Annotated in this window: 56 protein-coding genes and 1 tRNA gene (2 of these 57 cut by a window edge); 29 read left to right on the top strand and 28 right to left on the bottom strand. The window is 66.0% G+C overall.

The window, feature by feature from the left end; genetic code table 11:
• The 3 genes in view from EYS21_RS14645 to EYS21_RS14635 are tightly spaced (each overlapping or abutting the next) and all read right to left on the bottom strand, a layout consistent with a single transcriptional unit that may run on beyond the window.
• A protein-coding gene (locus tag EYS21_RS14645) for an amidohydrolase family protein (RefSeq protein ID WP_131133927.1) crosses the window boundary here: on the bottom strand, positions 1 to 270 show its 5' portion. It extends 996 nt beyond the left edge of the window; 270 of the gene's 1,266 nt are visible here — the first part of the coding sequence; its start codon is at positions 268 to 270; its stop codon lies off the left edge, out of view.
• A complete protein-coding gene (locus EYS21_RS14640; RefSeq protein ID WP_131133926.1) occupies positions 267 to 755 on the bottom strand; it encodes a GAF domain-containing protein in 489 nt (162 codons plus the stop codon). The genes EYS21_RS14645 and EYS21_RS14640 overlap by 4 nt, the downstream gene beginning before the upstream one ends.
• Positions 755 to 2,149, bottom strand: a complete 1,395-nt coding sequence (locus tag EYS21_RS14635; RefSeq protein WP_131133925.1) for an MFS transporter — start codon at positions 2,147 to 2,149, stop codon at positions 755 to 757. Before EYS21_RS14635 ends, EYS21_RS14640 begins: the two co-directional genes overlap by 1 nt.
• Before the next feature lie 105 nt (positions 2,150 to 2,254).
• Here EYS21_RS14635 and EYS21_RS14630 point away from each other — a divergent pair, with 105 nt between their 5' ends.
• Positions 2,255 to 3,133: a MurR/RpiR family transcriptional regulator gene (locus EYS21_RS14630; protein WP_131133924.1), complete on the top strand. Its 879-nt coding sequence runs from the start codon at positions 2,255 to 2,257 to the stop codon at positions 3,131 to 3,133.
• Between the two features lie 40 nt (positions 3,134 to 3,173).
• Here EYS21_RS14630 and EYS21_RS14625 read toward each other — a convergent pair whose 3' ends face one another.
• The gene (locus EYS21_RS14625) at positions 3,174 to 3,860 is read right to left on the bottom strand and encodes a DUF2848 domain-containing protein (RefSeq protein WP_131133923.1); all 687 of its coding nucleotides are present in this window, start codon (positions 3,858 to 3,860) and stop codon (positions 3,174 to 3,176) included.
• 153 nt (positions 3,861 to 4,013) lie between these two features.
• Here EYS21_RS14625 and EYS21_RS14620 point away from each other — a divergent pair, with 153 nt between their 5' ends.
• Positions 4,014 to 5,393 carry an MFS transporter gene (locus EYS21_RS14620; RefSeq protein ID WP_131133922.1) on the top strand — a complete coding sequence of 460 codons (1,380 nt, stop codon included), beginning with the start codon at positions 4,014 to 4,016 and terminating at the stop codon, positions 5,391 to 5,393.
• Positions 5,394 to 5,469: 76 nt separating this feature from the next.
• Here the strand turns inward: EYS21_RS14620 and EYS21_RS14615 are convergent, their stop codons facing one another.
• Positions 5,470 to 6,126: a GntR family transcriptional regulator gene (locus EYS21_RS14615; protein WP_131133921.1), complete on the bottom strand. Its 657-nt coding sequence runs from the start codon at positions 6,124 to 6,126 to the stop codon at positions 5,470 to 5,472.
• Positions 6,127 to 6,158: 32 nt separating this feature from the next.
• On the opposite strand from EYS21_RS14615, the gene EYS21_RS14610 reads away from it, so the two are divergent.
• On the top strand, positions 6,159 to 6,953 hold the full coding sequence (locus tag EYS21_RS14610; RefSeq protein WP_131133920.1) for a carbon-nitrogen hydrolase family protein: 795 nt from the start codon (positions 6,159 to 6,161) through the stop codon (positions 6,951 to 6,953).
• A 23-nt stretch (positions 6,954 to 6,976) separates the two neighbouring features.
• Here EYS21_RS14610 and EYS21_RS14605 read toward each other — a convergent pair whose 3' ends face one another.
• On the bottom strand, positions 6,977 to 7,771 hold the full coding sequence (locus EYS21_RS14605) for an alpha/beta hydrolase (protein ID WP_131133919.1): 795 nt from the start codon (positions 7,769 to 7,771) through the stop codon (positions 6,977 to 6,979).
• 358 nt (positions 7,772 to 8,129) lie between these two features.
• Between EYS21_RS14605 and EYS21_RS14600 the strand changes: the two genes are divergently transcribed.
• The 3 genes from EYS21_RS14600 to EYS21_RS14590 all read left to right on the top strand — a co-directional run bounded on the left by EYS21_RS14600 (position 8,130) and on the right by EYS21_RS14590 (position 12,499).
• Positions 8,130 to 9,449, top strand: a complete 1,320-nt coding sequence (locus EYS21_RS14600) for an ammonium transporter (RefSeq protein ID WP_131133918.1) — start codon at positions 8,130 to 8,132, stop codon at positions 9,447 to 9,449.
• A gap of 156 nt (positions 9,450 to 9,605) precedes the next feature.
• On the top strand, positions 9,606 to 11,879 hold the full coding sequence (locus EYS21_RS14595) for a transglycosylase domain-containing protein (protein WP_131133917.1): 2,274 nt from the start codon (positions 9,606 to 9,608) through the stop codon (positions 11,877 to 11,879).
• A 68-nt stretch (positions 11,880 to 11,947) separates the two neighbouring features.
• Positions 11,948 to 12,499: a GNAT family N-acetyltransferase gene (locus EYS21_RS14590; RefSeq protein WP_131133916.1), complete on the top strand. Its 552-nt coding sequence runs from the start codon at positions 11,948 to 11,950 to the stop codon at positions 12,497 to 12,499.
• A gap of 28 nt (positions 12,500 to 12,527) precedes the next feature.
• On the opposite strand, the gene EYS21_RS14585 is transcribed toward EYS21_RS14590, so the two are convergent.
• Together EYS21_RS14585 and EYS21_RS14580 are read right to left on the bottom strand one after the other, a co-directional pair.
• Entirely contained in the window at positions 12,528 to 13,133 is a 606-nt protein-coding gene (locus EYS21_RS14585; RefSeq protein WP_131133915.1) for a PadR family transcriptional regulator, read from the bottom strand.
• A 130-nt stretch (positions 13,134 to 13,263) separates the two neighbouring features.
• Complete coding sequence (locus EYS21_RS14580) at positions 13,264 to 13,869, bottom strand: DUF1992 domain-containing protein (RefSeq protein ID WP_131133914.1); 606 nt, start codon at positions 13,867 to 13,869, stop codon at positions 13,264 to 13,266.
• 189 nt (positions 13,870 to 14,058) lie between these two features.
• Here EYS21_RS14580 and EYS21_RS14575 point away from each other — a divergent pair, with 189 nt between their 5' ends.
• Both EYS21_RS14575 and EYS21_RS14570 read left to right on the top strand, forming a co-directional pair.
• The gene (locus tag EYS21_RS14575) at positions 14,059 to 16,464 is read left to right on the top strand and encodes a beta-galactosidase (protein WP_131133913.1); all 2,406 of its coding nucleotides are present in this window, start codon (positions 14,059 to 14,061) and stop codon (positions 16,462 to 16,464) included.
• 184 nt (positions 16,465 to 16,648) lie between these two features.
• A complete protein-coding gene (locus tag EYS21_RS14570; protein WP_131133912.1) occupies positions 16,649 to 17,170 on the top strand; it encodes a GNAT family N-acetyltransferase in 522 nt (173 codons plus the stop codon).
• Positions 17,171 to 17,190: 20 nt separating this feature from the next.
• Here EYS21_RS14570 and EYS21_RS14565 read toward each other — a convergent pair whose 3' ends face one another.
• The 3 genes from EYS21_RS14565 to EYS21_RS14555 are packed head-to-tail and all read right to left on the bottom strand — an operon-like array spanning position 17,191 to position 18,472.
• Positions 17,191 to 17,637 (bottom strand): hypothetical protein, encoded by a 447-nt coding sequence (locus EYS21_RS14565; RefSeq protein ID WP_131133911.1) that lies wholly within the window; start codon positions 17,635 to 17,637, stop codon positions 17,191 to 17,193.
• Positions 17,634 to 17,957, bottom strand: a complete 324-nt coding sequence (locus EYS21_RS14560; protein WP_131133910.1) for a hypothetical protein — start codon at positions 17,955 to 17,957, stop codon at positions 17,634 to 17,636. Before EYS21_RS14560 ends, EYS21_RS14565 begins: the two co-directional genes overlap by 4 nt.
• Positions 17,954 to 18,472 carry a flavin reductase family protein gene (locus EYS21_RS14555; protein WP_131133909.1) on the bottom strand — a complete coding sequence of 173 codons (519 nt, stop codon included), beginning with the start codon at positions 18,470 to 18,472 and terminating at the stop codon, positions 17,954 to 17,956. The genes EYS21_RS14560 and EYS21_RS14555 overlap by 4 nt, the downstream gene beginning before the upstream one ends.
• A 292-nt stretch (positions 18,473 to 18,764) precedes the next feature.
• Here EYS21_RS14555 and EYS21_RS14550 point away from each other — a divergent pair.
• Positions 18,765 to 18,838, top strand: a tRNA-Cys gene (locus EYS21_RS14550).
• 19 nt (positions 18,839 to 18,857) lie between these two features.
• Here EYS21_RS14550 and EYS21_RS14545 read toward each other — a convergent pair.
• The 4 genes from EYS21_RS14545 to EYS21_RS14530 form a co-directional block, all read right to left on the bottom strand.
• Complete coding sequence (locus EYS21_RS14545) at positions 18,858 to 20,498, bottom strand: HNH endonuclease signature motif containing protein (protein WP_242633437.1); 1,641 nt, start codon at positions 20,496 to 20,498, stop codon at positions 18,858 to 18,860.
• Positions 20,499 to 20,662: 164 nt separating this feature from the next.
• On the bottom strand, positions 20,663 to 21,247 hold the full coding sequence (locus EYS21_RS14540) for an adenylate kinase (protein ID WP_207307784.1): 585 nt from the start codon (positions 21,245 to 21,247) through the stop codon (positions 20,663 to 20,665).
• Between the two features lie 181 nt (positions 21,248 to 21,428).
• Positions 21,429 to 21,926: an SRPBCC domain-containing protein gene (locus tag EYS21_RS14535; protein WP_131133907.1), complete on the bottom strand. Its 498-nt coding sequence runs from the start codon at positions 21,924 to 21,926 to the stop codon at positions 21,429 to 21,431.
• A 13-nt stretch (positions 21,927 to 21,939) separates the two neighbouring features.
• Positions 21,940 to 22,272, bottom strand: coding sequence for a helix-turn-helix domain-containing protein (locus tag EYS21_RS14530; protein ID WP_131133906.1), 333 nt, complete (start codon positions 22,270 to 22,272; stop codon positions 21,940 to 21,942).
• 116 nt (positions 22,273 to 22,388) lie between these two features.
• Here EYS21_RS14530 and EYS21_RS14525 point away from each other — a divergent pair, with 116 nt between their 5' ends.
• From EYS21_RS14525 to EYS21_RS14490, 8 genes are all read left to right on the top strand, one after another.
• The gene (locus EYS21_RS14525) at positions 22,389 to 23,084 is read left to right on the top strand and encodes a VOC family protein (RefSeq protein WP_131133905.1); all 696 of its coding nucleotides are present in this window, start codon (positions 22,389 to 22,391) and stop codon (positions 23,082 to 23,084) included.
• 46 nt (positions 23,085 to 23,130) lie between these two features.
• Positions 23,131 to 24,129 carry a LacI family DNA-binding transcriptional regulator gene (locus tag EYS21_RS14520; RefSeq protein WP_131133904.1) on the top strand — a complete coding sequence of 333 codons (999 nt, stop codon included), beginning with the start codon at positions 23,131 to 23,133 and terminating at the stop codon, positions 24,127 to 24,129.
• 67 nt (positions 24,130 to 24,196) lie between these two features.
• The gene (locus EYS21_RS14515; protein ID WP_131133903.1) at positions 24,197 to 24,925 is read left to right on the top strand and encodes a FadR/GntR family transcriptional regulator; all 729 of its coding nucleotides are present in this window, start codon (positions 24,197 to 24,199) and stop codon (positions 24,923 to 24,925) included.
• A gap of 120 nt (positions 24,926 to 25,045) precedes the next feature.
• Positions 25,046 to 26,473, top strand: a complete 1,428-nt coding sequence (locus EYS21_RS14510) for an aspartate ammonia-lyase (protein WP_131133902.1) — start codon at positions 25,046 to 25,048, stop codon at positions 26,471 to 26,473.
• 154 nt (positions 26,474 to 26,627) lie between these two features.
• Positions 26,628 to 27,938: a dicarboxylate/amino acid:cation symporter gene (locus EYS21_RS14505; RefSeq protein ID WP_131133901.1), complete on the top strand. Its 1,311-nt coding sequence runs from the start codon at positions 26,628 to 26,630 to the stop codon at positions 27,936 to 27,938.
• 13 nt (positions 27,939 to 27,951) lie between these two features.
• Positions 27,952 to 28,230 (top strand): winged helix-turn-helix domain-containing protein, encoded by a 279-nt coding sequence (locus EYS21_RS14500; protein ID WP_131133900.1) that lies wholly within the window; start codon positions 27,952 to 27,954, stop codon positions 28,228 to 28,230.
• Between the two features lie 285 nt (positions 28,231 to 28,515).
• Positions 28,516 to 31,005 carry a glycoside hydrolase family 2 TIM barrel-domain containing protein gene (locus EYS21_RS14495; RefSeq protein WP_131133899.1) on the top strand — a complete coding sequence of 830 codons (2,490 nt, stop codon included), beginning with the start codon at positions 28,516 to 28,518 and terminating at the stop codon, positions 31,003 to 31,005.
• 494 nt (positions 31,006 to 31,499) lie between these two features.
• On the top strand, positions 31,500 to 32,672 hold the full coding sequence (locus tag EYS21_RS14490) for an IS30 family transposase (protein WP_242633442.1): 1,173 nt from the start codon (positions 31,500 to 31,502) through the stop codon (positions 32,670 to 32,672).
• 82 nt (positions 32,673 to 32,754) lie between these two features.
• Here the strand turns inward: EYS21_RS14490 and EYS21_RS14485 are convergent, their stop codons facing one another.
• Genes EYS21_RS14485 through EYS21_RS14470 form a run of 4 tightly spaced genes read right to left on the bottom strand, consistent with a single transcriptional unit; the run spans position 32,755 to position 35,525 of the window.
• Positions 32,755 to 33,579, bottom strand: coding sequence for an alpha/beta fold hydrolase (locus tag EYS21_RS14485; protein WP_131133898.1), 825 nt, complete (start codon positions 33,577 to 33,579; stop codon positions 32,755 to 32,757).
• Complete coding sequence (locus EYS21_RS14480) at positions 33,569 to 34,195, bottom strand: RraA family protein (RefSeq protein ID WP_131133897.1); 627 nt, start codon at positions 34,193 to 34,195, stop codon at positions 33,569 to 33,571. Before EYS21_RS14480 ends, EYS21_RS14485 begins: the two co-directional genes overlap by 11 nt.
• Entirely contained in the window at positions 34,192 to 34,854 is a 663-nt protein-coding gene (locus tag EYS21_RS14475) for an RraA family protein (protein ID WP_131133896.1), read from the bottom strand. Before EYS21_RS14475 ends, EYS21_RS14480 begins: the two co-directional genes overlap by 4 nt.
• Positions 34,854 to 35,525, bottom strand: a complete 672-nt coding sequence (locus EYS21_RS14470) for an RraA family protein (RefSeq protein ID WP_131133895.1) — start codon at positions 35,523 to 35,525, stop codon at positions 34,854 to 34,856. The genes EYS21_RS14475 and EYS21_RS14470 overlap by 1 nt, the downstream gene beginning before the upstream one ends.
• Before the next feature lie 79 nt (positions 35,526 to 35,604).
• Here EYS21_RS14470 and EYS21_RS14465 point away from each other — a divergent pair, with 79 nt between their 5' ends.
• From EYS21_RS14465 to EYS21_RS14430, 8 genes are all read left to right on the top strand, one after another.
• A complete protein-coding gene (locus EYS21_RS14465) occupies positions 35,605 to 36,486 on the top strand; it encodes a LysR substrate-binding domain-containing protein (RefSeq protein ID WP_131133894.1) in 882 nt (293 codons plus the stop codon).
• 307 nt (positions 36,487 to 36,793) lie between these two features.
• Complete coding sequence (locus EYS21_RS14460; protein WP_131133893.1) at positions 36,794 to 37,717, top strand: sugar ABC transporter permease; 924 nt, start codon at positions 36,794 to 36,796, stop codon at positions 37,715 to 37,717.
• Positions 37,707 to 38,639: a carbohydrate ABC transporter permease gene (locus EYS21_RS14455; RefSeq protein ID WP_131133892.1), complete on the top strand. Its 933-nt coding sequence runs from the start codon at positions 37,707 to 37,709 to the stop codon at positions 38,637 to 38,639. The genes EYS21_RS14460 and EYS21_RS14455 overlap by 11 nt, the downstream gene beginning before the upstream one ends.
• Positions 38,640 to 38,691: 52 nt before the next feature.
• Positions 38,692 to 39,996 (top strand): extracellular solute-binding protein, encoded by a 1,305-nt coding sequence (locus tag EYS21_RS14450; protein ID WP_131133891.1) that lies wholly within the window; start codon positions 38,692 to 38,694, stop codon positions 39,994 to 39,996.
• 2 nt (positions 39,997 to 39,998) lie between these two features.
• The gene (locus EYS21_RS14445) at positions 39,999 to 41,120 is read left to right on the top strand and encodes a Gfo/Idh/MocA family oxidoreductase (protein WP_131133890.1); all 1,122 of its coding nucleotides are present in this window, start codon (positions 39,999 to 40,001) and stop codon (positions 41,118 to 41,120) included.
• Entirely contained in the window at positions 41,117 to 42,058 is a 942-nt protein-coding gene (locus tag EYS21_RS14440) for a PmoA family protein (RefSeq protein ID WP_131133889.1), read from the top strand. Before EYS21_RS14445 ends, EYS21_RS14440 begins: the two co-directional genes overlap by 4 nt.
• Positions 42,055 to 42,801: a cupin domain-containing protein gene (locus tag EYS21_RS14435; protein WP_131133888.1), complete on the top strand. Its 747-nt coding sequence runs from the start codon at positions 42,055 to 42,057 to the stop codon at positions 42,799 to 42,801. The genes EYS21_RS14440 and EYS21_RS14435 overlap by 4 nt, the downstream gene beginning before the upstream one ends.
• A 100-nt stretch (positions 42,802 to 42,901) precedes the next feature.
• The gene (locus EYS21_RS14430) at positions 42,902 to 43,936 is read left to right on the top strand and encodes a LacI family DNA-binding transcriptional regulator (protein ID WP_165478323.1); all 1,035 of its coding nucleotides are present in this window, start codon (positions 42,902 to 42,904) and stop codon (positions 43,934 to 43,936) included.
• A 20-nt stretch (positions 43,937 to 43,956) separates the two neighbouring features.
• Here the strand turns inward: EYS21_RS14430 and EYS21_RS14425 are convergent, their stop codons facing one another.
• Positions 43,957 to 44,220 carry a hypothetical protein gene (locus tag EYS21_RS14425; protein WP_131133886.1) on the bottom strand — a complete coding sequence of 88 codons (264 nt, stop codon included), beginning with the start codon at positions 44,218 to 44,220 and terminating at the stop codon, positions 43,957 to 43,959.
• A 390-nt stretch (positions 44,221 to 44,610) separates the two neighbouring features.
• Here EYS21_RS14425 and EYS21_RS14420 point away from each other — a divergent pair, with 390 nt between their 5' ends.
• The 3 genes from EYS21_RS14420 (at position 44,611) to EYS21_RS14410 (ending at position 46,577) form a co-directional block, all read left to right on the top strand.
• Positions 44,611 to 44,784, top strand: coding sequence for a hypothetical protein (locus tag EYS21_RS14420; protein ID WP_207307777.1), 174 nt, complete (start codon positions 44,611 to 44,613; stop codon positions 44,782 to 44,784).
• A gap of 164 nt (positions 44,785 to 44,948) precedes the next feature.
• Positions 44,949 to 45,161, top strand: coding sequence for a hypothetical protein (locus EYS21_RS14415; RefSeq protein ID WP_207307776.1), 213 nt, complete (start codon positions 44,949 to 44,951; stop codon positions 45,159 to 45,161).
• A gap of 165 nt (positions 45,162 to 45,326) precedes the next feature.
• Positions 45,327 to 46,577, top strand: a complete 1,251-nt coding sequence (locus tag EYS21_RS14410; protein ID WP_131133883.1) for an NYN domain-containing protein — start codon at positions 45,327 to 45,329, stop codon at positions 46,575 to 46,577.
• 4 nt (positions 46,578 to 46,581) lie between these two features.
• On the opposite strand, the gene EYS21_RS14405 is transcribed toward EYS21_RS14410, so the two are convergent.
• Both EYS21_RS14405 and EYS21_RS14400 read right to left on the bottom strand, forming a co-directional pair.
• Positions 46,582 to 47,382, bottom strand: a complete 801-nt coding sequence (locus EYS21_RS14405; RefSeq protein ID WP_131133882.1) for an IclR family transcriptional regulator — start codon at positions 47,380 to 47,382, stop codon at positions 46,582 to 46,584.
• A 160-nt stretch (positions 47,383 to 47,542) separates the two neighbouring features.
• Complete coding sequence (locus EYS21_RS14400) at positions 47,543 to 49,264, bottom strand: alkaline phosphatase D family protein (protein WP_131133881.1); 1,722 nt, start codon at positions 49,262 to 49,264, stop codon at positions 47,543 to 47,545.
• Here EYS21_RS14400 and EYS21_RS14395 point away from each other — a divergent pair.
• Positions 49,203 to 50,174, top strand: coding sequence for an SDR family NAD(P)-dependent oxidoreductase (locus EYS21_RS14395; protein WP_347559566.1), 972 nt, complete (start codon positions 49,203 to 49,205; stop codon positions 50,172 to 50,174). The genes EYS21_RS14400 and EYS21_RS14395 overlap by 62 nt on opposite strands.
• Here EYS21_RS14395 and EYS21_RS14390 read toward each other — a convergent pair.
• From EYS21_RS14390 to EYS21_RS14365, 6 genes are all read right to left on the bottom strand, one after another.
• Positions 50,167 to 50,763 (bottom strand): hypothetical protein, encoded by a 597-nt coding sequence (locus EYS21_RS14390; protein ID WP_131133879.1) that lies wholly within the window; start codon positions 50,761 to 50,763, stop codon positions 50,167 to 50,169. The two genes, EYS21_RS14395 and EYS21_RS14390, sit on opposite strands and share 8 nt — an antisense overlap.
• Positions 50,764 to 50,886: 123 nt before the next feature.
• Positions 50,887 to 51,018 (bottom strand): hypothetical protein, encoded by a 132-nt coding sequence (locus EYS21_RS23930; RefSeq protein ID WP_278184743.1) that lies wholly within the window; start codon positions 51,016 to 51,018, stop codon positions 50,887 to 50,889.
• A 104-nt stretch (positions 51,019 to 51,122) separates the two neighbouring features.
• Complete coding sequence (pdxS, locus tag EYS21_RS14380) at positions 51,123 to 52,037, bottom strand: pyridoxal 5'-phosphate synthase lyase subunit PdxS (RefSeq protein ID WP_131133877.1); 915 nt, start codon at positions 52,035 to 52,037, stop codon at positions 51,123 to 51,125.
• A gap of 99 nt (positions 52,038 to 52,136) precedes the next feature.
• The gene (locus EYS21_RS14375) at positions 52,137 to 53,510 is read right to left on the bottom strand and encodes an L-serine ammonia-lyase (protein WP_131133876.1); all 1,374 of its coding nucleotides are present in this window, start codon (positions 53,508 to 53,510) and stop codon (positions 52,137 to 52,139) included.
• Complete coding sequence (locus EYS21_RS14370) at positions 53,511 to 54,143, bottom strand: sarcosine oxidase subunit gamma family protein (protein ID WP_131133875.1); 633 nt, start codon at positions 54,141 to 54,143, stop codon at positions 53,511 to 53,513. It lies immediately after the preceding gene.
• Positions 54,136 to 55,409 carry the final stretch of a sarcosine oxidase subunit alpha family protein gene (locus EYS21_RS14365; protein WP_131133874.1) on the bottom strand. Its footprint extends 1,678 nt past the window's final position, so only the last 1,274 of its 2,952 coding nucleotides appear in the window; its start codon lies beyond the right edge, outside the window — the gene reads right to left on this strand; its stop codon occupies positions 54,136 to 54,138. Before EYS21_RS14365 ends, EYS21_RS14370 begins: the two co-directional genes overlap by 8 nt.

The raw sequence follows: 55,409 nt of genomic DNA, 5'->3' as shown, positions 1-55,409 counted from the left end.
CAGCGACCGGAAATCGGCGCTGGAGGCCACCACGTGGACGTGGGCATCAATGAGCCCGGGGATCACGTACTTGCCGGTGCCGTCGATGGTCCGGGCGCCGTCCGGTGCCTGCGCGTCCGGTTCAACGCTGTGGATCTTGCCGTTGACGCTGACGACGTCGGCAGTACGGTACGTGCCCGCCGCAACGTCCAGGACGCTGGCGTTGCGGATGACCAGGGCGGGTTTGGCAGTTGCGTCCGTTGTGGGGTCCTGTGTGGGGGTGCCGGTCATGACAGGGCACGGTCCTTCCTGGGGGTTGCGTTGGGGTGGGAGACAAAGGCTTCGGCCAGCGCCGCGGAGTCCGCTTCGACGGTTGCCGCGGCGGCGGAGACGCTCTGGGCGGTGTACGTTCCTTCGGCGTCCAGCAGGGCCAGCACGCCAACAATCGCGCCGTTGTTGAGCACGGGGAGGTTGATGACTGCCCCGCAGCCCAGGGAACGGATGAGTTCGACGTCGGTGAACACCTCCCGGAGGGCCTTCAGGTCAGCGGCCAGGAACGGCTTCTTTTCGGCGATGACGGCGTCCAGCCAGCCGGCGGAGATTTCCACCGTTTTCTCGGCGCCCACGGGATATTCGTCCGGATGGCTTGTGAAGATCCGGCGCAGCGTGGACGTTTCCGGAATCCACTGGAGGGCAGTGAAGAGGACTACGCCGGGATCGGCGGCCAGCGCGTCGAAGGTCCGCCGGAAGACGTCGTCGTGTTTTGTGTGCGCCATCAGTTGCCCGCTTCGATCTTTGTGTTCCTGAAGGTGGTGGGTCCGGCGTTAATGTCCTCCAGCGATTTGCCGGCGGTGGACGCACCGAAGATCACCACGCCAAGGACACCGATGGTCAGCACGATGGTGGTCATGGTGAACACCCCGCCGAAGCCCAGTGCCACGGAGAAGATGCCGATGATGGACGGGGCGAGGATACTGCCGATGCGCCCTACGGCGCTGGCCAGCCCGACGCCGGTGGCCCGCATCCAGGTGGGGAACAGTTCCGGAGTGTAGGCGTAGACGCCGGCGTAGGTGCCGTTCAGGAAGAAGGACAGGGTTGCCGCGGCCACGAGGATCATGCCCGAATCCGAGGACTGGCTCAGCCAGAACGCGCTGAGCGCGGATCCGGCCAGATACAGGGCAATGGTGTTCTTGCGGTCGATCCGGTCGTTGAGCCAGGCGGCGGAGAAGTACCCGGGGATCTGGGCCAGGTAGATGATGATCGAGTATTCGAAGCTCTTGGTTACGGTGATGCCGCGGCCCACCAGGAGGGTGGGGATCCAGGAGAAGAAGCCGTAGTAGGAGAAGGTGATGACGAACCAGATCAGCCAGATGACGGCCGTACGGCGGCGCATCTGCCGTGACCACATGAACTTCAGGGCATTCCAGATGTTGATCTTCTGCTGGTGCTTGGTGATTTCCTCTTCGCCGGGCTGCAGCGGTGCAAGGTCCTTGCCGGTTGCCCGGACCACGCTTGCTTCGAAGCGTTCCACCACCTGTTCGGCTTCAGCCACGCGGCCGCGGCTGAGCAGGTAGCGCGGGGATTCGGGCAGGCTGCGCCGCCACCACAGCAGCAGCAGGATCGGAACGGCCGTGATGACCTGCGCCCAGCGCCAGCCGTCCTCACCGAGGGGGACCACAAACCGGCCGATCAGGGCCGCGCCGACGAAGCCGAAGGAGAAGAAGCCGGCGAGCGTTCCGATGAACCAGCCGCGGCGCTTGGGCGGGATGAACTCTGACAGGAACGGGGCGATAATAACGCTCTCGGCACCGGCGCCCAGTCCGGCGAAGATGCGGGCCACCAGGAAGACGTCGAAGTTGGGCGAGAGTGCCGCCACAACAGACATCACACAGTAGAAGGCCAGGGCCCACAGCATGACTTTCTTACGGCCGAACCGGTCCCCCAGCCACCCTGCCAGGATGGCACCGAAGAAGAATCCGAGCGGCGCCGCGGAGCCCACCAGGCCCAGGCTCGCGTTGCTCAGGCCCCAGAGTTCCTGGATGCGCGGCAGGAGGAACGCCACCACGGCGCCGTCCATGCCGTCAAACGAGTAACCGAGGCCGCCGATCAGAAGAAGCTTGTAGTGTGGTCGACTGAGCGTCAGCCGGTCCAGACGTGCGGTAAGAGACATGTTTGTTCCTGCCAGAGTGGGCGAAGTTGTACATTTTCAGAAATTTGCACGGGCCTGTGCAAGATGTAATAAAAAGTTACGCGCCACCGAAGGGAAGGTCAATAGGTGAAACGGGAAATTAACAGCGCCACTGTGACCGAGTGGCTGGACATCCGGTCCCAGGGCCGGAAGCTGGCTGCCCGCCAGCTGCAGGTCATGGGGATCCTCCGCTCCCAGCCCCGGCTGGCCTCCTACGGCTCGGTCAGCGACATCGCCGAAGCGGCTTCCTCCAACGCCTCGACGGTCACCCGGACCGCGCAGACACTGGGATTCAAGGGCTGGGCGGACTTCCAGTTTGAGCTGCGCTCCCGCTACCTGGCGTCCCTCAGCGCCGTGGAAGTGGCCGCCGAGCACAACGGAAACGTCAGCAGCCCGGCCCAGGCCGCACTGACCACCGACCGGTCCAGCCTGGCCCACCTGGAACGGACACTGGACCCGGACACAGTGCACGCGATTGCCCAGGCCATCGCGGCCGCAAAACAGACACTGATCATCGCCGCGGGCAGCTATGCGGTGCCCGGCAAAGCGCTGGAACACAACGCCGTCATAGCCGGCTACAACGTCAGGCTGCTGGACGCCGACGTGGCCACGCTGACCAACGCCATTGCCCGGCTCACCCCGGACGACCTGGTGATTGCGATCAGCCTGTGGCGCGTCTACGACAGCACGCTCCGCGCGGTCGACATCGCCCGCAACCTGGGGACGCCGATCATCTCGATTACTGACAACCCGGGCTCCCCGGTGGCCGAACACGCGGCCCACCGGATCGTGGTCCCGTCCGAGGGCGCCGGCTTCTTCCCGTCGCTGACCGCCGCGGTGGCAGCAACCCAGGCCATCGCCGTCGAACTTGCCTCGCTGGACCGCAACCGGTCCACCCAGAGCATTGCGGCTTCGGAACGGAGCTGGGAGCAGATGAGGATCATGCATCCGCGCCCCACCGCCTAAGCCGGGCCGGGCTTCGCCAGAACGCGCGGGCCTGATGAAATCAGCCGATGGGTTCGGCCATCTGCTCCACCACGTACTGTGCGTCCACGGTGGATCCGGTGACGGGGTCCGCCATCTCCACTTTCCAGCTGCGGGCGAACTGGTTCACTCCGCCGGTCATGGCAACCGTGCCCGAAATGAGGACCGTCCCGGGCTTGTTCAGGCCGCGCTCGGTGAGCACGTCGAGCCAGTAGTCCGGAGTCAACAGGGCTTCCAGGAAGCTGTCCTGGATCAGCGTGTCCGGGGTGTCGCCCTCCCCCACCCAGCCCTTGAGCGTGATCCGGTCCAGGTGGTCACGCACGTCTTCCAGGCGCCATGCCTTGCGGCCCAGGACGTCGGGGCTGGCGTTCTTGCTCCAGGCAACACCGTGGACCTCAAGGTCGCGGTCGGTGTGATCGCAGGCAACCGTCAGCAGCACGCCGTCGTCCGTGATGACCAGCGCCCATTCGGCTTCCCCTGATGTCCGCGCATGCTGCACCTGGACTTCCGTGACCTGCTGTGCCAAATAGGGGGACACTGGGTAGAGGGCCGGAGTTGTTGCAGGTCCCGGCACGCCAAGCTCGGCCAGTTCGGCAATATGGGCCTGCACTTCCTCCTGCTCGCGCCCTGCGTAGCCTGCGTTGAGGAGGTGCGTGACCTGTACATCCCGGGTGCTGCCGTCGGGAAGTTCGAAGCTGAGAACCGTCATGGTGGATCCATCCTTTGCGTGTACGGCGGGAGAAAAATTTACACACCGGAAACCGGAAACGGTCCCCTATGTACATCCAGTATGCGTAATGTATACATTTAACGCCAGCGTGACAGGCGTCACCCTGAAAAAATCTCGTGGAGGACAAACACCATGGCTAAAGTCCCAGTTCCGGCTTCCGGAGCAGTGCCACACAACAAGCCGATTCACCCCAAGGGCCTGTACAAGGCCTTCGCCGCCAGCCTCACCGGCACCGCACTCGAGTGGTATGACTTCGCCGTTTACTCGGCCGCCGCCGCCGTCGTATTCCCTGTTGTTTTCTTCCCGGCCTCGGATCCGCTGACGGGCACCATCCTGGCGTTCTCCACCTACGCGGTGGGCTACGTTTCCCGTCCCGTGGGCGGGATCATCTTCGGCCGGCTCGGGGACCGGATCGGCCGCAAGAAGGTGCTGGTGACCACACTGATGATCATTGGTGTGGCCACGGTCCTCATCGGCGTCCTGCCGGGATACACCAGCATCGGCATCGCGGCCCCCATCATCCTGGTCCTCCTCCGGTTCGCGCAGGGCGTGGGAGTCGGCGGCGAATGGGGCGGCGCCGTGCTGCTCTCCAGCGAATACGGCGACCCGCACCGCCGCGGCTTCTGGGCCTCGGCAGCACAGGTTGGCCCGCCTGCCGGCAACCTGCTGGCCAACGGCGCACTGGCCATCCTCACCCTGGCCCTGACTGAGGAGCAGTTCCTCAGCTTCGGCTGGCGCATCGCGTTCCTGGTCTCCGCCGTCCTGGTGGGCTTCGGCCTCTGGATCCGCCTCAAGCTCGAGGACACCCCCATCTTCAAGGCCATCGAGGCACACGGCGAACAGCCCAACGCACCGGTCCGCGAAGTCTTCAGCAAGGAGCTCCGCCCGCTGATCGCCGCCATCCTCTGCCGCGTGGGCCCGGACGTCCTGTACGCCCTCTTCACGGTGTTCACGCTGACCTACGGCATCCAGACCCTCGGCTACGAGCGCAACCAGGTGCTGACCGCGGTCCTGGTCGGTTCCGCGTTCCAGCTTTTCATGATCCCGCTCGCGGGCGCCGTATCGGACCGCTTCAACCGACGTATGGTCTACGGCACCGCCGCGGTCCTCGGGGCTGTGTGGACGTTCATCTTCTTCGGGATCCTGGGCGGCAACAACGAACCGATGCTCATCATCGGCATCGTGCTGGGCCTGATGGCGCACTCGTTTATGTACGGCCCGCAGGCGGCCTTCATCGTGGAGCAGTTCTCGCCACGGCTCCGCTCCACCGGCAGCTCCCTGGCCTACACTTTCGCCGGCGTGATCGGCGGTGCCATTGCCCCGCTGATGTTCACGCTGCTGCTGTCGCAGTTCGGCACCTGGATCCCGGTGGCCATCTACGTGGCCGTGGCCGGCGCCGTCACCCTGGTGGGCCTGGCCATGGGCCGGGATTCGAACACCGTGGAGGACGAGGACTACCGGCTTCTCCTCGAAGGAACCGGTGCCGCGCCGCAGCCGACCGGCACCAACTGACCCCGCGTGACCGGAGTTTTTGTCCATAAGGCGCCCAAAACGCCTTGGAAGTCCCCCGATGTGGACAAAAACTCGATCAGTTGCGGAGCAGGATGTCCCGTGTGACGGCCAGGTGATGGTCGATGGCCTCCTGGGCCTTCGCGGAATCGCCGGACACCAGGGCATCGAGGATGTCCTGGTGTTCGGCGCAGACCTGCCCGCGCCGGCCGCCGGTACGGAACAGCGCGGACACCCCCACCAGGATCTGGCGGACATGCAGCTTGCTGTAGGTGCGGGAGATCAGTTCGTTGCCGGCAGCATCGATCAGCTGCTGGTGGAAGAGGGTGTCCAGCCGGATGAACTCGCGGGCGGCCTCGGGATTCAGTTCATCGGGAAGGGCTGCCTGCTGATCCAGCGTGTCCTGCATGGTCCGCGCCGGGACCATGCCCTGTTCGATGACCAGCCGGGCGGCATGGCTTTCCAGCACACCGCGCAGTTCCATCAGTTCGGACATCTCCCGGCCTGTCACCGGCGGAACGTAGGCCCCGCGCTGCGGAATCAGCTCCACCAGCCCGTCCGAGACCAGCAGCAGCAGGGCCTCCCGCACGGGGGTCCGAGACACGCCGATCTCGGCAGCCAGCTCCTGTTCGTTCAGGAACCGGCCCTGCACGTCAGGATCGGTCAGGATGTTTTCACGAAGGTAGGCGTACGCCTTTTCCCGGCCGGACGCCGCCGTTCCCGAAATTTTTCGCATACATTATGTATACAACAGAATGGAGTAATTTCATGCGTTTAGCAGTGGCCCAAATCATCACCGGAGCCGATCTGGCCGCCAACCTGGAACTCATCCGAGACTACGCCACCCGGGCAAAGGCTGCGGGGGCGGAAATCGTGGTGTTCCCCGAAGCGGCCATGCGCGCCTTCGGACACCGGCTGACGGACATCGCTGAACCTGTCGACGGCGACTGGGCCGGCAGCGTCCGCAGCATCGCCAAGGCACTGGACATCACAGTGGTGGCGGGCATGTTCACCCCCGGCCGGGACGGGCGCGTCCGCAACACCCTGCTGGTCACCGGCCCCGGCGTGGAAACCTCCTACGACAAGATCCACCTCTTTGACGCGTTCGGCTTCGCCGAGTCCGACACCGTGGACGCCGGAACCGCCCCCGTGACCTTCGAGGTGAACGGCACCACCTTCGGGCTGGCCACCTGCTACGACGTCCGTTTCCCGGCACTCTTCACGGCCAACGCCAAAGCCGGAGCGCAGGTCAACATCGTGTGCGCCTCATGGGGCGCCGGCGAAGGCAAGGCTGAACAGTGGGACCTCCTGGTCCGGGCCCGCGCCCTGGACAGCACCACGTTTGTGGTGGCCTGCGGGCAGGGTGATCCCGCCAGCGTCGGCATCGCCACGGCCGGCAATGCACCCACCGGCGTCGGCCACAGCGCCGTCATCTCCCCCCTGGGATCAGCCCTGGTGGCGCTCGGCGGCGAACCGGAACTCGCCGTCGTAGACATTGACCCCTCGGTCATTGCCGACGTCCGCGGCAAACTCCCCGTCCTGGCCAACGCCCGGACGTTCTAGCGCCGCGCGGGAGATGGCTGCGCTCAGGGAAGCAGGAATCCCCTGAGCGCAGCCATCCACGGCCCGAAGCAGTCCAGGTGGGCATCGTGTGACGCGCCGGGGAGATCAACCCGGGTCGCGTTCCTGCCCCGCCGGACAAACTCCGCCTTGGCCCCTTCCGCAAACATGCCCTCCCCGCCATAGACCACCAGGGCGGGGACGGCCACGCTCTCCCACTCCGTCCAGCGCGGAACGGCCACAGCGCTGATGGCCGCCACCATGACGCCGGCGTCGAACCGCGGCCAGAACCCGCCGTCGCGCTCCTCCAGGTCCGCCGCCCAAGCCCGCGCCAGCGGTGCGTCGCCAAGGAACGCAGCCGCGGCATCCCGGCTGGGGAACGGCACGGGCCAGGACCGGAAATACTCCCCCATCGCCGCGTGGTCCTCGGCCCGTCCGCCGCCGGCGTCCGCTTCCAGCAGTACCAACTGTGAGACAAGGTCCGGCCTCGCGGCGGCCACGAGCATCGCCGTATGACCGCCCATCGACTGCCCCACCAGGGCCACCGGCGGGCCCACCATTTCCATGACGCGCACGACGTCGGCCACGTACGCCTCGCGCGAAACGTCGTCCGGGTGCCGGGTACTGGCGCCGTGGCCGCGGAGGTCCACCAGGACCGTCCGGCACTCCGGCAGGGCTGCCGCCGTCGGGAAAAATTCGCGGGCGCTACCGGCGAGTCCGTGGAGGATCACCACGGCGGGGCCGCTGCCGCCGCTGTCATAGCAGCGGAGCTCCACTCCCGGCCCGCTGACGACGGTAAATTCCTGGAACGGCTGTGGCATTCCCCCACGGTACGTGACTCCCCCGGCAGGCGTGTGCTGGTGAGCCGCCGTTCATTTTTACGAAACCTGGCCGTTTTCAGCGTCCGACGGCGGCTTCTCACCTCGCCTGCGCACGGATGGCTGGGATTGCTGGCATCCCGAGCACGAAGCGGACCGAATCCACCCTGCCCAACAGGTCCCGTTTACATGGTTGAAACATAACGGTCACGCGATCTTCACGTAAGCGCCATTTGCGTAACGTGCCTGCAACTTAGCGAAGCACAAACCGAAACACGCGGCGGCAAATATTGACCAGGGGGAATGCGAGGGCCGATCAGGAGAGTCCCGTATTGCAGGCTCAACGCGAAGGGACCCGCAGGTGGAAATCACTGCGCAACACGTCTGGCTGATGATTTCAGCGGCAATGGTACTGTTCATGACCCCGGGGCTCGGCCTCTTCTACGGCGGCATGACCCGCGCCAAGGCTGCCCTGAACATGATCCTGATGAGCTTCATCTCCGCGGGCATCGTCGGCGTCGTCTGGGTGCTCTGGGGCTACTCGATGACCACCGGTGACGGCATCCTGGGCCTCTTCGGCAACCCCTTCACCAACTTTGGCCTGCAGAACCTCATGGGCTCACCGGACCTCATCAAGGCCGGGTACAGCGCCACCTTCGCCATCATCACCGTGGCCCTGATCAGCGGCGCCATCGCGGACCGTGCCCGGTTCAGCGCCTGGGCCGTGTTCGTTCCCGTGTGGATCACGCTCGTCTACTGCCCGCTGGCCTACATGATCTGGGGCGGCGGACTCCTGAGTGCCGGCGGCGCCCTGACCGCGGTCTTCGGCCAGGTCATCGACTTCGCCGGCGGCGCAGTGGTGGAAATCAGCTCCGGCACCGCGGCCCTGGTCCTTGCCCTGATCGTGGGCCAGCGGCACGGCTTCGCCAAGGACCCCAACCACCGCCCGCACAATGTCCCCTTCATCATGCTGGGCGCGGCCATCCTGTGGTTCGGTTGGTTCGGCTTCAACGGCGGCGCCGCGAGCACCGCCGAACAGGCAGGCCTGATCTGGGTCAACACCCTGGTCACCCCCGCCGCGGCCATGCTCAGCTGGCTGGTCGTCGAAAGGATCCGGCACGGCCACCCCACCTCCCTCGGTGCCGCGTCCGGCGTGGTGGCGGGCCTGGTAGCCATCACTCCGTCCTGCGCCAACATCAGCCCGGTGGCCGCCATCGGCCTGGGCCTGGTAGCCGGGGCAGCCTGCTGCTGGTTTGTGGACCTGAAGTACCGCTTCGGCCTGGATGACTCCCTCGACGTGGTGGGAGTCCACCTCGGCGCCGGCCTGATCGGCACACTGTCCCTCGGGTTCCTCGCCCTCCCCGTGGACGGCCACGGCGGCGGCCTGTTCTACGGCGGCGGCGTCCAGCAGCTGATTGCCCAGACCGCCGCAGTGGTGGTCACCCTGGCCCTCTCCGGCGGCATGACCCTGGTGATCGGGCGGGCCATCAACAGGACCATCGGATTCCGGGTCAGCCACGAGGCCGAAACCGTCGGCGTGGACCTCGCCGAGCACGCCGAGAGCGCCTACTCCTTCGGTGAGCTGGGCAGCCGTTTCAACCCGTCCGGCCACCTCGCCGCCGCACAGCCGGCAGCTCCGGAGGCTTCAAGCCAGCGTGCCAAGGAAGACAGCTTCGCCTGATCCTGCCCCCGGGCAGCAGGCCATATGCCTACCGCCGGCTCCCGGATGACCAGTTCCGGCACCCTCAAAGTATCGGTTTCTATGTGGTAACAGCTCTGGAGGATCCGCGGAAATGCGGCGTATCCTGATCTCACGTCGCTAGCCTGAGAGCTGAAAATGGCGGAGAAGAAGAAACACGGGCACCGTCTGGCCGCGACCCTGGGAAGGGTCATCGGGTTCTTCACTGCGAGCGCATTGTGCGGCGTCCTTGCCGCGAGCCTGGTGGTTCCGGCCGTGGCGGCGGCAGGCTTCGGCGTCAGCACCTCCATCAGTTACTTCGATCGCCTGCCCGAGGAACTGATCGTCGCGCCGCCGTCGCAATCCACCAAGGTGCTGGCCTCCGACGGGCAGCTGATCGCCACGTTCTACGCCGAAAACCGGATCAAGGTTCCGCTGGACCAGATGTCCCCGTTTGTCCGTGACGCCATCGTGGCCATCGAGGACAGCCGGTTCTACGACCATGTGGGAATCGACCCCCAGGGAATCCTTCGCGCGGCGATCGCCAACATGACCCGGGGCGCCAAACAGGGTGCGTCCACCATTACCCAGCAGTACGTCACCAATGTGATCAACGAGGCGTACCTCTCCCAGGACCGGACGGACGAGGTGATCCTGAGCGGCCAGAAGAGCGTCGGCGACAAGCTCCGTGAGATGAAGCTTGCCATCGCCCTGGAAAAGCGGTTCAGCAAGGAACAGATCCTCGAGGGCTACCTGAACATCGTGTTCTTCAACCGGGACGCGTACGGCATTGAGGCTGCGTCACGGTACTTCTTCAGCACCTCGGCCATGGAGCTCACACTGCCGCAGGCGGCATTGCTGGCCGGCCTCGTGAACAGCCCCAGTTTCTACAATCCGGCGGTCAACCCGGACAAGTCGATCGTCCGGCGCAACCAGGTGCTTTCAGAGATGCTGGCCGCGGACAAGATCACCCAGGCCGACCACGACGCGGCCGTCGCCACGCCCATTGAGCTCAAGCTGAACCCGGGGCGGCAGGGCTGCGCCAATGCCACCATGGCACCTTACTTCTGCGACTACATTTCACACCTGATCCTGAACAATCCGGCCTACGGATCCAGCCTGATCGAGCGGGAACGCCGGCTCTACCGCGGCGGCCTGACCATCAAAACCACGCTGGACCCCAGGCTGCAGGCAGCCGCGCAGGCGCAGGTGGACGCTTCGGCCGGCGCGAACCCAGACCGCTGGGGGGCGGCGCTGGTGACGATCCAGCCAGGTACCGGCAACATCCTGGCGATGGCCCAGAACACAGTCTTCCTGCCGGAGGAGGGGAAATTCGACACCCAGCTGAACTTGAATGTGGATTCCCGCGATCCGCAGGGCAATGACCTCAATGGCGCCGGCGGCTTCCAGCCAGGATCCACCATGAAGCCGTTTACCTTCGCGGAATGGCTCAATGAAGGCAAGTCCATGACCGCCGAAGTGGACGCTTCGCGGCGGGTGTATCCGTTGGGATTCCCCTGGCGGTCCAGCTGCGGAAGGGTCCTGGGTGCCTACAGCACGGCGCAGAACAACCCCGAGCTGGGCGCCGCCGATGACCTGCAGAACGCGGACGAGGGGTACTACCGCCGCATGCCCATCAATTACGGGCTCTACAACTCAATCAACACCGCCACCTTCGCTACCGCCACCCAGCTGGATTTCTGCGGCATCCAGAAGATGGTGGACGCGGTGGGGCTGCACAGTGGCCTGGACGGCGCCCAGATCAACATGCACCAACTGGGCAACCTGCTGGGGGCCATCGGGGTCGCGCCGCTCCACCTCGCCAATGCTTTTGCGACCTTCGCCAATGACGGCCGCTACTGTGTCCCCGTTGCACTGCTCGAGGTGACAGACGTGACCGGTGGCCAGATGCCGGCCCAGGCCACCGAGTGCCGGACTGCGGTGAAGCCCGAAGTGGCCAGGGGCGTTAACGCCGTGCTTCAGGACGTGCTGAAAGTGGGCTCGGGCGTCTGGATCAATCCCAAGATCCACACCGTGGTGCCCACCGCGGCAAAGACCGGCACCTCGAACAACAACGGCGCCACCTGGATTGTGGGCTACACCTCAGGCCTGGCCACTGCGTCCTTCTTCGGTGATGCTTTGGAAGGACAGAAGCGGCCGGGCCAGAACGTGACCATCAACGGCGTGTTCTACCCCCGCCTGGACGGCTACATGATTGCCGGGCCACAGTGGGTGAACTACATGCTGCAGGTGGTGCGGCTCTATCCGGCGGATCCATTCCCTCCGCCGCCTGCGTCCATGGTGGCACCGCCGAAACCGACGCCGACGCCCGCACCTGCCCGTCCCGCGCCGGCACCCGCACCTCCATCCGTGCCTGCACCTGCACCTGCACCTGAGCCGCCGGCATCCACTCCCCCGGCAGCCGCGCCCTAGCAGTCCCAAGACTCATACCGGTACGGCACGGTCCGGGTAGTGCGTGCCGAGGGTGCGAAAATGATCGGGTGCAGACCCTTGAGACCGACCGGCTGGTCCTGCGGCCGTGGGAGCCGGAGGATGCCGGCTTCGCCTTTGACCTGTATTCGCGCTGGGAGGTGCAGCGGTTTATTGGCAATCCTCCCCGCGTTATGACAGAGCGGGCAGAGGCGGAGGAGCGGATCGGCGCCTGGCGGCAGTTGGATGACCCGGTGCATGCCGTCTGGGCGGTGCAGCTCAAGGATTCCGGCCAGCTGGCGGGAAACCTGCTGCTGAAGTCCATCCCGGCGTCCGGCAGGTCACTGCCGCTTCAGCCATCCGGCGACACGGAGATCGGTTGGCACTTCCACCCGGACCATTGGGGGCACGGATACGCCTCCGAGGCGGGGACCGCTGTCCTGCGGTACGCCTTTGCCAGCGGCCTCCGGCGGGTTGTGGCGGTCACGGCACCGGCCAACGCGGCGTCCCGGAAGGTCTGCGGCCGGATCGGAATGAGGCATCTGGGGCAGACCACGCAGTACTACAACGCGCTGTGCGAGCTCTTCGAGGCGACCGCGCCGCAGCCGCCTCTTCTCGACTGAGACTTTCGACTGAGCCTGTCCGGATAATTCAGTCGGCGAGGATGAGGTAAAGCGCACGGCGGGTTTCGTCGAGCTTCTCGGTCGCTGCGGTGCGCTGCTCTTCCGTGGCGCCACGGAACTGGTGGATAACCCCCATGAGTTTTCCAATGCTTTCGTGGAAAGCAGGTCCGGATTCGTCGCGCGAGGTGTTCCAGGCGTTGGCCAGTTCCTCCTCGTGTTCCGCCACGTAGTCGCGGCCGGCCTCCGTGAGGGTGAATTCGGTCCGGCGGCCCTCGCCCACGGCGACGATGAGTTCTTCATCAACCAGCTGCTGCAGCGTGGGGTACACCGAGCCCGGGCTGGGGCGCCAGGCTCCGGAGGTCTTTTCGGCGATCGTCTTGATCAGCCCGTAGCCGTTTGACGGCGCCTCCGCCAGCAGCGAGAGGATCGCCGAACGGACATCGCCCCGGCTGGCCCGCCGGGGACCGCCGGGCCCGAACCCCGGACCAAACCCGGGACCAAACCCCGGGCCGAAACCTCGTCCGAAGCCTCCGCCGCCATGGCCATGGGGCCCGCGGCGGCCGTGGCCGCGGCCAAAGCGTCCGCGGGGCGGATCGTTTTCTGCAAATTTGTTGTTCTCGTACATGCCTTTCATAGCGGCATTGTCCTTCCGGTGGGTGGATATCGACCGCCCACCACGTTGGTGAGCGATACTTAACGATATATCGCTGAGTATCGCTTGGCAAGAGCTAACGACGGCGGAATTTGCCGCCGTGGTCATCGCGCTATCCGGTGCCGTTCCACAGCCGCTGCCACCACGGGCGCGTCGGCTTCAGTTCGGTTTCCGGCTCCGACTGCGGGGCCGCGGCCCGGGATGCGCGGCGCTCGCGCCAGCGCGCCACTTCCGCCTCGACGTCGCGGGTTTTGGTGATGACGGGCGGCCCGCCCTGGAGCTGACGGCGGGCGTCGATGACGCGGGCGTTGAAGTCCTTCAGGATGTCCCGGACCTGCTTTTCGGTGAACTGCGCGTCCAGGCGGGCGTCGAGTTCGGCGTCCTCGGTGCGGAGCAGGATGGCCTTGGGACCCAGGCCGCTGATGTTCTCCCGCTGGATCAGGCCCTTGACCCACCAGTCGGGATCGTAGGCCTCCCCCAGGCCGGGGATCGGCTTGCCTGAATACTTGAGGTTGTCGAACTTGCCCTGCGCCATGGCGTCGCGGATCAGGTACTCCACCCTCCTGGCGTCATCGACTTTCCTGCGCTTCTGCCGCTCATCCGCCTCGGCGGCCTCCAGCTGCGCTTCTTCCTCCGCGCTGATTCCCGCGCCGCGGTACGAGCGCAACTCAGCGCCACGCTCCAGCCGCCGCCTGAACGCATTGCCGCCTCCGGCCATCACCTGCCACCGCCCCTGAACGCACCCAACCTGACTTCCAGTATTCAAGCGCCTGCGGCCGGATTCAACAGGTCCGCAGCCCGGAACTGCCCCATGGCATACTAATTGTGAGCGTTCACGGGAAGGCCTGAAGACGCGCCAACATCCCGCAAGGACACCAATGCCGCTGCACCCTAAGGAGTTTTCCTGATGACGGCCACCACCTCTCCCGGCAGGACGCGCACCCTCCGCGCCACGCACCGGCAATGGGATTCACCCCTCACGCTTCCGGCCATGAGCAACACCGAGGACGTCCACGCACGGTACCGGGTCACCAGCCGGTCCGTTGAGATCGGCGGGAAGCCAGCCATCCCCGTGTCCGGTGAAGTGCATTTCAGCCGGCTGCCACGGGAGCGCTGGGAGGACCGGCTGCGGCTGATGAAGGCCGGCGGCATCACGGTGGTGGCCACCTACACCTTCTGGATCCACCACGAACCGCGGGAGGGCCAGGCTTCCTTCGACGGCAACCTTGACGTCGCCGATTTCGTCCGGCTCTGCGACTCGGTCGGGCTGGACGTTGTCCTCCGGATCGGCCCCTGGTGCCATGGCGAGGTCCGCAACGGCGGGTTCCCGGACTGGGTGCAGGCCGCCGACGTCCACCACCGGACCAACGACCCCGCCTACCTGCGGCTGGTGCGGCGCTGGTTCGGCCGCCTTGGCGAGGAGCTTCGCGGGCTCCTGGGGCCCGACAGCAACGTGATCGGGATCCAGCTGGAGAACGAGCTCTACGACCAGCCCGGCCACCTCACCGAACTCAAAAAACTGGCCCGCGAAGCCGGACTCACGGCACCGATCTGGACGGCCACCGGCTGGGGCGGCGCCGATCTGCCCCCGGAAGTCCTGCCACTCTTCGGCGGTTACGGCGACGGCTTCTGGGTGGAGGCGGATTCGCCCTGGGACCCGACGTTTCGTGAACACTACTTCTTCAGCCATGTCTGGGACGATCCCGGCATCGGCGCGGACCTTCGCGAGCACCTGGGCAGCGGCAGCGGGACCGCAGCCGGGGCAGCCGCGCCGCGGACGCCGTCGGCCCTCTACCCGGCTGCCACGTGCGAGCTGGCGGGCGGCATGGCCACGGCGTACCAGCGACGGCCGTGGCCAAGGGGCCTGGACGTCGCAGCGGTGGGCCACAACAAGATCGGCAACGGCTCGGCGTGGCAGGGCTATTACATGTTCGCCGGCGGCACCAATCCGGCCGACGGGCTGCAGGAATCCCACGCCACCGGCTACCCCAACGACCTCCCCCGCTTTGACTACGACTTCCACGCGCCCATCGGCGCGTCGGGCCGGCTCGCCTCAAGTTTCCCGGCGTTGCGGAAGCAGCACGCGTTCCTGGCCGCCTTTGGCGACCGGCTGGCCCAGATGCCCTCCACCCTGCCGGACGAGATGCCGGCGGGCATCGAGGACGCCTCCACCCTGCGGTGGGCGCTCCGCAGCGACGGCACCTCGGGCTTTGTCTTCATCACCTGGCACCAGCCGCATGTTCCGCTTGAGGCCCACCCCGGCGCGCAGTTCGAGATAGGGCTCGACGGCGGTTCCGTCACCTTCCCGCGCACGCCGGCCGACATCCCGGCAGGCACCATCGCCCACTGGCCGGTCAATCTGGACGTGGCCGGAGTGACGCTGGAATGGGCCACCGCGTCGCCGCTGACCGTCCTGTCCCCCGGGTCAGCGCCCACCCTGGTGCTCGCGGCCGAGGCAGGCATTCCGGTGGAGCTGCGCTTCGCCGAGGGCACGTCCGTGACAGGACCGGCCGTTCCGCAAGGGGACCGCGCCTACACGGTGGACGCCAGCCAGCCCACGGTCCTGACCGCCGGGTCCGGAAATTCGGTGCTGGACATTCTGGTCCTGCCCGCCGCGGCTGCGGATGCCGCCTGGGTGCTGGAAACGTCCCGCGACCGTGAACTCGTCCTGTCCGCGGACCCCGTGTGGGTCACAGAGTCCGGAAGCCTCGCCGGCAGGTCGGCCGGACGGCCAGACGTCCGCCGGTACAGCCCGGAGACCCGGTCCTTCACGGCAATCGCTGCGGACGGCGCCGCCGGCGCTTCCCCGGGAGCTACCTCAAGCGTTTCCCCGGACGTTTCCACGGCGGCCCGGCCGGTGACAACGGAGCTGCTGCGTGCCGCCCAGGCCGTGCCGGCGTCGTACGGTTCTTTGTCCGGGCGCGCGTCGGCGCCGTCGCCGGACACCGTCGACGCGCTGGCCGAGATCCACAGCCTGCGCATCCCGGACTCCGCTTTTGCGGACGGGCCTTTCGCGGCTGCAGCACCAGCCGAACTGGAAGTTGAGTGGGCCGGCGACATCGCACAGCTCCTCGTCGACGGCCGGGTGGTGGCGGACCGGTATTGGGACGGTTCGCCGTGGGTGGTGGAGATTCACGACGCCGGCATCAGCGCCGGCTCCGACGTCACCCTCCAGATTCTGCCGCTGTCCAGGGAGGCCGAGGTCGGCGTGCCAGCGGAAGCCCAGCGGCGGCGGGACGAAGCAGGCGGTGACCTCGCGGCGCTCGACGCGGTCCGGCTGGTGCGCTGGACGGGGTGGCAGGAATCCGCTTAGGAACCTCCCGCCGGAGCTGTTTGTTGCCGTACATGACCCCTCATTGCGCCCGCTGACGCCGGATTTCACGCTGTGACGGGCCGGGCGCGGCCGGCTGGGTCCCGGTCTGGTGCGGCTCCTACAGTGGCTGTCAAAGGAAGACAGCCAGGCAGTCCGCACCACTGCCGCGACGTAGGGGACCACCGTGACAGTTCGAGAATCAATTGACCAGGGCGCCCCGGCGCCCGCCCAGCCGGGTGACCGGCAACTGGAAGTGTCATGGGTCCAGACCGGCTGGGACCACCGCTGGGCCGCGGATCTCCGCAGCCAGATGGACGCCGAGCTCCGTCCGCGGTACCAGGCGTTTGTTGAGCAGGGCCGCCGGAGGCCGCTGCCGCCCCGGGCGGAGGACATCGAGACGGTGTGGATTGCCGTTGTCGACGGAAAGCCGGCCGCGACGGCGGCGCTGCTGCGGAACCCGGGTTACTGGGAGGTCAAGCGCGTTTTCGTCTCGCCCGACTTCAGGCGCCGGGCACTGGCGCAGCAGGCGCTGGCGAAGGTGGCGCAGAGCGCCCGCGGCCTGGGCGTGCGGGAGCTGGTCCTGCAGACCGGGATCCTGCAGCCGGAGGCCATTGCCCTGTACTCGCGAGAAGACTGGGACCGCATCCCCGGCTTCGGCCCCTACGCCGGCGACGACGGCAGTGTCTGCTTCCGGAAAGTGCTCTAAGAGAGGAGGCCCGACGGCGTTCAGGCAGTGGGCTGCCGAAGCGAGGAAGCGCCCGGCATCTCGGAGGCAAGCGCTTCCTCGGTCAGCGCGTAGTGGAAGACCCTGCTGCCGGGGTTTTCCAGCCTGCCGCGAGGCTCCACCCTAAACCACTCGTGGCCGGCGACGGCCTGCGCCCAGGCATCGGCTTCCTCCCAGTACACGTCGCCGGACCGCCGGTCGGGATGCACGTGCATCGCCACGGAAATCATGAAGGTGGCGTCCTCGTTGCTGGGGCGCAGGGCGAAACACACCACGTCAACGCTGACGCCGTGGTTTACGCAGGAGGGCTTACGGGCCATCGCCGTGGCCGCACCCTCCACGGCACCTTCGTGGATGTCCTGCCAGGCAAGGGAGTACATCTGCCGGCGTAGCAAGGAGAGCTCGTCGCCGCAGATCATTTGGATCCGGCGGGTGAGGGTCCCGATCATGCTGGCAACCCGGCTGCAGGGAGCAGGCTGACGCCGTCGCGGTTGCCAATCATCTGGCGGCCGGATCCTTCCAGGCTGACCACCCAGACAATTCCGGAGTCTGGCGTTTTGGCATCGACCCGGCCAAGGTAGGGAGGCCCTGCCTGAGGCGTGACGCTGACCGTTGACCCCACGGCAATGTCGGACCAGTCATGGGCAGGGTGGTCCTGGCCGGTGTCGTGTCCGGCGCCGGCCTTAAGGTCCCGACCCGGCCCGGTGTCAGACTCCCGCGGAAGGGGGCGCCGGCCCCGTCTTCGGGAGCCTGACTTGACCGGTGTCATGCGACGCTCTCCAGCAATTTGGCCCGGGACGGCACTCCTTCGAAGTAACCGCCCTTGAAGAAGAGCAGCGGCTCTGCGCCGTCCCTTGCACCGAGTGCGTGCACCGCGCCCACCACGATGGTGTGGTCGCCGCCGTCGTATTCCTCGTGCAGCTCGCAGTCCACCCAGGCGAGGGCCTGGTCCAGGACAGGGTTGCCCAGCGGCGAGGCTGTGTAGTCGACGCCGGCAAACTTGTCGGTTCCTGAGCGGGCGAACTGCGCGGCGAGGTGCTGGCGGCCGGCGGGCAGGATGTTCACGGTGAATCGTCCGGCTTTCCGGAGTTGCGGCCACGTGCTGGAGCTGCGTGCGGGGCTGAAGGTGACCAGGGCCGGATCAAGCGAGAGGGAGGCGAAGGACTGGCAGGTGAAACCGGCCGGGCCGTCGTCCGTGGCCGCGGTGATGACCGTCAGGCCGGACGCAAAGTGGCCCAGGACGTGACGCAGGCGCTGGGGGGTGAGATCAAAATGTTCCGTCATGTTCTTTTCCTTTCAAGGCCGATAATTCAAACCAACCACCCGTCCACGGCCCTTTCAACCGGGGGTGAAACGCACCGACGCGCAACGCAACGTGGCTTCACGACCCGAAGCATGGGGTAACGAAACGGGCCGCTGACCAGCACGTTCAGTCCGGCGTCGGGTTCACGCCCAGATCCGTCGAGGCGGCCCAGGGCGGTTCATCCTGCGTCGCCAAACGTCTTGCCCCGCAATGGTCCGCAGGACTGGTTAACAGAGCGGGACATTGCCTCGGCGGGTGCTTAGGCTACTGCTACGTGATGTGCCCGAGAGGCCAGGGAGCGGTCTGCAGAACCGCTGACGCGGGTTCGAATCCCGCCATCACGTCCATTCGGCGGCAGCGCGGCGCTCAGGTGGTTGCCTGTAATGCCGCAAAGGATTGTTCGGCCAGCGCTTCGTCACGGAGCGCGTCATCAGGCAGTGCCTCGTCAGGCGGCCTACCGTCCGGGAATGCCGGGTCTGGTCCGTGGCGCGCCAGTTCGTCCATAACTTGGTGGGGCCAGTGGGGTGGTTCCCAGTCCTGGTGTTCGGTGGCGTAGCGGCGGCCGGTGGGTGAGGTCCAGCCGGGTGGTTTGTCTGTGCTGGCGTCGCTGGGTGTCCAGGCTGTGGTGTGCTTCAAACGGTGGTGTTTGCGGCACGCTGACCCGAGATTGGATATACCGGTGTTCCCACCGTCGGCCCAGGCGAGGATGTGGTCGGTTTCGTTGTCCAGGGACTGGTTGTTGCAGCCGGGGAAGGAGCATTTACCGTCGCGGAGTCTGAGCCATTGCCGCATCGCCGATGGGATCCGGTAGCTTTCCCGTCCGATTTCCAGCGGTGCCCCATCCCGCGGATCAATCAGGACCCGTCGGAATGAGGATGCCCCGTCGGCGACGAGTTTGCGGGCCATGGAGGCGGGGATGGGGCCGTAGCCGTCGAGGTCGGCGGGTTCGTCGGTGAGGCCCATCAGCGCGAACACCGGCACGGTCACGAGGACCTGCGCAGCCGGCGACGGAACACGGCCCGAATCGACCCGGTGAGTGGCCGGAACCGGGCCGGCCTCAGCATCATCGATCCCGTCCGTGACCGGAATACCGCCCGTCACGCCATCATCGCGGGTGCTGGTGGCCGCTGTGTCTGTGTTGGCGGCGGCTGGGCCTGTGCTGCCGTCCACCGGGTTGTTGGTGGTGAAGCTGGCGCTGAGGAGTAGTTTGGCGGCGACGTCTGCCCGGAGCTGGGTGATGGTCCGGTCCTCGGTGGGGCCTTGGAGTGACCGGGCGGTGGCGGTGATGCCGTTCCAGATTCCGGCGGCCTGGTCCGCGGGGAGGTAGGCGGAGAGCCAGGCCATGCCGTCGCGGTCCGGGGCGTACTCCAGCCGCCGGTCCAGGAAGCTTTTGGCGTGGCGTTTTTCGATGCTGACCGGGTGGTGGCGTTCCCGCCAGGTCCGGGCCTTGTGCCGGAACCGCGCCGGGACCATGTCTCCGGCCGGGCACGTGGCGGGGTTGGGTGCGTCGGGGCCAAGGAAATGCGCCTCCAGCGCGGCGGCCCCGGCGGGGTCCAGGCTGGCCGCCTCATCGACCATGACCCTCGCGTGCTGCCACGACACCAACCCCTGCTCCAATGCGGCCTGGGTCAGCGGCAGGGTGGTGGTCAGTTCGTGGGATTCGGCCAGCAGGGCAGAGGCCGAGCGTTCACTCACCGTCAGCGCACCGGCGACCTCGGCGACGACGCCCATTTCCCGGGCCAGTCGCTGATGCGGCTGCTCATCAGGCGGCGACATCGCCCGGGTGATGGTGGCGAACCCGGCGGCGAAGCGGACTTTCCTGGCAGCCAGCATGGCCTCCATCCGGGCAGTCTCTTCAAGACCCTCCAGGCACGCATCCGCCCGGTCACGAAGCGGGTCCGTGCCGCTGGACCCGGAGCGGCCCTCGCTGCGAGCCTCCAACACCGCCAGCGCAGCCATGGAAGCCATCATGGCCTCCACTGAATCCACCCCAACTCCGCTTCCCATACCCCCATCATCCAGCGAGACACCGACAAAAACCCCGAAGCAAATGCCCTATGTGGATAACCCGCAGCCAAGGCAGGATTGTCAGTTCTGGCCACGCCGGCCTGAACATACAGAAGGGACGACGGCAGGAAGTCCCGCCGTCGTCCGTCCTGCCGTTGCTGTTTCTACCGCCCGTCGACGGGTGCCCCGAGCACGTTGCCTATGCAGGCCAGGACCCTGTCCGTGACGTCGTCAATCCCGCCGATCCCGTCCACCTGGGCCAGGATCCCGCGCCCGGCATACCTGGCCACCACGGCTTCGGTCTGCTGGTGGTACAGGTCGAGCCGGTGGCGGATGACGCTTTCGTTGTCGTCGCTACGGCCGGTCTCCCTGGCCCTGCCGAGCAGCCGCGAGACCAGTTCCCCGTCGTCTGCAGTGAGCTGGAGGACCACTCCGAGTTCCTGCTCACCCACCGCCAGGATCCCGTCGAGGTAATCCACCTGGGCCACGGTGCGCGGGTAGCCGTCCAGCACGAAACCGCTGCCGGCGTCGTCCTGGCTCAGGCGGTTCCGGACCATTTCGTTGGTGACACTGTCCGGCACGAAATCGCCGGCATCCATGTACCTCGTGGCCTCGACACCCAGCGGCGTCCCGCCTTTGACGTGGCCGCGGAAGATATCTCCGGTTGAGATCGCCACTACGCCGAGGCGCTCGGAGATCCGTTCAGCCTGCGTTCCCTTGCCGGATCCGGGCGGACCAATAATCAGCATTCTCGTCATACAAAACCCCTTGCTGGTTATGTGGACGTCGTCGTCCTGGCCCGATGCTACGGCTCCAGAGGTTGCGGCCGGGCTGCATCGGCGCCTGACAGCAGAGTACGACGGCGGGTGCGGCCCGCCGTCGTACTCTTGCGTTTTGTGCTGTTACCGGTAGTCCTGGCGCAGTGGGCGGTCAGGCGCGGGCGTGCTCGGCGAGGACGGCGTCGATCTGGCCAGCGGCCTCCCGCATGCCTTCCTCCATGCCCATCTGGACCATCTGTTCCATCTGCTCTTCGGATTCGAAGGTGGACAGGATGGTCATCCGGGTGCGGCCGTCGGTGTCCTCGAGGGTGACCGTGGCGTGGGTGATGCCCAGGGACTCAACGGGGTCGCCTTTATCATCGGCGAAACCGTCGTTGAACTCGAGGCTGTTTGGTGCCTGGATGGCAATGAAGCGCCACCAGCCGCCGGCCTTCTCACCCTCGGGGCCCGTCATGTAGTACGCGGCTTTACCGCCGGGCTCGAAGTCAAACTGCTCGAAGGTTGCCGGCCAGGTGGGCGGCCCCCACCAGCGCTCAAGTTGCCGCGGATCTTCCCAGACCTGCCAGACACGTTCGACGCCGGCGTCGAACTCGGCAACAAGGGTGAAGCTGAGTGCCTCGAGATTCTTGGTGGAACTGATAACTGACATTGCAGAACCTTTCCTATCCTTCAGCCAGCATGTCCGCGATCCGGCCGACGCGCTGCCGCCAGATCGCCTCGTACTCATCGAGCAGCCGCCGGGCTTTCTGCAGGCCTTCATGATTGCCCCGCACGATCTGCTCCCTTCCGCGCCTCTCCTTGGTGACAAGGGAGGCGCGTTCCAATACCGCCACGTGTTTCTGGACGGCCGCGAAACTCATGGCGTAGAGGGCGGCGAGGCCGGACACCGAATAGTCCGCCACCGTGACCCGGCGGACAATATCCCGGCGGGTGGCATCGGAGAACGCCTGGAAGAGGCGGTCGACGTCGGCATCACTCATTTGATCTACAACCATTTGGTTGTACGATACGCCGCCGGCGCCGAGAGTGTCAATGGAAGTTTTTCGAAGTTCGGCCGATCCCGGGCCTTGGCCGCGTAGGCTGAAATCCACCCCTCACCCGGGAGGATCAAATGACGGTTGTTCCACTGCTTCCGTGCGCCTCGATCGAGGACATGCTGGCGTTCTATACAGCCCTTGGCTTCGAGTCGACCTACCGGCAGTCCAAACCCAATCCCTACCTGGCCATGCGCCGCGGCGATATCGACCTGGGCTTCTTTGGCATGCCGGGCTTCAACCCCGCCGATTCCTATGGCAGCTGCATCATCACCGTCCCGGACACCTCTGAGCTGCACCGCGCCTTCGCCGACGGGCTCCGGAGCCTCTATGGCAAGGTGCCGCTGGCCGGGATCCCCCGCATGACCCGCCCCCGGCCGCGCAGGAATGCCGAGGGGCTGGCCGGATTCAGCGTGGTGGACCCGGGCGGAAACTGGCTCCGCATCTACCCGGAGGCCGCAGCGGCTGATCCGCCCCCGCTGGGGGGAAAGCTGGCCCAGGCCCTGGACAATGCAGTGGTGCTGGCCGACAGCCGCGGCGATCCGGCACAGGCGGCGAAGATTCTTGACGGTGCGCTCGCCCGGATTACCGACGCACCGGCCGTGGAGCGGGTGGAGGCACTGGCGTACCGCGCCGAACTGGCCGTTACCCTGCAGGACCCGGAACGGGCGGCCGCAGTACTGGCCGAGCTGGACGGGGTCCGACTGGACCCGCCGGACCGCGAACGGCTGGCGGACACGCTAGCCGCGGTGTCGGAATTGCGAGGATCTTGACGACGGAAGTATCACGTGTCAACACGATCTATGCGATGATCGGACTGTGACTGCCGAGACGAAACCGAACAAGCGACCCACCAGCTTTGATGTCGCCAAGAGGGCCGGAGTTTCCCGTGCCACCGTCAGCCATGTGCTCAACGGCCAGGGTTCCCGATTCCCGGAGCAGACCCAGCAAAAAGTGCTCCAGGCAGCCGCCGAACTGCAGTACAAGCCGTCGCCCGCCGGGCGCGCGCTGGTGACCGGCCGCAGCGACATCCTTGTGGTGATCATTCCCAATACGACGTTCGGCACAAATCTGCAGGATCTCGTGGACAGCGTCAGCACCCAGGCCGCCCGTCACGGCTTGAGCGTGGTGGTCCGGTTCGCCGGACGCGATACGGCGGAAACCCTCGCTGCCATCCTGCACTTCCGGCCGGTGGCCGTGGTGGACATCGGAGTCCTGTCCCCCGAAGACCGCGAAACGCTGGAGGCGACTGGAGCGGTGGCCATTCCGCGGTACCGGCGGTCACCGGAACCTGAAGGGGACCTCAACTTCCTCGTCGGCCGGACCATGGCAGAGGAACTGCTCCGCTGCGGACCCCGCCGACTTGCCTTCGCCGCCCTGGTTGACGAGCGGCAGGACCCTTTCGGGCCCCCGCGTTACGGGGGAATGAAAGCCGCCGCCCGCGCCCACGGCCTTCCGGCACCGGAACGCCTGGACATTCCCCTCAAGCTCGTCGGCGCGAAAGCGGCCCTCGAAGCCTTTGCGGCTAGCGGGTCCCCAATGGGGGTTGGCTGCTACAACGACGACGTCGCCATCGCCGTACTGGCGGCCGGCCGGGCGCTCGGCCTTGAAACGCCGGGTGATCTTTCGGTGGTCGGCGTGGATGCAACGGAGGTCGGCCAGCTGGTCTCCCCCAGGCTGACCACGGTCCTTATGGAGAACGATGCGCTCATGGCGCGGATCGCCGCTGACCTTGATGAACTGCATCAGAAGGATGCTACGCAGCAGGTCTACGACCCGCGGCCGGTCGTCAAAGTCGTCCCCGGCGAGACCACGTAGCGCCTCTTTTCCGGCGACACTCCGGCCGCGCGTTGACACGCGGTGTGACTAGTGCCATGCTCGATACATGGACCTGTTGGACAGCTGGACAGCTAGACAAGACCGAGTCGTACGCGTTGGCGCGGCCGAAGCGGTTTTTGCCTCCCTGCGCGGCGCCATCGAAGCCGGCAAGATTCCCGTCGGTACGCGGCTGGACTCAGAGGCATCGCTGGCCAAGCAATACGGCGTCAGCCGCACCATGGTCCGCGAAGCCCTTCGCTCCTGCACGGCGCTCGGGCTGACCGCCACCCACACCGGCAAGGGAACCTTCGTCATCGCCGACAAAGTGGCACAGGACCTCAAGCTCGGCAAGTACTCGGCCAGCGCCCTCGTGGAGGCCCGCCCCCACGTGGAGGTTCCGGCCGCCGGCCTTGCAGCCCAGCGCCGCACCAACGAGGACCTCGAAGCCCTCAGGGAAATCCTCCGCGAAATGTCGGAGGCGGATGACCTCCAGCAGTGGGTGCAGCTGAACACCGAGTTCCATGTGACGATCGCCCGTTCCAGTGGCAATGGTGTCTTCGAGTCTTTCCTCTCGGACATCTGTGAGGCGATGGCGAACCAGTCCAACACCCTCAACCTTGTTGCCGACCGGCGCAAGGAATCGGGCGATGAGCACGCCCGCATCTTCGAGGCCATCGAGCGCGGCTCCGCCGAGGACGCGTCCCAGGCCATGACCATGCACCTGCACGGGGTGGAGTGTGCCCTCGGCACCATCATCCCGGGTGGCCAAAAATCCGTGGCAGGCCGTACCGGCTAACCTTTTCGACCGCTTTTCCGCAGCACACCCTTGACTCCGCCCCGGCGGTGCCATCAGCCGCGCCCAACTGCGCCCAAAAACACATCTCCCGCCCGTCAACGAAGCCCTGTGAGGACCCCCATGACCGCCGACCTGCCCACCCTTGATGCCGTTCCGAAGACCCGGTCCGAGCACGACCTCCTCGGTGACCGCGACGTCCCCGCCACCGCCTACTGGGGCGTCCACACGCTCCGCGCCGTGGAAAACTTCCCCATCACCGGCCAGCCACTGTCCTCCAACATGCACCTGGTCCGCGGCCTGGCCGCGGTGAAGCTCGCCGCCGTCCGCACCAACCACGAACTCGGCCTGATCGACGCCGAGCGCGCCTTGGCCATCGAACAGGCGTGCAGCGACGTGATGAACGGCCAGCTCGCCGACCAGTTCGTCGTCGACGTGATCCAGGGCGGTGCCGGCACGTCGTCGAACATGAACGCGAACGAGGTGATCGCCAACCGTGCCCTGGAAATCCTGGGCCACCCCAAGGGAGACTACGCCCGCCTGCACCCCAACGACCACGTCAACCTGTCCCAGTCCACCAACGACGTCTACCCCACCGCTGTGAAGCTGGGCACGATCTTCGCTGGCCGGGAACTGCTGGACGCCCTGGCCGAACTCGAAGAGGCCTGCGCCTCGAAGGCACTGGAATTCCGCACCGTGGTGAAGATGGGCCGCACGCAGCTGCAGGACGCCGTCCCCATGACCCTCGGCCAGGAATTCGGCACCTACGCCGTCACGATCGGCGAGGACCGGCTGCGCCTCGCCGAAGCCGAACTGCTGATCCATGAGATCAACCTCGGCGCCACCGCCATCGGTACCGGCCTGAACGCCCCCGCCGGCTACGCCGAAACAGCCTGCCGGCACCTCGCCGAGATCACCGGCCTGCCCCTGGTCACCGCCGTCGACCTCATCGAAGCCACGCAGGACGTCGGCGCCTTCGTCCACCTCTCCGGCGTCCTCAAGCGCGTGGCCGTGAAGCTCTCCAAGATCTGCAACGACCTGCGCCTGCTCTCCTCCGGACCCCGCGCCGGCTTCGGCGAGATCAACCTCCCCGCCGTGCAGTCCGGCTCCTCGATCATGCCCGGCAAGATCAACCCGGTGATCCCGGAAGTGGTCTCCCAGGTGGCCTACGAGGTCATCGGCAACGACGTCACCATCACCATGGCCGCCGAAGCCGGACAGCTCCAGCTCAACGCCTTCGAACCGATCATCGTCCACAGCCTCCACAAGAGCATCTCGCACCTCGAAGCGGCCAGCCGCACCCTTACGGCACGCTGCATCCGGGGCATCACCGCCAACACCGAGCACCTCCGCCGTACCGTGGAGCAGTCGATCGGCCTGGTTACGGCCCTGAACCCGCACCTTGGCTACGCCACTGCCACCGCCATCGCCCAGGAAGCCCTCGCCACCGGCAAGGGCGTCGCCGAGCTGGTCCTCGAACACGGCCTCCTCACCGACGCCCAACTCCAGGAACTCCTCAGCCCCGAACGCCTGGCCAACCTGAGCAAGTAGTCCCCAACCGCACACCTTCCAACCCCGCCGTCCACGGACCTGGGGCACACCGACGTGCCCGAAAATCCGGACCGGCCAGAGAGAAAAACGGCACTCAATGATGAGGACCGTTCCGACACCGGGCCACCAGCCCGGCCTCACCCAAGGAGTGATCATGAAAAACAAATCAACCATGTGGATCCTGGCAGCACTCGTTTTCGGCATCATCAGTGGGCTCATGTTCCACTGGCTCCTGCCTGACGCCGCCCGCGAATCCGTCGTATCCGTCCTGGACACCGTGACGCACATGTTCCTGAACCTGATCAAGATGATCATTGCCCCGCTGATCTTTGCCACCCTGGTTTCCGGCATCGCAGGTGCTGCCAAGTCCGCCGGCGTCGGGAAGCTTTTTGGCCGGTCGATGGTCTGGTTCCTGTCCGCCTCCGTCCTGGTGGGTGCCTTCGGTTTCATCACCGCGCACGTGCTCAACGTGGGCCACGGCCTCAACCTCGTGGCGGGCGGTGACGCGGGGATGGAAACGAAGCCCCTGGATTACGCGGAGTTCATGACGCACATCATCCCCACAAGCGTTTTCGCGGCCCTGACGGCCAACAATCCCCTGCAGATCCTGGTCTTCGGCGCGCTCTTTGGCATCGCCCTGCTGAACCTCCGGAAGAAGGGCCGCTCCTCGATCGCGGATGCCATCGACGAGCTGATGGGCGTCATGCTCAAGGTAACCGGATACGTGATGAAGGCGGCGCCGGTGGGCGTTTTCGCCGGCATCGCAGCGGCCTTCACCGCCGAGGGCCTGGACGCCTTCGCCACGTACGCGTCGTTTATCGGCGGCTTCTACGTCTCACTCTCCGCGCTCTGGGTCGTTATGATCGCCGTCGCGGTCGCCTTCCTCGGAAAGGCCGCCTTCCGGCTGGTCCGCATCGTCCGGGAACCCATGGTCATCGCGTTCGCCACCTCCAGCAGCGAGGCCGCCCTGCCCAAGCTTATTGAGGGGCTCACCAGGTTTGGCATCGCGAAGCGCACCACGGGCTTTGTGCTGCCACTGGGCTACTCGTTCAACGTGGACGGTTCCATGATGTACATGACGTTCGCGTCTGTGTTCCTGATCAACGCGTACGGCATCGACATGGACCTGGGCCAGCAGATTGCGATGACCGCGATGCTGCTGCTCAGCAGCAAGGGCATGGCCGGCGTGCCGCGCGGTTCGCTCGTGGTGGTTGCCGCCGTCGTCCCCGCCTTTGGCATCCCCGCCGCCGGCATCGGCGTCCTGCTGGTCATCGACCAGCTCCTGGACATGGGCCGCACCGCCACCAACATCCTGGGCAACGCGATCGCCACCGCGGTGATCGGCCGGAACCACGATCGGGAATCCTCCCTCATGGAAGGCACGACGGCGGCACCCGCCGAGGGCGCGCCTCCCGCCGAAGCAGCGGAAGAGCACCGGGAACACGAGCACGCGTCGGTGCGCTGAAAGGCCGCGGCAGATGTCCCTTGAAGTCCAGACCCGGACACCGGCACACCACGCCGACCGCGGCAACAACGGGCGGCGCAACACGGTCAGGTCCCTGATCATCGACTACCTCGCAAGCAACGGCGCCAGCAAGGTCGCCGACATCAGCGCCGCAGTCACGGCCTCGCGGAACTGCGTCAGGTACCACCTTGCCGCACTGGAACGCGCAGCAATCGTCCGCTCCAACATTTCCCCCGGGACCCGGGAGGGCTGCACGCCTTTCTACGCCCTGGTCCCGGGGAGCAGGGCGTAGCAGAACAGACCCAACTAGACACCGGAAGAGCTGCCAGCGGTCGCTGGCAGCTCTTCCGTATTTTCGGGCTTCCACGACCGTTTGGGTATCACGTTTCAATAGTTGTCATTCCGCGGTTTTCCCCGAATCGTCCAGCCGCCGAAGAGGCCGGTTGACACAAGGCGAGAGTCAATGGTTTCCTGTCATTGACACGTGATACCAAACTTGGCCATCACCGGACCAGTCTTGGACCGCTGCCCGCTCTTCGCAGGACGGTCCCACCCATCGCTTACAAGGGAGAAACCGATGACCCGCACGTCGTTCAATGCAGGATGGGCCGTACGGCCGAAAGTCAGCCTCTTCGCGGAGCTGTCGGGCCCGGTCGCCCCGCCGCAGCCCGTCACACTGCCGCACGATGCGCTGATCGGGCTGCCGCGTTCGGCCGATTCCGCCCAGGGTTCGCACACCGGCTACTTCCCTGACGGCACCTTCGAATACTCCAAAACCTTCGAGGTGCCCGAGGACTACCGGGGCAAGCGCGTCGCCCTCGAGTTCCAGGGCGTTTACCGGGACGCCATGGTCTTCGTCAACGGCGACTTCGCCGGCCAGCGCCCGTTCGGCTACTCCACGTTCAACATCCGGCTGGATCCGTTCCTGAAATACGGCCAGACCAACACCATCCGCGTTGATGCACGCGTCCACCAGGACTCACGCTGGTACTCAGGCGCCGGCATCTACCGCGACACATTCCTGTCCGTGACCGAACTGGTGCACATCGCCGCCAACGGCGTCCGGATCGCGACGCCGGACATCACCGCCGGCCGGGCCGTCGTCGACGTCGCCACCACGGTCGAGAACGAAGGCCTGGCCACCGCAACGGTGACGGTCGGCACGGAACTGTACGACGCCGACGGCAACCTTGTCGCCGTCGGCTCCGCCCCCGTGACGCTCAAGGCGGGCAGCACCGCCGTCGTCCGCCAGCGCCTCTACGTCACCGAACCGAAGCTGTGGGGCGTGGACACCCCGCACCTGTATTCGGCACGGACCGAACTGCGCGACGTGCTGGAAGTCCTGCAGGAGGACACCACCACCTTCGGCATCCGGTCCCTCCAGCTTGACCCGTTCAAGGGCCTGCAAATCAACGGCGAGACCGTGAAACTCCGCGGCGCCTGCATCCACCACGACAACGGCGTCCTCGGCGCAGCCACCATCGCCCGCGCGGAAGAGCGCCGCGTCCAGCTGCTCAAGGAAGCCGGATTCAACTCCATCCGCAGCGCCCACAACCCGGTCAGCCAGGCCATGCTGGACGCCTGCGACAAGCACGGCATGCTGGTCATGGACGAAACCTTCGACGTGTGGACCGAAGGGAAGTCCTCCTTCGACTACTCCCTGTCCTTCCCAGAATGGTGGGAACGCGACGTCGAAGCCATGGTGGCCAAGGACTTCAACCACCCGTCCGTGGTGCTGTACTCCATCGGCAACGAGATCCCGGAAACCGGCAGCGGGCTGGGCTCCGGCTGGGGGCGCCAGATCGCGGAGAAAATCAGGTCCCTCGATTCCACGCGCTACACCACCAACGGCATCAACGGCTTCGTCTCGGTCATCGCCGACGCCGCGGCGATGATGAAACAGGCTGGCTCCGCCGATGACAGCAAGGGCGTCAACGCCATGATGAGCGAGGCCGGCGACGTTATGGGCCGCATCGGCGCATCCCCGCTCGTCTCCGAACGGACGGCCGAATCCCACGCCGCTGTGGACGTGGCCGGCATCAACTACGGCGACAGCCGCTACGTCCTGGACAAGGAACTCTTCCCCAACCGGATCATCGTCGGAACCGAGACCTTCCCCAACCAGATCGATGCCAACTGGAAGCTTGTGGAGGAAAACCCGCACGTGATCGGCGACTACACCTGGACCGGGTGGGACTACCTCGGCGAAGCAGGCATCGGCCGCGTGCAGTACAACGACGAGAGCGAGGGTGCACCCTCGCTGGGGGCGCCGTACCCGTGGCTGCTCGCCTGGTGCGGCGACATCGACATCACCGGCTACCGTAGGCCCGCCTCCTACTACCGCGGGACGGTCTTCGGGCTGCGCCACGAGCCCTACATTGCGGTCCAGCGTCCGCAGAACTACCACCGTGAGCACGGCATGGGCCCCTGGACCTGGACGGACAGCATCTCCAGCTGGAGCTGGGACGTCCCGGCCGGCTCCCCGGTCAAGGTGGAGGTCTACAGCGACGCCGACGAGGTGGAGCTGCTCCTGAACGGCAGCCCGGTGGGCCGCATCCCCGCCGGACCGGACCACCGGTTCCGCGCCGACTTCGAGCTCACCTATGAGCCCGGCGAACTCGTGGCCGTCGGCTACATCGGCGGTGCCGAGCAGGGACGCACCACGCTCCGCACGGCAACCGGGGACGTCCGCCTGGCCGCAGACGCCGACCGCACCGAACTTGTCGCCGACCACGCCGACCTCAGCTACGTGGCCATCGAATTCCGCGACGCCCAGGGCAACCTGGCCACCAATGTTGAGCACACGGTCACCGTGACGGTTGAAGGCGCCGGCGTGCTGCAGGGGCTGGGCAGCGCCCGGCCCGACACCACCGAAACCTATACCGCTGCGAGCCACACCTCGTTCGACGGCCGGCTGCTAGCCGTCGTCCGGCCCACGACGGCGGGCGAGATCACCGTGCGAATCAGCGCCGACGCGTTTGAGCCCGTCACGCTCACTATTACGGCCTCCGATGCTGACGCCGGCGAAGCTGCCGGGCTGCGCGAGGAAGTAACGGCCCTCGCCTGACACCTGGGCACCCCTCAGCAACGGAAGCGGACGACGTCGGGAAGCTTGAGTTCTATCGGTCGTTGCAACACCCCGATATTTTGGGAGTTGCAACGACCGTGTCGGCTTTGACGGATACATCGCGTTCCAGCAGGAAATATTCGCAACTGGAGAAGGACCGGTTCTTTGAGGCGCTTGGCCGGGGCGGGACTGTCACGTCTGTGGCCGCTGAGCTCGGCCTGGACAAGATGGCCTGCTATCGGTGGACCCGGACCGCGGGGATACAGCTCCGGGATCAGGAGGCTACCGGGGAACAGAAGAATGCTTTCTTCGATCTGTTCGGTCGGCTTGGAAGCGCCACGGATGCCGCCGCGCAGCTCGGACTGAACCGGAACACCTGCTACCGGTGGATCCAGAAGGCCGGGCTGGCCCGTAAACGTGTCGACCAACCCAGCCGGGAGGACTTCCGGCGATTGCGTGAAGCCGGGCAGTCTCGCCGCGACGCGGCCCGTGCTTTGGGCATCCATCCCACGACCGCGGGCGAGTGGGACACCGGGGTTCGCAAGACCGGCAAGGGACGCGTTTACCCGGACGGGCGGGTGGTGGACTACAAACAGGGAGTGAGTAGCTTCGACACCCCCTCGGGACAACCTGTGCGAACCGCGTCCCCGGGCCTGGCCGCACTGCAGAAGGCCATCGCCCCTCGATACCTCTCGCTGCAGGAACGGGAAAATATCCGGGACCTGCTCGCGGCAGGGAAATCGCAGCGGAAGATCGCTGCGGCGTTGGGCCGTCCCGCCTCCACGGTCAGCCGTGAGATCGCCCGCAACAGCAGCCCCGCCACCGGCTACCAGCCCTACGCCGCGCAGCGGTCCGCTGCCTCTCGTCGGCCCCGGCCCAAGGACAGCAAGCTCGCAGCCGAAGGGCGCCTGCGCAAATACGTGGCAGAGAAACTGGACATACGCTGGTCTCCGGAACAGATCAGCAACGCCCTGATCAAGGAATACCCCAATGATCCGGAGATGCGCGTGAGCCCAGAGACGATCTACCAAGCTCTCTACGTCCAGGCCAGAGGCGGGCTCAAACGAGAGGTGCAGGCAGCCCTGCGCACCGGCCGGACCCGCCGCAAGCCCCGCAACACGGGCGAGGAACGCACCTCCCGATTCGCGGACCCGATGGTGATGATCTCCGAACGCCCACCCGAAATTGAGGACCGCGCCTTGCCCGGGCATTGGGAGGGGGATCTGATCACCGGCGCCTACAACCAGTCTGCGATCGCGACGCTCGTGGAGCGGACCACCCGCTATGTCATGCTCGTCCACCTGCCCGGCGATCACACCGCCGAAACAGTCGGGAACGGACTCGTGAGGATCATGAGCGCTTTACCAGCACATCTGCGCGGCTCGCTGACCTGGGACCAGGGCGCTGAAATGGCGGCCCACAAATCCTTCACCATGGCCACCGACATGGCCGTCTACTTCTGCGACCCGGCCAGCCCCTGGCAGCGTGGATCGAACGAGAACACCAACGGGCTGCTACGCCAATACTTCCCCAAAGGCACCGACCTATCCGTCCACGCACCCGAGGACCTCGAACACGTCGCCCAGGAACTCAACGGCCGGCCACGCAAAACGCTCGGCTGGGATACCCCAGCCGAGCGCTTGCGTGACCTACTCTTGACGAACTAACACCACCGGTGTTGCAACGACCCCCTGAATTCGCCGAAGCACCCGCCGTCGTCCGCTTCTGTTCTGAAGACCAAGCTTCCGCTCAATCCCCCGGGCGTGCCTCCGCACGGCGCTGGAAGTCAGCGATGCGGCGCCACATTTCCGGGGCGTTCGAATACATCGGGAAGTGCCCGCTGAACGGGATTTCAGCAAGTTCGACGCCGTTGGCGGCCAGGTGCGGCAGGTAGCTGAGCGTGTTGTTCTGTTCGCCGTACATAAACATCCGCGGCAACGGAAGGCCCAGGAACTTGTCCATAAGGTCCCCGTGGTCCGAGAGATCCACCATGGACTCGAAGATCCCGCGGACGGCTTCTGCCCGCACCTTGTACCGCACGGTGGTGGCGTAAAGCGGGCTGGAGTAGTACGGTGCGGCCCAGTTGCGGGCGATGAAAGCCTCCAGGAAGAGTTTCGGGTCATTGTTGGGGTAATGGAAGATCTGGCGGCTGAGGAAACAGTCCTCCGGCGCCACGTTGCCTTCGATGTTGGCAAAGCTGGCAATCCGGTCCGGTGCGCCGTGGGCGAGCATCATGGAGGTGAGCCCGCCCATGGAGTGGCCAACCAGGTGGAAGCGTTCAATGCCGTGGCCGGCGAGCGCTGACAGGGCCGTTTCCACCAGGAACGGGATGGATACTTTCGACAGGCCAGCGCAATGGCTCTCGCCGCAGCCGGGGGCGTCGTAGGCAAAGAACGGCCGGCCGGCGAAGGCAGGATGGTGTGCGATGTCGGCGTAGTCCTCCTTCGTTGAGCCGAACCCGTGCAGGAAGACCAGGGGCAGTCCTTCGCCTTCCCGGCTGATGCACGATAAGCGGACGTCCGTGCCATCGACGACCAGCGGCAGTTCATGCCCTGCCGCCGCTTCAATGGGCATGACGCCCCGCAAACGTGCCTTCCGCGGGGAGGCAGTACAGTTCGAGCGTTGAGGTGCCGTTTCGGATGGCTTCGAGGATGCGTGCTTCGTCCGCAACACGCTGGTCTGACCTGCGGACTACATCGGCGGCCACCGCCTGCGGCAGGACAACAACGCCGTCCGCGTCGCCAACCACCAGGTCACCGGTGTGGACCACGATGCCGCCGATCCGGACCGGGGCTACCAGGTCACCTGGGTAGTCCTTGACCGTGCCCACCACCGTGACGGAGCGGGAGAAGACCGGGAAGCCCATGGCAGCCATTTCGACGGTGTCCCGCACGCCGCCGTCGATGACCAGCCCGGCGAGGCCACGGTGCTGGGCCGCGGCAGCCAGGATTTCTCCCCAATGCCCGTTCCGGGCGCCCTGCATGTCAGCGACCAGGACGCTGCCGGCGGGAGCCGCGAGGACGGCGTTGTGGAGGGCCAGGTTGTCGCCTCCGATTCCGCGGACGGTGTAGGCGGGAGCGGCGACCCGGGCACCTGGCCAGGCCGCCCGGATTTCGGGATCGCAGGCACAGGGCAGCTTCGCTGCCTCGTACAAGGTGGCGGCTGAGTGCCCGCCGGCCGGATCTTTCACGCTTTCCTCCACTGAAGATCGTGGTAGCCAAGGTCAGCCCGGGCCTGGACCAGGGTGGAACCGTTCCTGACGGCCTCGATGATCCTGGCTTCTGTGTCTTCGATCTGTTCGGCGATCGCTGCCACCCGTTCGGCAAAAGCAGCGGGAACGGCCAGTGCACCGTCGGCGTCGCCGCAGAGGATGTCCTGCGGCGCAATCCGGACCTCGTTGATGGTGAGTTCGGTGTTCACCGCGACGAGCCGGACCCGGTCCTTGCCTGTGCGCATGAACCTGCCGCGGCTGAAGAGCGGGTAGTGCTGTTCCAGCGAGGTGGCGACGTCGCGGCAGACGCCGTTGATGACAGTGCCGCCGATCCCGCGGGCGGCGGCAATCTCGGTCATGATGCCGCCCCAGACGGTGACGTCGGTCCGCCCGTTGTTGTCGATCAGGACGACCGCTCCCGGCGGAACGTCGTCGAGGAAGTCACCCACGCTGCCGCGTTCTGTGCCGGAGGCCTCGTACTGGACTGTGAAGGCTGGGCCGGCAGCGCGGAAACCGTAGGTGAGCGGCGCGAGCCCGTGCAGCGTGCCATGGATTCCGAGGGAGTCCAAGGCATCGGAGATGGTGGCGGTCGGCAGGGCTGCCAGCCTGGACACGACGTCGTTGGTGGTGGTATTCATCAGGGGTTTTCCTCGGTGGTTCCGGCCAGGCGCGCGTCGCGCATGGCTTCGTGCAGGGGTACGCCGACGCGAAGGTCGGCGGCAATGGCCAGTTCCCGTCCGGCGACGGCTGTCGCTATCTCCAGCACCTCGCGGATGTGCGCCTGGGGAACGACGACGACGCCGGTTTCGTCCGCGACGACCATGTCTCCGGGCGTCACGGTTACCGCGCCAAGGCTGACAGGCTCGCCGGCGGACCGTTGCTGGAGGCGCCCCCGTGCGGTGGCCGGAATCCTCCCCTTGGCAAAGACCGGGAATCCGAGCTCACGGGCCTCGTTCACGTCCCGGCAGGCACCGTCCGCCACGACTCCGCGGACGCCTTTGAGGGAAGCACCCAGGCTGAGGAGGCCTCCCCAGCAAGAGACGTCAGTGCGCCCGTCGTTGTCGACAACAATCACGTCGGTGTTCGAGGCTCCCGCCACTGCGGTGGCGCCGATGTGGGCGCCCGAGGGACCGGGGACGTACGGTTCGAGCTGGACGGTCACGGCGAAGCCCACAATCCTGGGGTGGCCCCAGACCGGCAGGAACCCTGCCTGCCCCGGAGCAAGGCCGAGTGCGTCGAGGGCGTCTGACACGGCAGCGGAGTCGAGGCCCTCAAAGCCGGCGAGGAGGGACGCTTTGGTGGAAGTCATGCTTCCAGTAGACCGGAGGAATTCGATATGGTGAAGGTCTGATTCGAACCTGCTGCAAGACGATAGGCGACCTGATCTGATGATAGAAGTGCGCCAGGCCCGGTACTTCATCGCGGTTGGTGAGGAACTCCACTTCGGCCGTGCCGCCGACCGGCTGAACATGTCCCAGCCGCCACTGAGCCAGGCCATCCTGCAGTTGGAACGCCAGCTGGGAACCACATTGCTCAACCGCTCCAGCCGCTCCGTGTTGCTGACCGAGGCCGGGCGGCTGTTCCTGGAGCAGTGCAGGCTCCTGGTGGTCGCCTCGGAGCGGGCAAGGGAGGTGGCCGACCAGGCTCGCAGCGGACTGGCGGGGACGCTCCGCATCGGCGCCGTCACGTCCGCGTTCAGCGAGGCGCTTCCGGCGATACTGCAGCGCTTCCGCGAATCACGCCCGCTCGTGGAGCTCCACGTCCAGGAGATCGACACCCACCACGGCAGGGACGCACTGTTGCGCCGTGAGCTGGATGTGGCCGTGGTCCGTCAGTCGGTGGGCGGCCACCGCCTCAAAGCAGTGCCGTTGAGGCGGGACCATTTTGTGGTGGTCATGCCGGCTGGCCACCCCGGCGCCGGCGGTCGCGGCAAGGCCAGTCTCTCCGATTACCGCGACGAGACCTGGGTCTGGCTTCCCCGTCACATCTCCCCCGACTACCACGACGAACTCGTCGCGGCCTGCCGGCAGGCGGGATTCAGTCCGGAGGCCACGCACTACGCGAACTCCATCCACTCGCAGCTGGCCATGGTGGAGTGCGGCCTGGGAGTGACCCTCGTTCCGGAATCTTCTGTCCGGCGGCACGCCGGGACGTTGGCCTGGCGTGAGCTGAGTCCACGCGTTGACCTGGTGGAACTTTCGGTACTCAGCCGGGCAGGCGACGACGAACCGCTGGTCGCACACTTTATCGCCTGCGCCACCGCGAGCTAGGCCCCGGACGCTCTGTCATTTCCTGCACTTTTCCCGGACGATGGGCGCAAACACCGGCGCGGAAAACGCTATCCACAAAACTGTTGACAGGAAAGTGATCGATAACCATAATTGTGTTACCGATCACTTTCCATTCGGATGCAGGCAAAAACGTCCGCACCGAGCTGCAACATTGCCGTTGAAACCGGAGGACATCCACGTCGCCGTGGAGTCCTGCTGAGTGAGGAAAAGACATGAATCCAAACAAATCCAGGGGGCAGGCCTGCGCCTTTTCCCCACACGGACAACCTGTCCCGGGGCCTGCCGCGTGAGCGCGCTGTCCGAGCTCGGCAAGCTCAGGGGCAAGGGCCTGGGCGCTGAAGCCCGGGACACCAAAGCTGCCATGGTTTTTCTCGGGCCCTGGCTCGTGGGGCTGGTGGCCATCACGCTCGGCCCGATGCTGATCTCGCTCTACCTGTCGTTCACCGACTACAACCTCCTCCAGGCACCGGAGCTCGTGGGCTTCGAGAACTTCACCCGAATGCTGGAGGACTCCCGCCTGCAGAACTCCCTGGCAGTCACCTTCATCTACGTCCTGGTGGGCGTCCCCCTCCAGCTGGCCGTTGCCCTGCTCATCGCCATCGTCCTGGACAAGGGCATCCGCGGCCTTCCGTTCTACCGGTCCGTGTTCTACCTGCCGTCCCTGCTCGGCGGATCGGTCGCCGTGGCCATCCTGTGGAAGCAGATCTTCGGCACCACGGGCCTGGTGAACCAGTTCCTGGCGCTCATAGGGATTGAAGGCCCAGGCTGGATCTCGGACCCCAGCACGGCTCTCAGCACCATCATCCTGCTGCACATTTGGACCTTCGGCAGCCCCATGATCATCTTCCTCGCCGGCCTCCGCCAGATCCCGATCATGTACTACGAGGCCGCGCAGGTGGACGGTGCCACGAAAGTATCCCAGTTCTTCCAAATCACCCTGCCGCTCCTGAGCCCCATCATCTTCTTCAACCTGGTGCTGCAGATCGTGGGCGCCTTCCAGTCCTTCACGCAGGCGTTCATCGTCTCCGGCGGCACCGGCGGACCCTCCGATTCGACGATGTTCTTCACGCTGTACCTCTACCAGAAGGGCTTCGGCCAGTTCGACATGGGCTACGCCTCCGCCATGGCCTGGGTCCTCCTGCTCATCATCGGCGCCTTCACCGCCATCAACTTCTACGCCTCAAAGTTCTGGGTGTTCTATGACGACTGAAATCCAGCCCCTGTCCCCCGTGTCCGCTCCGGTCCGGCCTTCCGCCGCCGGTGCCCAGCAGCCCCAGGCACGCCAACGGCCCAAGTCACCCTCCAGGGTGCGGCTCCGCGCCTTCGGCAAGCATCTGATCCTGATCGTCTCCGCGCTGGCCATGATCTACCCGCTGCTGTGGATGATCGCGTCCTCGCTGCGGCCCAACGACCTGATTTTCCGGGAACCCGGGCTGCTGCTCTCCACGTTCGAGGCCAGCAACTACAGCGAGGGCTGGAACGCCCTGGCGAGCCCGTTCTCCACCTACCTGCTGAACTCGGCAGTGGTGGTCCTGGGCTGCATCCTGGGGAACCTGGTGTCCTGCTCCATGGCCGCCTACGCCTTCGCCCGCCTGAACTTCAAGGGCAAGAAGTGGCTGTTCGGAGCCATGCTGCTCACGATCATGCTTCCCTTCCATGTGGTGATCGTGCCGCAGTACATCCTGTTCTCCCAGATCGGGTGGGTGAACACCTTCTGGCCGATCATCGTTCCGAAGCTCCTGGCAACGGACGCGTTCTTTGTATTCCTGATGGTGCAGTTCATCCGCGGCATCCCGAAGGATCTCGATGAGGCCGCCAGGATCGACGGCGCCGGCCACCCGCGCATCTTCCTCCAGGTGATCCTTCCGCTGATGGTGCCGGCGCTGGCCACCACCACCATTTTCACGTTCATCTGGACCTGGAATGACTTCTTCAGCCAGCTGATCTACCTCACGGATCCCAAGATGTTCACGGTGCCGGTGGCCCTGCGGGCCTTCGTCGACGCGACGGCCTCCACCTCCTGGGGTTCGCTGTTCGCCATGTCCATCGTTTCCCTGCTCCCCGTATTTATCGCCTTCCTCCTCGGCCAGAAGTTCCTGGTCAAGGGCATCGCCACCACCGGCATCAAGTAACTCCCCAGCACACCAGGCGCCGACGTCGACGCCGCCCTCTGAAAGGACTCCCATGAACCACGTGCCCACCCGCCGGAGCTACCTGAAGCTCTCCGCCGCCGTCGCGGCATCCGTCCTGGCCCTGTCCGGCTGCGCCGCCGGCGGCGGCACTCCCGCCGCAGAAGAGACCGGTCCCGTCACCATCCGGTTCACCTGGTGGGGCGGCGACGGCCGCCAGAAAGCAACCCAAAAGGTCATCGACGCCTTCCAGGCGGAAAACCCCAACATCACCGTGGTGGGCGAGTACAGCGACTGGAACGGCTACTGGGACAAGCTCGCCACCCAGGTGGCCGCCAACGATGCCCCGGACATCATCCAGATGGACGAGAAGTACGTCCGCGAATACGGGGACCGCGGCGCACTCCTGGACCTGAAGAAACTCAACGGGCTGGACACATCCGGCATCGACCCGGACACGCTGAAGAGCGGCGAGGTGGACGGGCAGCTGGTGGGCCTGGTCACTGGCGTTGCGACGTTCTGCATCGCGGCCAACCCGGCGGTTCTCGAAAAAGCCGGAGTCGCCCTGCCGGACGATACCAAATGGACGTGGGATGACTACCAGAAGCTCGGCGAGCAGGTCAGTGACAGCGGATCCGGGGCAACCGGCGTCGGCGTCCAGTACGGCGACCAGGATCTCTACATCTGGGCACGGCAACACGGCGACCGCCTCTACGACGACGAGGGCAAGGTGGTCATCAAGCCCGAAACCCTCACCTCATTCTGGAAGCACACCCTGGAGCTCTCCACGTCCGGCGCCGGCCCCAAGCCCTCGGCCATCATCGAAAACGCCTCCGCATCTCTCAACCAGACCTCCATCGCCAAGAACGAGATGGGCCTCGCCGGCGTGTTCAGCACCCAGCTCACGGCATACTCGGGGGCGGCCGGCCAGGAGCTGAAGTTGCTGCGCCTGCCCGGCGAGTCCACAGCTGACGAACGCGGCGCCTATTACAAGCCGTCAATGTTCTGGTCCGTCTCCTCACGCACCAAGCACCAGAAAGCGGCGGAGAAGTTCCTGAACTACCTGACCAACAGCCAGACCGCCGGCGACATCATGCTCACCGAACGCGGCATCCCCGCCAACACCAGGATCCGTGAGGCAATCTCGTCCAAGCTAAACGCCACGGACAAGGCTGCCATCGCGTTCACCGATGCCATCGCCGACGAAGTCCGGCCCGCCCCGCCCATCACCCCTGCCGGCGGAAGCACCATCACGGACATCCTCAGCCGCTACACCTCCGACATCCTCTTCGAGCGCACCACCCCCGAAAAAGCCGCACAGCCCTTCATCGACGAACTCTCCTCCTCACTCCGGAAGTAGCCATGACTGACACACACAAGCACGACGCCGGCACTCCCCTACGCGTCGGGTTCATCGGCACCGGCGGCATCGCCAACGCCCATGCCGAAGCCCTGCAGCAGCAGCCGGGCGTGGAACTCGCCGTCGCCATCGACATCGACCCGTCCCGTTCGGAGGCCTTCGCCAGCAAGTGGGGTGTCACCCGCACCGCGGCGAGCCTCGCGGAAGCAGCCGACGGCGGCGGGCTGGATCTCGTAGCCATCTGCACCCCGCCGTCCAGCCACTTTCCGCTGGCCCTGGAGGCGCTCGGGCTCGGCCTGCACGCCGTCATCGAAAAACCCCCGGCGTTGTCGCTTGGCCAGATGCGCCAGCTCGAAGCCGCCGAGGCCGGGTCCGCGGGATCACTGAGCTGCATCTTCCAGCACCGGTTCGGGTCCGGCGCCCAGCGGCTCCTCTCCCTGCAGCGCTCCGGCGCCCTCGGCAGGCAGCTCGTCGGAACCTGCAACACCCTCTGGTTCCGCGACCAGCCGTACTTCGATGTCCCGTGGCGCGGACTGTGGGATGTGGAGGGCGGCGGGCCCACCATGGGCCACGGCATCCACCAGTTCGACCTGCTCCTGCACCTGTGGGGTCCCTGGTCCGAAGTGACCGCCTTCGCCGGCAAGCTGGCCCGGAAGACCGACACCGAGGATGCCTCCGCCGCCGTGGTCCGCTTCGAATCCGGCGCGATCGCCACCATCATCAACTCCGTGATCTCCCCGCGCGAAACCTCATACCTCCGGCTGGACTACGAAAACGCAACCGTCGAACTGGACCATCTCTACGGCTACAGCGACCACAACTGGACGGTGACGCCGGCACCCGGCCAGGACGCCGTCGTCGGCCTCTGGGCCCAGGGTGAGGACAAACCCAGCGGACACGCCGCGCAGTACGCGGCCATCATCAGCAGCCTGCATAGTGGTGAAGCCGCCCCGGTCTCCATCACCGACGCGTACGCCACCATGGAACTGGCCGCCGCGATCTACGCGTCCAGCGTCAGCGGAACCACCATTGCCCGCGGCCAGATCGACGAAGCCAGCCCGTTCTTCACCCGGATGGACGGCCACCTTGAACCCTGGAAACAAGAGGAAGCACTCAACGCATGAACACCTCAACACCGCTGACCTGGCGCGATGACAAGCAGTCCCTGACCGTCTCCCTGGGGGACCTGGACATCGCGACCTACACCTACGACGCTACCGACGAACAGCGCGAATCGCCGCGGCCGTTCTTCCATCCGCTGCGCACCACCGCAGGGGAAACCGTCAGCGCCTACCGGCCCTGGGACCATGTGTGGCACAAGGGCATTGCCTGGTCGCTGCCGCACTTTGGCGAGGACAACTTCTGGGGCGGGCCCAGCTTCCGCCGCGGCGAAGACTACAAATGGCTCCCCAACAACGGCACGATGCGGCACGAAGCAGTACTGGAGTCTGGGCTCGACGGCGGCGCGTTCCGTTTCGCCCACACGCTCAGCTGGTGGACGCAGGGCGGGAAGCATGTGGTTGACGAGGTCCGCTCCATCCGGATCAGCCCCGGCCCGGACGCCGACTCCTGGACGCTGGTCTTCGAAACGGCCATGACCAACGTCTCCGGCAGCGACGTCCAGATCGGCTCCCCCACCACCGAAGGGCGCGAGAACGCCGGCTACGGCGGCCTGTTCTGGCGCGGGCCCCGCGAATTCGCCGGCGGCCGGATCGCCGGCCCCGGCGGGACAACCGGCGAAGCGCTGCGCGGCACCCGCGGACCGTGGCTTGCGTTCGTGGGCCAGCACGATGACAGCTGCCGTTTCTCCACGGTGCTGATCGCCGACGATACCGCCAACGCCCAGCACCCGCCGGAGTGGTTCGCCCGGTCCGAGCCCTTCGCCTGCTTCGGACCTGCCCCGTTCTTCAGCGAGGAGGTCACCTTCGCCGACGGCGCGACGATGAAGAACCGGTACGCCGTGATGACCGCCGACGGCGATTCCGACGCAGGCCGCCTGGATAGCCTTGCGGCCGCCGCCGTTGACATGCTGCGCCAACAGGCTGTGGAAGCGTCCGCATGACCACCATCCAGCGGACTGCACCGTTTCCTGGGGCGGTGGCCCTCACACGGCTGGGCGTCTACGGCTGGGAGGCGGCCGACGGCGTCTGCGGCGGGTCCCCACACATGCACACGGCCTCCACCGAGGCCTACCTGGTACTGGCCGGAACCGGACGCGTGGAAACCATCACCGCCTCGGGCTACGAATCCCACGAACTGGCCCCCAACGATCTCCTCTGGTTCAGCCCCGGCACGATCCACAGGATCGTCAACGACGGCGGCCTCGACATCCTAGCCATCATGCAGAACGGCGGGCTGCCGGAAGCCGGCGACGCAGTCCTCACCTTCGATGCCGACATCGTCGCCGACCCGGAGCGGTACGCCCGGACCGCCGCACTCGACGGCGGGCGGGGCCCGTCATCGGACGCCCTGGCCCACGCCGCACGCACCCGGCGTGACGCTGCGCTCTTGGGCTACCAACGGCTGAAGGAGGCAGCGCTGGCCGGTGACTTCGACGCCGTCGAGCAGTTCCAGCGCGACGCCGTCCGGCTGGTGCAGTTCCGGGTCCCGGGGTGGCAGGAACTCTGGAAGGGGAGGATAGCGCCCGAGGCAGCCCGGACCGAAAACTGGCTCGCCGACCTCGCTGAGGGCCGGTTCAGCCACTTCAAGGATGCGGCCGTGTCCCGCACAGCTCCGGCGGGCGCGGAGCGGATCTTTGGCATGTGCGGCATGCTGCAGAAATGGGACTCCGGCGGGCCCGCCTAAGCCACGGCGCGTGTCAATGACGGGTCAGCGGGAGGGATTAAGCTGGAGCCCGGATCCCTCCCGCGACCACCGCAGGAAGAAACCTGAAAGGGACGCCACCATGGTGCAATCAGCAGTAGGACCGGGCCGGTCAAAGGCACCCACCATCTACGACGTGGCAGACCTGGCCGGAGTGTCGCACCAGACAGTGTCCCGCTACCTCAAGGACAAAGCCAAACTCAAGCCGGCAACGGTGGAACGTGTTGAAAAGGCGTTGTCGGAGCTCAACTACACGCCCAACCTGGCCGCAAGGTCGCTGCGTTCCCGCGAGCTGTACCGCATCGTTGTGGTGGTTCCTGAGGCCTCCCTGTACTTCCCCCTCCGCATGCTTAACGGCGCCACGGAGACCGCGCACGCCGCTGGCTTCCGCATTGACGTGGTGGCGATGGAGGGGACTGCTGAAGCCCGCGCCCGCCGGCTGCAGGGACTGCTCGCCGGCGAAGACGTTGCCGGCATCCTGTCCTTTGTTCCCCGGCCCTCCAAGCTCGGTGCCTCCCCGGAAGACGCACCCAACGTCCCCATGGTGGTGGCAGGCGAGTACGACAACCGCATGCGTGCCCGGGGCAGCCTGGCGGACGGCACCGCTGGGGCCAAAATCGTGGAACACCTGGCGTCGCTCGGGCACAAGAAATTCTTCCACGTGGCGGGGCCCTCAACCTGGCCGTCCGCCCGGAACCGTCTGGCGGTCTACGAGGAAACCATTGCCCTGCTGGGCCTGGCCTCCCTGGGCGTCGCAGCCGGGGACTGGTCCTCGGCCTCCGGCTACGCCGCCGGGCAGGAAATAGCTGCTTTGCCGGATGTCACTGCGGTGGTGGCGGCCAACGACACGATGGCCATGGGGGTCATCCGTGCCCTGCACGAGCACGGCATCCCCGTGCCCGGTCAGGTCAGCGTTTTCGGCTGGGATGACATGGCCGAATCGAAGTACTTCATCCCGTCACTGTCCACGGTCCACATGGATCTGGAGGCGCTGGGCGCCAGGAGCATGGGTGAACTGATCGGCCGGATCCGCGGAGAGCAGCCCACCGACGCCGGCCTGACCCTGGCGCCGATGGAACTGATCTTCCGGGAGTCCATCGGCCCTGTGCGCAGTTGAGCGGCAACAAGAGACGCTGCCTACTGCGGAACGCAGGCCTCCACCGAGCCGAGATGCACCTGGGCTCCGCCGGCGACGAACCCACCGAACGTGGTGTAGCCCAAATCCTTCGCTATGGCCTTGTACACGTTGACATCGAGCACACCTGCGGACGCCTCCGAGGAGACGATCAGGCCCACGCAACTGGCCCGGTGGTTGGCTGCCTGGGCTGCGGGCAGCCCCATGGTGAGAGCGACCAGCGTCGCGACGAACAGCATGGCGAATCTACGGATGTGAGTGTTCATTGTTTGCCCCTGGAAAACATTGCAATGTCATCAAACGACTTACGGCCGTGTCCGGCGGCGTCGCCGGTCCGGCGCAGTGAGGCCTCTGCGTTGCCCCCAGGGCGTGGGCCAAAACGCGGCGCCCCGCAAGGGATAAAGGCGCCTTCGCAGATCGGGCACTTGTTCCGAATGTGCCCCACCTGAAGATTACCGCTGCTGAATTTCGCCGTCCACGGCCAGCGTGCAATCGGTCACATCGCCCTGAATCCGCTTGCAATTACGGTTCGGCACCCCGCACCATGGACTTGGGAATGCGCTTTCCTGATGTTGCATTCCCAGTCCTCACCGCTGAAGACGCGGCCCCGCGATGAAGCCAGGTGCCGTCAACCGCCTTGAATGGAAGTACTGACAATGACGTTCGAAACTGACCACTCCGTGACCCTGAAAATCTGGGACCGCTCCGCCATCGACCACACGCTCGAAACGGTGGTGCAGGACCTGGCGGCCCGCGCGAAAACCGCCAAATCCAGCATCGCCGTTCACTGCAGCGGTCCGAACATTTTCACGGTCAGCGTGCGCGTGTAATCGGTCACATTTTCGGCTTTTCGGTTGTCAATGCCGTCTGCCACCGGGAACCATGAACAAGGGAACCCGTTTCCCGCCTACCTGAACCAGCAATCCTCACCGACGAGGATGCGGCTCCAAACAACGACGTGGGGCCGTCGACTGCATGAGTGAAAGTACTGACAATGACGTTTGAAACCACTGATTCCGTAACGCTGAAAATCTGGGACCGCTCGGCCATCGACCACACGATCGACGCCGCCGTGCAGGACCTCACACCCCGGGCCAAGGCCGCCAAGTGCGGCATCGCCGTCACCCGCAGCGGACCCAACACGTTCACCATTGGCCTGAGCCGCAACGTGCCGCAGGGCGCCACGTTCGAGGAAGTCACCCGCTAAACAACCAAGCAGAGGGCGACGGCGGGACCTCCCGCCGTCGTTCTCCCGCCAGTCCCCAAGTAGGTAGCACTAAGTGTCGTTTAGAGCGCCGAAAACGACACTTATTGCTACCTACTTGGGCGAAGGGTGTTCCTTCCCGTTCCTCATTACTGGCACACTGAGCCAATGAATGAGGCGCGCACCACTCCCCGTCGGCCGGGTCTCCGGGCAGCGATGTTTGTCGATTTCGACAACGTCTACCTTGGCCTTCAGGCCCTGGACCCCCAGGCGGCGAGGCGGTTCGCCGAAGACCCCAAGCACTGGGCTGATGCGCTGTCGGCCGGCGGCCCGGGTGAGAATTCCCGCCGCTTCCTCATCCGCAACTGCTACCTGAACCCGGTGGCGTTCTCTAAGTACCGCACGTACTGGACGCGGGCGGGCTTTCGTGTCATCGACTGCCCGTCGCTGACGCAGCGGGGCAAAAGCAGTACCGATATCAACCTCGTCCTCGACGCGATGGATACCCTGACCGGCGTCAATGAAATTGACGAGTTCTTCATCGCCTCGGCCGACGCCGATTTCACGTCCCTGATCCAGCGTTTCCGCGCCGCCGACAAGCTGACAACCGTCATCGCCGCCGGAGCCGTGGCCTTCGCGTACCGCGAGATGGCGGACAACGTGGTGGAGTCCCACGACTTTGTGGCCATCCTGAACGGCAGCATCGTGGAGCCCCTCCGGGCGGTGGAGTCCGGCCAGCCGCAGAAGGAGGCGCAGGGAGCCGCGAAGGCAAAGCCGAAAACGAAAGCCAAATCTGTTTCTGCCGCGATCCGGGAGGTCTGCGACCTGGTCCGCACCGCGCCGGGGCCGGTTGTCGGCGCCATGGTCGCCCACAGGGCGCTCACGGTGGACCCTTCGCTGAAGACGGACTGGGCCGGCTTTGGGAAGTTCGGGACGTGGGTGGCGCAGATTGGCCAGGGCGTTGAATACTCCCCCTCACGCGGCGGCTGGGTCTGGGACGCTCAGCGGTTTTCCAGTGACGACCTCCCTGTCGAAGCCGAGGTTGAACCCGGCATCGAGGAGCGGGTGGCCCGGGTAACCGACGTGCCGGCACTTTCCGAAGCCCAGTTCCGGCAACTGTTCCAGGCGATGGCGGCCAGGCTCCAGGAACAGCCCGTCAACCGCAGCGACCTGTCCCGGCTGGTCCGCGATGACTGCGTCACAGCAGGCCAGCCGGTGTCCCGCGGGGCCGTGAACTTCGTGATCCAGGGCCTGGGCTACGTCAATTTCCAGCTGGACGAGACCGCCACCGCGGAGGGGCTGGCCGCAGCCTGGACTGACGACGTGGAAGAGCTGTGCCGGGTGGCACTGATGGAGTTCGACGACGGCGAGCGGCAGGCGCTTCGGCGCTGGGCCAGCGGCGGTTACCTGGAGTCGTGAAGGGTCAGAGCGCGCGCCCGCCCAGCCGCGCAGTCACTTTTTCGGCGGCCGTGGCACACGCTTCGCCCAGGCTCTGAAGCCGCTCGGCGGAGACCCGGAACCGTGGCGCCGGGATCAGCACGGCGGCAACCACGTCACCGCGATGGTCGTACACAGGCGCGGCGACGCCCACTTCGTCAACGGATGATTCGCCGTAGTTGACGGTCCACCCCCTGCCGGCCCCTTCCTTGAGCCGGACCAGGTAGGCATCGAGGCCGGCGTCGTCCAGGCCCGGCAGTGTGACGGTGCCGCTGCGGAGCAGGGACCGGACGCGTTCCTCAGGCTCGCCGGCGAGGAACACCTGCACGGAAGCACTCATGGCATCGCCGTAGCGGGCGCCCAGCGGCGTGGTGTGCTTAATCTGCTGGCGGCTGGCGATCTGCTCCACGCACATCGATTCGTTTACGTTCCAGACCATCAGCGCACTCGTTTCACCGGTCTGCTCCGCGAGTTCGCGCAAAACCGGGTACGCGACCCGGCGTTCCTCAAGGTCGGCCAGGAGGGGCCCCGCCACGGCGATCAGCCCCAGGCCCAGCCGGAACCGTCGCGTCTCCTCGTCCCTCTCCACCAGGCGTTCCTGTTCGAAGGTGGCAAGGATCCGCGAAACGGTGCTCTTGTGCAGCCCGATGCGGTTGGCGATCTCCGTGACGCCCAGCAAAGGCTCGTCGACCGAAAAACACCGGAGCACGGCGATGGCGTTCACGATGACGGACGCACTCTTGGTGTCGCCGGCTCCCGAGGTGTCAGTGGCTTCTGTTGCACTCATGATGCGAAGGACTCCCGTTATCTGTACTGTGGGCAGGTGTTGCGCGGAAAGCAACACTGTTGCCCTAAGGCTACCAAGCGCGTGGCCGCGCATGCGCGATGGGATTGCAGACCGGCCCGTGGCGGATTGACGCCCTCAAAGGTACTGTCTGGCTGGCGGCCTAGCTTCTTGCCGGCGGCACCCGGTTATCAGGCAATGTTCGTCCGCTTTCCGCTGCGCGATTCCGTGCGCTCCGGGACGCTACCGTGAGGGATGCCACCGTCTCGAGCCGTGGGTGCAGTTCGTCGCCGTCTTCCACGACGCCTGTCTGCCACCACAGTTTCAGCCCTTCCGGAACAACCTCAAGAGTGGCCAGGTTGTTGGTGAACCAAGGCCCCGCGACGCGTTTCCACCTGAACGGCGGGTTCGGCACACGCGCCGAGCGGGCCACCAGGGCACCCACCGGCGAAGCCAGGCCGTAGGCCATGACAGCCCCGAAGTATCTCATCAGCCGGGGAAGAGGATTGCGGATCGGGGAACATACTGCCTGGATGATCCGGCTGCCGGAGGAGCGTTCCACCTCCGCGACGTAGGAAAAATGCACGTCACCGGACAGGAACGTCACTGTCTCGGGTGACGTGCCACGATTGCCATCGGCGACGCCTGCCGCCATGGCAGCCACGTCCTGGAAGCTTTTTTGGAAGGCGCCCCAGTGTTCCAGGTCCACTGCCTGGCGCAGCTTCTCGCCGAGGCGGGCGGGGAGCTTCCCCCACGCACCTTCGGATATGGCCTCATTCCACGACTCGACGTGGTGCAGGCCCATCGGCAGTAGGAAGGGCAGCGACGTGGCTACGAGCAGGTGGCGGAATCCGCCGCGCATCCGGCCGTCAAGCCAGGCCATTTCGTCGTCGTCAAGCAGGGCGCGGGTCTCGGGTTCCAGGTTCCTGGCGGCGCGGGAGTCAACCACAATCAGCCTGGTGTCGCCGAAATCCCGGCAGTAACTCCAACGGTAGGATTCCGGGTCCCGGTCTGCGCGGTCCGCGAAGCTGTCCAGTTCAGCGCTGATGTCCAGTTCAGCCTCGCCCTGATGGCCGGCTATCCGCTGCCAGATGGCATCGTTTTGCCGCTCCCGTGGCGACAGGTTTCCCAGGTGCTGGTGGACCCAGTAGGAGGCCAGCCCTGAGACAATCCGCCCGTGCCACCATGAGGTGGCTTCCATCTCCCTCTTCCAGCTCAGCGAGGCGTTCCAGTCGTCGCGGATGTCGTGGTCGTCGAAGATCATCGCGCTGGGCAACGTGGACAGCAGCCACCTGTTCGCAGGATCAGACCAGGCAAGGTTGTAGAGGTGGGCATATTCCTCGTAGTCCTTGAGCTCCTCGCCGGGCGGCTCGTTGATGTCGCGGCGTGCGCGAATGAACTCTTGCATCTGCTCGCTGGTCAGGTCGGCATACACCTGGTCTCCGAGGAAAGCCACCAGGTCCGGCCACGGCCGGTTGTCGCCCGAGGCCATCGCCAGCGCGTAGGCGCGGAGCGAGTCGACGCCGTGCGTCCGGTTGCCGGACTCGTCATGCGGGACACTGGTGCGGCAGGATCCGTACGCCAGGCGCAGCGGCTTTCCGGGCTTCAGAGTCGCGATCACCGGCGGCGGAAACTCTGATGCCGGATCGGGCCAGACGTGTACCCCGTCGATTTCCAAGGTGTACGACAGCACCGATCCGGGGTCCAGTCCGTCCGCCTCCACCAGTGCGTAATGGTGGCCGTGCACGGCGAACGTCCGCGCCGTCCAGTCCCTGCCGGCGGCGCGGACGCGGACGCCGGAATCACTCCTGGTCTCCACCCAGATGCTGGCCGACGTCTCATCCACGTACCGCATTATGGGGCCAAGCACCAGCGAAGTCGTCATGACTCAGTTGTACCCGTTCCGGACCGCGGCAACCATACAAGCAGCCAGGAACCAAGGAATCACCCACTGCCCGCACGCCGATCCTATTGTTGGGCGAGGTCCGGGTGGCCCTAGATGGAATGCGAGGCCTGTCCAACGCCGTTCGCTGGCACTGCAAGGGCGAGGTGATCCTGCAGTGGAACAGGACAGTGGTGCTCCGGCAGGTTCTTTTCGTAGCGGACGACGCCGGCCGGTCGCCTTCGAGAGGTGGCCGGCCGGCGTCGTTGTGCATGCTCGCAGCCGCGGACGCCTGACCGCCCTACAGGGTCTTATGGACCGCGGCGCGGCTGGCGTGGTGGGCGATCTTTCTGACATGGAACAGGTGCGTGACCTCGCAGGGCAGGTGAACCGGATCGGTACTGTGGATGTCGTCATCCACAACGCAGGCGTGCTCACCGGGCCGCATGTTTTCCAGGTCAACGTCGTGGCGCCTTACCTCCTCACAGCCCTCATCCACCGCGCTCGCCGGCAGATCTATCTCAGCAGCGGCATGCACCGCGGGGGCCGGGCCGTACTTGCGGACAAGGACGGGAGCGAACTGGTACCGAGGGTCTCCTACTCGGACAGCAAGCTCTACGTGACTGCGCTTATGGCGGCCGCAGCGCGGTTGTGGCCTGACGTTCTCAGCAATGCTGTTGATCCCGGGTGGGTGCCTACCAGGATGGGCGGCCCTGGCGCCCCCGACGACCTGGGGCTCGGTCACCCTACGCAGGAATGGCTTGCCACCAGCGATGCCCCGGAGGCACTGACCAGCGGTGGCTATTGGTATCACCAGCACCGGCAGCAGGCCCACGACGCGGTCTACGACGTGGCTTTTCAGGATGCGCTGCTGAATCATCTCGTCCGCGTCACCGGAGAGCACCTTATGTAGGTGACACGTCCGCTGGTGATCGCGATCCGGCGGCGTCGGAAGCAATGCGACGGGCGGCGAATCCGGTCAGCACCGCCACTGTGGCCGCCATGAGCAGCCCGGCCAGCAGGTAGACACCGAAGAGAGCCGGCGCCGGGGTGGTTTCGTCAATGAACGGCGACGGGGCCAGCGTCCACAGAATACCCGCGGCCCAGGCTCCCGCATTGACGGGAATCCAGAAAGCGGTCCGCAGGCCTTGGCGGCGGAGGACACACCACTGGAGTGTCGGAATGGAAAGCAGAAGCAGACAGCCGAGCACAGCCGTGAGGACAACTGCCCAAGGTGAACCAAAGTCGATCCCGCCCAGGCTGCTGGGGAGCATCCCAATCGACCACGCGGCCGCCGCTCCCGCCGCCGTCGCCAGCATCCACGGCGACCGGGGAACGGCGCCTCCGAAGCCCAAGGACTGGCCGAATCCGAGCAAGGCGCCTTCGCACGCGCCGGCAAGGACCATTGCCGGATAAACCAGGCCCGCCGGGGCGGCGAGGAGGCTCAGGATGCCACCCACAACGGCGGGGATGGCAAAACCCGCGGCTTCCGCAAGCGTCACGGACACAAGCCAGCGCTGGAGGAAGCGATCCCGGTCCACGGTCAGGCCGGTACGCGCCGGAAACCAGGTACCGCATTGATGTCCATGCAAGGAACCCTACTCTGCGCGCCTCAAACCACCCTTCTACACCCAGACCTTGTAGCCGGTGGATTTGTCGAAGAGTCTCCGCGTAAAGGCTCCTGACCCCGCTATCCAGAGCACTGAATCATCATCGGCAGCCTGCTCAACCACGCCGGTCATCACATGCTCGCCCAAAAGCCACACCTCCACCGTGTGACCGGTAAGCCGTGCCCAGTCTGTGCGCAACCCACGCCTGCTGGCGGTCCTTTCCAGTTGATTGCCCGTCACAGCCATCCCTTTTACCAGCCGCGCTCGGCGAGGCGGTGCGGCTGCGGGATCTCGTCGACGTTGATGCCCACCATGGCTTCGCCCAGGCCGCGGGAGGCCTTGGCGATGACGTCCGGGTCGTCATAATAGGCGGTAGCCCTGACGACGGCGGCGGCACGCTGGGCCGGGTTGCCGGACTTGAAGATACCGGAACCGACGAACACGCCGTCGGCGCCAAGCTGCATCATCATCGCGGCATCGGCCGGGGTGGCGATGCCGCCAGCGGTGAACAGCACCACCGGAAGCTTGCCGGCGGCGGCAACTTCCTTGACCAGTTCGTACGGGGCCTGCAGTTCCTTGGCCGCGACGTACAGCTCATCCTCGGGCAGGGCAGCAAGCTTGGCGATCTCGGAACGGATCTGGCGCATGTGCCCGGTCGCGTTGGAGACATCGCCCGTGCCGGCCTCGCCCTTGGAACGGATCATCGCCGCACCCTCGTTGATCCGGCGCAGCGCCTCACCGAGGTTCGTGGCACCGCAGACGAAGGGAACGCTGAAGTTCCACTTGTCGATGTGGTTGACGTAGTCGGCCGGGGTCAGGACCTCGGACTCGTCAATGTAGTCCACGCCCAAAGACTGCAGGACCTGGGCCTCGACGAAGTGGCCGATCCGGGCCTTGGCCATGACCGGAACGGACACGGCTTCGATAATCGCCTCGATCATGTCCGGATCCGACATGCGGGACACGCCGCCCTGGGCACGGATATCGGCCGGAACGCGTTCCAGCGCCATCACTGCCACGGCACCGGCGTCTTCGGCGATGCGGGCCTGCTCGACGTTGACGACGTCCATGATGACACCGCCCTTGAGCATCTCAGCCATGCCCCGCTTGACACGGCTGCTGCCCGTGACGGCGATATGTTCGTACGGGAGTCGTTCTAGGGTCACTTCTTGCTCCAATGGGACAGGGCGCCTGGCCAGGCATTCGAGTAATGGGACTGGCCCCGGGTGCAGGTGCACACCCGGGGCTACGTGTACTTCACCGAGTCAGCATTCGATGACGTTTACCGCGAGGCCACCCCGGGACGTCTCCTTGTATTTGCTTTTCATGTCGGCGCCGGTTTCCCGCATGGTCTTGATCGCTTTGTCCAGAGATACCTTGTGGCTGCCGTCCCCGTGGAGGGACAGTCGCGCGGCGTTGATGGCTTTGACACTGGCGATGGCGTTGCGTTCGATGCAGGGGATCTGGACCAGGCCGCCTACGGGGTCGCAGGTCAGGCCGAGGTTGTGTTCGATCCCTACTTCGGCGGCGTTCTCCACCTGCTCGGGCGTTCCGCCGAGGACCTCGCACAGGCCCGCGGCCGCCATGGAGCAGGCGGAACCCACCTCGCCCTGGCAGCCCACTTCGGCGCCGGAGATGGAGGCGTTGATTTTGAACAGGATTCCGACGGCGGCCGCGGCCAGCAGGAAGCGGACCACACCGTCGTCGTTGGCGCCGGGCACGAACTTCACGTAATAATGCAGCACCGCGGGAACGATGCCGGCCGCGCCGTTGGTGGGTGCGGTGACGATGCGGCCGCCGGCGGCGTTTTCCTCGTTCACTGCCAGCGCGAAGAGGTTCACCCACTCCATCGCGCGGAGCGGGTCGGTCACGCCGGTGTCCGCTGTCAGGGTCTGGAACAACGACGGCGCGCGTCGCCTGACGTTCAGGCCACCCGGAAGGATCCCTTCCGCGGCGCAGCCGTTGTCCACACATTCGCGCATGACCGCCCACAGCGCCAGCAGTTTTTCCCGGAGTTCCGCTTCGCTGCGCCAGGTCAGTTCGTTGGCCAGCATCACGTCGGAGATGGACATGCCTTCGCGCTGGCAGATCTCCAGGAGTTCGTCGGCCGTGCTGAACGGGTAGGGCAGCACGGTGGCGTCGGCCACTACCTTGTCCGCGCCCTCCGCGTTGCCGTCCACCACGAAGCCGCCGCCGATGGAGTAGTAACTCCGTTCGCTGAGGACGGTCCCGCCGTGGTCCAGGGCCCGGAACGTCATGCCGTTGGGGTGCGCCGGGAGGGACTTACGCCGGTGCAGGATGACGTCCTCGTCCCAGTTGAAGTCCACCCGGTGGTCCCCGCACACCCACAGTTCGGCGTCGAGGGCGGCGGCGGCCACCTGGTCATCGGCCGTGGTGGTGTCCACTGTTTCCGGGTCCAGCCCCTTGAATCCCAGGACCACAGCCTTATCGGAGCCGTGGCCCCGCCCGGTGGCGCCGAGCGAGCCGAAGAGTTCGGCCTGCACGCGCCTGGTGGAGCTCAGGTGTCCGTCGCCCTTGAGTCCGTCGGCGAACAGCTTTGCTGCCCGCATCGGGCCGACCGTGTGTGACGACGACGGCCCGATGCCAACGGAGAACAGGTCCAGGACGCTGAGGGCCATTTAGGGGACCTCGGGAGAGGCGTATTCCCGCATGGCGTCGAGGAGCCAGCGGCCCAGGAAATCGGCGAAGGAGGCGCGCGGGAACAGCCGGTAGCTTTCGTCGCCGGTCTTCCAGAGAACCACGGGGATGTTGCCGATCTCCGTGGACAGCGCCGTGCCCGCCTTGAGCACGCGGGGGTGCAGGTCCAGCGAGCAGCCCTTCTCGAGGACGGCGCGGGCCCGCGGGCCGGTGAGTTCGAAGGTGGTGCGGTTGGCGGAGAGGTCCACCACCTGGCCTTCGCCGTCGGCAAGGGCTTCCCGGAGCGCCTGGATGAGGTCGCCGCCGAGGGACTCGTGGGCCTCCATGGGAGCCACCACCAGGAATTCCTCGGGCCCGAGCCACAGCACGGAGGTGTCGCCGGAGCCGGCGACGGCGCCGCATGCTGCGGGCAGGCCGCCGGTGACGGACCAGATCCGCTGCCCGGCGTCGCTGTTCCGGTCCACCCTCAGGCCAACCATGGTCAGGAAGGTGATTTCACTCAGTTCCACGGTGCCGGGGACGGACCCGGTGTCAAATGCTGCCCTGAGCAGTGCAGCGGGGCTGGTGCGGAGGAAGAGGTTCTTCTTGGTTTCGGGTGCTGCTGTTTCAGCCATCTTTGCGGGTCCCTTCGGGGTCAAAAAGTACGGTTTCAGCGACAACAACGTCAACGAGCTGGTTTCCGGCGGCGGCCACCAGGGTCTCGCCGATCCGGTTGCGGCCGTTCTTGATCAGTGCCAGGCCGAAGGAGCGGCCAAGGGCCGCGCTGTGGTAGCTGGAGGTGACAAATCCCTGCATGGGAACCGGGCCATACGCGGAGTTCACCGGGATGCCCTTTTCCACCAACTGGGTGCCTTCCGGCAACCTGATGGTGCCGTCGATGGGCAGCACGCTGACCAGGTGCTTACGGTCCCCGCGCTGGGCGTCGGCGCGTGCGTAGGACCGCTTGCCGATGAATTCCTTGGCCTTGGAGACGATCCAGTCCATCCCGGCGTCCTGCGGGGTGACGGTGCCGTCCGTGTCCTGGCCAACGATCGGGTAGCCCTTTTCGGCGCGGAGCACGTGCATGGTTTCGGTGCCGTACGGGGTGATGTTGAATTCGGCCCCCGCTGCTGCCACGGCCTCCCAGGTGTTGAGCCCGTACCAGGCCGGCACGTTGATCTCGTAGGCCAGTTCGCCGGAGAAGGAGATCCGGCAGACCCGGGCCTGGACGCCGGAAGCGAGGGTGGTCTCGCGGAAGGTCATGAATGGGAACGCTTCGGCTTCCAGTCCGCCGTTGGCGGCGAGTTCCGGTGCCACCTTGGCCAGCACCGCACGGGATTTGGGCCCGACGACGGCAATGGTGCTCCACTGTTCGGTCACCGAGGTGCACTGCACGTCCAGCTCCGGCCATTCGGTCTGCAGCCATTCCTCCAGCCAGTCCAGCACCTTCGCGGCGCCGCCTGTAGTGGTGGTCATGAAGTACCGGTCATCGTCGAGGCGCAGGGTCACGCCGTCGTCGAAGATCATGCCGTCCGCCATGCACATCACGCCGTAGCGGGCCGAACCGGGGGCGAGCTTCTTGAACGCGTTGGTGTAGATCCGGTTGAGGAACTCGCCGGCGTCCTTGCCGCGGATTTCGATCTTGCCGAGCGTGGTGGCGTCCATAAAGCCCACGGATTCGCGGACGGCTGCACATTCACGCAGCACGGCCTCGTCCATGTCCTCGTTGCCCTGCGGGTAGTACCAGGGCCGCTTCCACTGTCCGACGTCCTCGAACAGTGCGCCCTTGGCAACGTGCCACGGGTGGATGGAGGTGACGCGGGCGGGGTCGAACAGTTCGCCGCGCTGGCGTCCGGCGAGGGCCGCGAACGCTACGGGAGTGAACGGGGCCCGGTAGGTGG

Source organism: Arthrobacter sp. S39 (assembly GCF_004320525.1).
Taxonomy (GTDB): domain Bacteria; phylum Actinomycetota; class Actinomycetes; order Actinomycetales; family Micrococcaceae; genus Arthrobacter.
Note: the sequence above shows the minus strand (reverse complement) of the source record. Positions and strands in the feature narration are given on the sequence as shown.

Bases quoted from the DNA above. Each gene is read 5' to 3' on its own strand.
- EYS21_RS14640 (WP_131133926.1), bottom strand. From the start codon at position 755: ATGGCGCACACAAAACACGACGACGTCTTCCGGCGGACCTTCGACGCG.
- EYS21_RS14635 (WP_131133925.1), bottom strand. From the start codon at position 2,149: ATGTCTCTTACCGCACGTCTGGACCGGCTGACGCTCAGTCGACCACAC.
- EYS21_RS14625 (WP_131133923.1), bottom strand. From the start codon at position 3,860: ATGACGGTTCTCAGCTTCGAACTTCCCGACGGCAGCACCCGGGATGTA.
- EYS21_RS14620 (WP_131133922.1), top strand. From the start codon at position 4,014: ATGGCTAAAGTCCCAGTTCCGGCTTCCGGAGCAGTGCCACACAACAAG.
- EYS21_RS14615 (WP_131133921.1), bottom strand. From the start codon at position 6,126: ATGCGAAAAATTTCGGGAACGGCGGCGTCCGGCCGGGAAAAGGCGTAC.
- EYS21_RS14610 (WP_131133920.1), top strand. From the start codon at position 6,159: ATGCGTTTAGCAGTGGCCCAAATCATCACCGGAGCCGATCTGGCCGCC.
- EYS21_RS14605 (WP_131133919.1), bottom strand. From the start codon at position 7,771: ATGCCACAGCCGTTCCAGGAATTTACCGTCGTCAGCGGGCCGGGAGTG.
- EYS21_RS14595 (WP_131133917.1), top strand. From the start codon at position 9,606: ATGGCGGAGAAGAAGAAACACGGGCACCGTCTGGCCGCGACCCTGGGA.
- EYS21_RS14585 (WP_131133915.1), bottom strand. From the start codon at position 13,133: ATGAAAGGCATGTACGAGAACAACAAATTTGCAGAAAACGATCCGCCC.
- EYS21_RS14580 (WP_131133914.1), bottom strand. From the start codon at position 13,869: ATGGCCGGAGGCGGCAATGCGTTCAGGCGGCGGCTGGAGCGTGGCGCT.
- EYS21_RS14575 (WP_131133913.1), top strand. From the start codon at position 14,059: ATGACGGCCACCACCTCTCCCGGCAGGACGCGCACCCTCCGCGCCACG.
- EYS21_RS14565 (WP_131133911.1), bottom strand. From the start codon at position 17,637: ATGATCGGGACCCTCACCCGCCGGATCCAAATGATCTGCGGCGACGAG.
- EYS21_RS14560 (WP_131133910.1), bottom strand. From the start codon at position 17,957: ATGACACCGGTCAAGTCAGGCTCCCGAAGACGGGGCCGGCGCCCCCTT.
- EYS21_RS14555 (WP_131133909.1), bottom strand. From the start codon at position 18,472: ATGACGGAACATTTTGATCTCACCCCCCAGCGCCTGCGTCACGTCCTG.
- EYS21_RS14545 (WP_242633437.1), bottom strand. From the start codon at position 20,498: ATGGGAAGCGGAGTTGGGGTGGATTCAGTGGAGGCCATGATGGCTTCC.
- EYS21_RS14540 (WP_207307784.1), bottom strand. From the start codon at position 21,247: ATGCTGATTATTGGTCCGCCCGGATCCGGCAAGGGAACGCAGGCTGAA.
- EYS21_RS14535 (WP_131133907.1), bottom strand. From the start codon at position 21,926: ATGTCAGTTATCAGTTCCACCAAGAATCTCGAGGCACTCAGCTTCACC.
- EYS21_RS14530 (WP_131133906.1), bottom strand. From the start codon at position 22,272: ATGGTTGTAGATCAAATGAGTGATGCCGACGTCGACCGCCTCTTCCAG.
- EYS21_RS14525 (WP_131133905.1), top strand. From the start codon at position 22,389: ATGACGGTTGTTCCACTGCTTCCGTGCGCCTCGATCGAGGACATGCTG.
- EYS21_RS14515 (WP_131133903.1), top strand. From the start codon at position 24,197: ATGGACCTGTTGGACAGCTGGACAGCTAGACAAGACCGAGTCGTACGC.
- EYS21_RS14510 (WP_131133902.1), top strand. From the start codon at position 25,046: ATGACCGCCGACCTGCCCACCCTTGATGCCGTTCCGAAGACCCGGTCC.
- EYS21_RS14505 (WP_131133901.1), top strand. From the start codon at position 26,628: ATGAAAAACAAATCAACCATGTGGATCCTGGCAGCACTCGTTTTCGGC.
- EYS21_RS14500 (WP_131133900.1), top strand. From the start codon at position 27,952: ATGTCCCTTGAAGTCCAGACCCGGACACCGGCACACCACGCCGACCGC.
- EYS21_RS14495 (WP_131133899.1), top strand. From the start codon at position 28,516: ATGACCCGCACGTCGTTCAATGCAGGATGGGCCGTACGGCCGAAAGTC.
- EYS21_RS14485 (WP_131133898.1), bottom strand. From the start codon at position 33,579: ATGCCCATTGAAGCGGCGGCAGGGCATGAACTGCCGCTGGTCGTCGAT.
- EYS21_RS14475 (WP_131133896.1), bottom strand. From the start codon at position 34,854: ATGAATACCACCACCAACGACGTCGTGTCCAGGCTGGCAGCCCTGCCG.
- EYS21_RS14470 (WP_131133895.1), bottom strand. From the start codon at position 35,525: ATGACTTCCACCAAAGCGTCCCTCCTCGCCGGCTTTGAGGGCCTCGAC.
- EYS21_RS14465 (WP_131133894.1), top strand. From the start codon at position 35,605: ATGATAGAAGTGCGCCAGGCCCGGTACTTCATCGCGGTTGGTGAGGAA.
- EYS21_RS14455 (WP_131133892.1), top strand. From the start codon at position 37,707: ATGACGACTGAAATCCAGCCCCTGTCCCCCGTGTCCGCTCCGGTCCGG.
- EYS21_RS14450 (WP_131133891.1), top strand. From the start codon at position 38,692: ATGAACCACGTGCCCACCCGCCGGAGCTACCTGAAGCTCTCCGCCGCC.
- EYS21_RS14445 (WP_131133890.1), top strand. From the start codon at position 39,999: ATGACTGACACACACAAGCACGACGCCGGCACTCCCCTACGCGTCGGG.
- EYS21_RS14440 (WP_131133889.1), top strand. From the start codon at position 41,117: ATGAACACCTCAACACCGCTGACCTGGCGCGATGACAAGCAGTCCCTG.
- EYS21_RS14435 (WP_131133888.1), top strand. From the start codon at position 42,055: ATGACCACCATCCAGCGGACTGCACCGTTTCCTGGGGCGGTGGCCCTC.
- EYS21_RS14430 (WP_165478323.1), top strand. From the start codon at position 42,902: ATGGTGCAATCAGCAGTAGGACCGGGCCGGTCAAAGGCACCCACCATC.
- EYS21_RS14425 (WP_131133886.1), bottom strand. From the start codon at position 44,220: ATGAACACTCACATCCGTAGATTCGCCATGCTGTTCGTCGCGACGCTG.
- EYS21_RS14420 (WP_207307777.1), top strand. From the start codon at position 44,611: ATGACGTTCGAAACTGACCACTCCGTGACCCTGAAAATCTGGGACCGC.
- EYS21_RS14415 (WP_207307776.1), top strand. From the start codon at position 44,949: ATGACGTTTGAAACCACTGATTCCGTAACGCTGAAAATCTGGGACCGC.
- EYS21_RS14410 (WP_131133883.1), top strand. From the start codon at position 45,327: ATGAATGAGGCGCGCACCACTCCCCGTCGGCCGGGTCTCCGGGCAGCG.
- EYS21_RS14405 (WP_131133882.1), bottom strand. From the start codon at position 47,382: ATGAGTGCAACAGAAGCCACTGACACCTCGGGAGCCGGCGACACCAAG.
- EYS21_RS14395 (WP_347559566.1), top strand. From the start codon at position 49,203: ATGCTGGCCGACGTCTCATCCACGTACCGCATTATGGGGCCAAGCACC.
- EYS21_RS14400 (WP_131133881.1), bottom strand. From the start codon at position 49,264: ATGACGACTTCGCTGGTGCTTGGCCCCATAATGCGGTACGTGGATGAG.
- EYS21_RS14375 (WP_131133876.1), bottom strand. From the start codon at position 53,510: ATGGCCCTCAGCGTCCTGGACCTGTTCTCCGTTGGCATCGGGCCGTCG.
- EYS21_RS14370 (WP_131133875.1), bottom strand. From the start codon at position 54,143: ATGGCTGAAACAGCAGCACCCGAAACCAAGAAGAACCTCTTCCTCCGC.